Consider the following 57,671-nt stretch of genomic DNA (forward strand, 5'->3'; position numbering starts at 1 on the left):
TCGATGAACATGCCGACGAGTTCCTTCAGGATGAGGCGGACGATAGTCATCGGGCAGCTCCTTGTGCGGCCTTGGGGTGGCTGTCGCGCAACCAGCGCACGATGGCGAAGGACGCGACGGCGATGATGGCGAAGATGGCCAGTAGCGCCAGATCGGCGCCCGGCCAGTCGGCGCCAAGGCCTTCGCCGGTCCAGAAAATGCCGAAGCTGGTCAACATCAGGCCGACGGCGAATTTGAGTGCATTCTCCGGCACCCGCGCCAGCGGCCGGTGCACCGCAAGGCCGATGATCGTTACCAGGATAAAGGCCGCCAGCGCGCCAAGGCTGGCATAAAAGGTCTGCGCGTGTGCGGCACCGACGGCAATGACTATGAACACCACCTCGACACCTTCGAGCAGCACCGCCTTGAAAGACGCCAGCCCGGCCAGGTAATCGGCGCGGCGGTCATCGGCCTGTTGCTGCAAGGCCGCGGTCTCCTTGGAGAAGGCCGCCTCCTCGTCATGCAGGGCGATGACGCCGACACTGCGCAAAATTGCTTTTCTCAGCCAGCGCATGCCAAACAGGATCAGCAGCACGCCGACGATGAACTGCAGCACGGTGATGGGAACAAGCGCCAGCAGCGGTCCGAAGGCCAGCACCAAAGCCGCCAGCAGCGCCAGCGCCAGTGCGGCGCCCGTCAGCGCCGGCCGCCAGCTGCGGGTGACGCCGACCGCCAGCACGATGGTGAAGGCCTCGACCACTTCGACAAAGGAGGCGAGGAACGAGGCGGTCACAGTGGAAAGTATGGGCGTCAGATCGTGCATGAGGCTATCGGGTCCGGGAATCATCAAGTCGGGAATCACCAGGCATTGAACGATACAGCGCTTCGATTGTAGCGAGAAAGCGAGCGATGAGCAGGCCGGCGGCGCTTCCGGCCCGTCGAGACGGACGCGCTGCGACCGAGCTCGGCCGCAATGCGCCAGCAACGGCCTCGACGTTGCCGGCGGGCCGATGTTGACACCTGGCAAAGCTGCGCACTAACCTGTGGCGTAATCGGTTACGCAACCGATTACGGGTGGATCACAGAGGAGGAAATCATGAGCAAGATAACAAGCCGATCGTGATAGGACTTGTCATTGTGCTTGCCGTCATCCTAGACGCCTACAGGGAGCGGCTTTTGCGGGGTGATCCGCTAGAGGGATAACCGATGACGACGATTGCCGATGTCGCGCGCCATGCCGGAGTGTCGGTCGCAACCGTCTCGCATGTGATGAACCGCACGCGCCATGTCGAGCCGGAGACGGCCGAGCGCGTGCATTCGGCCATCGCCGCTCTGCGCTACAGCCCGAACACGCTGGCGCGCAGCCTGAGGCGTGGCGAGACCAAGACCATCGGCCTGCTTCTGCCCGACAATTCCAACCCGTTCTTCGCCAGCGTGGCGCGCCAGATCGAGGATGCCGGCTTCCTCGCCGGCTATACGGTGATCCTGTGCAACTCCGACGGCAGTGCCGAGAAGGAGGAGCGCTATCTCCAGGTGCTGATGGCCAAGCAGATCGACGGGCTGATCTTCGCCGGCTCGTCCGACCATGCGCGGGTGTTCGCCAACGTTCTGCCCGGCGTGCCGGCGGTGCTGCTCGACCGTGAGATCCATTCGGTCAATGTCGATTCCGTGCTGGTCGATCACGATCATGGCGGCTATCTCGCCGGCCGCTATCTGGTCGGGCTCGGCCACGAAAAGATCGGCGTCATCGGCGGCCCGCGCGATTCGAGTTCCAGCCCAGCCCGTCTGCGCGGCTTCGCCAGGGCGCTGCAGGAAGCCGGGCTCGATCTGCCGGCGAATGCCGTAGTCGATTCCGACTATCACTTCGCCGGCGGCCGTACGGCGATGGAACGCCTGATGGCGCAGGCGCCCGGCATCACGGCGCTGTTTGCCTGCAACGACCTGATGGCCATGGGCGCGCTGACGGTGCTGCGCGGGCGCGGATTGCGGGTGCCCGACGACATGTCGATGATCGGCTTCGACGACATCCCCTATGCCGTCACCACCTGGCCGCCGCTGACGACCATCGCACAGCCGGTCGAGAAGATCGGCACCCGCGCCGTCAGCCTGCTGCTCGCGCGGGTTGCCGAGCCGGCGGCGCATTCGCGCCGCGAAGTGCTTACCCCCGTGCTGGTCGAACGGGAGAGCTGCGCGCCGCTTCGGCAGTAGAGCCAGCCTTCTAGTCTAGGCGTCTGCGCTGCCCCTCACCTGCCTGCCGGCATCCTCTCCCCGTATAGTGACGGGGAGAGGGGCGCTCGCATCGATGGTTCGCCAATCGGCGGCGTTGCAAGACATAGTGCCGAAGGTGAGGTCAGCCACTTTCTCCCCGTCACTATACGGGGAGAAATGCCCGGCAGGGCAATGGGGGGCAGCGCTGCCATGGCAAGCAGAGTTTCGATCGGCTTTGACTACTCGAGCAAATTTCTTCACGCTGCCGGCTGCAGCGCTGCCCTGAGCAGCATGCCGAAGAGATCGCGCGGCTCGTCGGGATCGGCAAGCAGGTCGAGCTCTTCATAGAGGCCGGTGGCCTGGAGCTGGTCGCGGACATAGCGGAGCGCGGAAAAATCCTCGGTGGCGAAACCGACGGAATCGAACAGCGTGATCTGTTCCGCCGTCTTGCGGCCTTCCGCCTGGCCGGTCATCACCTGCCACAGCTCGGTCACCGGATGGTCGGCGTCGAGCTGCTGGATCTCGCCCTCGATGCGTGTCTGCGGTGGGAATTCGACGAAGATGTCGGAGCGCAGCAGGATGTCACGGTGCAGCTCGGTCTTGCCGGGGCAGTCGCCGCCGACCGCGTTGATGTGCACGCCGGAGCCGACCATGTTGTCGGTGAGGATGGTGGCGCACTGCTTGTCGGCGGTCACCGTGGTGATGATGTCGACGCCTTCGACAGCATCCTGACCGGTCGAACAGATGGTGATGTCAAAGCCCTTGCCGGCAAGGTTGCGGGCGCATTTTTCCGAAGCGGAGCGGTCGATGTCGTAGAGCCGCAGCCGGTCGACGCCGAGCAGCGCCTTGAAGGCGACGGCCTGGAATTCGGACTGGGCGCCGTTGCCGATGATGGCCATCGAGCGCGAACCCCTGGGCGCCAGATATTTGGCAGCGACAGCCGAGGTGGCCGCGGTGCGCAAAGCCGTCAGGATGGTCATTTCGGTCAGCAGCATCGGATAGCCGGAGCCGACATCGGCGAGCACGCCGAAGGCAGTGACGGTCTGGCGGCCCTCGCGCATGTTCTTGGGATGGCCGTTGACATATTTGAAGCCGTACATCTTGCCGTCGCTGGTCGGCATCAGCTCGATGACGCCGTCATGGCTGTGCGAGGCGATGCGCGGCGTCTTGTCGAACAGCTCCCAGCGGCGGAAATCCTCCTCGATATAGGCGGCGAGTTCGGTCAGGAACCGCTCGACGCCGATGGTCAGCACCAGCTTCATCATGCGGTCGACGCTGACGAAGGGAACGATGGCAAGGCGCGATGGCTGGGTCATGCAATGCTTCCGGAATGGCTGCGGGTCGGGCGGTCCATGATGCGGCGGCCCATCAGGCTGGCGGCAAGGTCGACCATCAGGGTGGCGGTGCGGCCGCGTTCGTCGAGGAACGGGTTGAGCTCGACCAGGTCGAGGCTGGAGACCAGGCCGCTGTCGGACAGCATCTCCATCACCAGATGCGCCTCGCGGAAAGTGGCGCCGCCGGGCACGGTGGTGCCGACGGCCGGCGCGATGGAAGGATCGAGGAAGTCGACGTCGAGACTGACATGCAGCAGGCCGTTGGCCTTTTCGACGAGGGCCAGGAAGGCGCGCAGCAAGGGCGCGACGCCGTGCTCGTCAATGGTGCGCATGTCGTGCACGGTCACGCCGGCTTCGCTCAGCGCCCGGCGCTCGGCCGGATCGACGCTGCGCAGGCCCATGACGCAGATGCGGGCAGGATCGACGGCGACGGGCAGGTCCGGGAAATAGCCGTTGAAGCCTGGCCGCCCGCTGGCATAGGCGAGCGGCACGCCGTGCAGATTGCCGCTGACGGTAGTGTCGAGCGTGTGGAAATCGGGATGCGCGTCGAGCCACAGCACGAAGAGCGGCCGGCCGCGCTCGGCCGCCCGGCGGGCTATGCCCGACACCGTGCCGGCTGATATCGCGTGGTCGCCGCCAAGGAAGATCGGCATCGCGTCCTCGGAGGCTTCGTATGCGGTTTCGGCGATCGCCGCCGTCCAGGCGGAAATCTCCGGCAGCGCCTTCAGCGCAAGGTTGCCGTGCGCGATAGCGCGCGCCGCAGCCGGTTGCACCGCGCCCCAGTCCTCGACCTCATGGCCGAGTTCGGAGAGAACCGAGACAAGCCCTGCCGTGCGCAAAGCGCTCGGCCCCATCTCGCATCCCATCCTGCCCGCGCCGTCCTGCACCGGCGCGCCAACGATCCTGCAGCGCATGATTCTTTTTGTCCTTGCAATTGATTGGGCGATTGATGGCTGGAATGAACCATCCCGGCCCGGCAGTTTGAACAGGCGAAATTGGCATTTCGAAAAGAATGATTTATCATTCCGATAAGTCATCTTGATCAAAGTGGATAGCAATCATGGATGCGCTCGACGAAAGGCTGGTTACGTTGCTGCGGCACGACGCCCGGCGCAGCATCTCCGATCTCGCGGTCGATCTCGGGGTGTCGCGCGCCACGGTCAGGGCGCGCATGGGGCGGCTGGAAAAGTCGGGCGAGATCATCGGCTACACCGTGGTGCTGCGCGCCGACGCCGTCGACCAGCGGATACGCGGTGTGATGATGATCGAGATCGAAGGCCATGCCGCCGACCGTGTGGTGCGGGCGCTCGGCGGCCTCGCCGAGGTCTCGACCATTCACACCACCAATGGCCGCTGGGACCTGGTGGTCGAACTCGGCACGGCTTCGCTCACCGATTTCGACGCGGTGCTGCGGCGGATACGGCTGATCCCCGGCATAACGGGCAGCGAAACCAGCCTGCTGCTGGCGACGCCGAGGACGACCAGGGCGAGGTTGGCCTAGATCAGGCTGGCGTGTTTACGCAAAGCCAGGGTGCGGAACAGGCGGACGGGTCGGCTGCCTGATGAAGCCTGTATTGGCCTGTTCGGCAATCTCCTCAGCTTCGCTGCGCGTCAGCCCCATCAGCAGTCGGCCTCCTAGCTCGGCCGGAAGAGCTGAAATCAAATCGTAGACAATCCATTGGTCACATGGATCTTGCATGGCTGCGAATCTCATTGGCGCTCCTCTTGTCAGCGCACTTCAATTCTTGAGACGGTCGGATCGTTCCGAAATATCGAGAAACCGCAGACGAAGCGTACGGTCAGAACAGCTTCGGCTGATCGGTCTCCGCAAGCTCGAAATGCATGTAATCTTTGGTTTTCGTGGCCGCGCCCAGCCAGCGCAGGCCGCCGCCATCGCTGGCGGCAAGCCCGGCGGCGGCTTCCGGCGCCAGATTGAAGAAGCCGAAGCGCGTCACCGAGGCGTCGGTGCCGATGATCTTGGGTGTGGTCACCTTGGCGGCCCTGCGGAACAGGTCGGCGGCATCGGCCAGCAGCCGCGCGGTCGACTTGGCCTTGGCCGGTGTGGCGCCGGCGCCTTGCAGCAGCGTGCCAAGATCGGTCAGCTTGGCGGGCACTGCGGTTGCCAGCTGATGCGCGGTGGTGAGCTTGGCCGCCGGCAGTGTCACGCCGCTAAGCCGCTTTGTGGCGTTGCCCATGCCGTCTTTGAGGCCGGCGGCATTGGCAAACGCCGCGACGAAAGCAGTATTGGCCTTCGACAGCACAATGGCTGCCGGCAGCAAGCTGTCGTATAGGCCCCCTGCGCGCAGCTTGACGCTCTCGGCGCCGTAGAGGTCGACGCCGGTGAAGGCTTCGATGATGGCCAGCGGCAGATTGTCCTTCTCGACATTGGGGTTGATCGCCGGATCGATGTCCACCGCCCAGCCGAAGGAATGATTGCTGAGCCGCGTGGGCGAATTGACATTGGGCCTGATGTTGAAACCGCCGACACTCTTGATCCTGGTCAGTGCAGCCGCAGCGCCCTTGGCGGTCAGCAGCGCCACCGTGTTCGCCAGCCTCGCTTTGAGCACGGGATGCACCGGCGACTTGAAGCTCGCCTTGGGGAAGCCGGCGCCCGAGAGCTGGCTGTAATAGGCGTTGACGCGGTCGATTGCCTTGGCCGGATTGCTGGGCGCGCCGAACTGGGCATAGAGCCGGCTGCGGATGTTCTGGAAACCGGCGAAGCCGCCGTTGATGTTGTTTCTGACGAAGGCCGAAAGCTTGTTCCATTCCGCTAATATGGCCGCCGCGCTGGCGGCGGAAGCCGGCGCTGCCTCGAGAGCCGGGCTGATCCGGTCCAGCGCTGTCAGCAGCGCCAGCCGCAGCGTGGCGGCGAGTTCCGGCGGATCAAGGGCCTGCGGCAAGGCCGTTACGGCTGCTGCCTCGAACCCCGGAAACAATGTCGTCTGGAGATGGCCGTCATAGGCTATCAGCTGCTTTTCGAGCTGCGGCCACAGCCAGATCAGCGCCTCGCGATCCCCCACCCGCGACGTGATCGCCGCAACGATCGCCTCGACCCCGTTCTTGACAATCTGGTCAACATTGGCATCGGCTGTCATCGCAAATCCTCCAGGATATAGCGCGACTCGGTCAGAAAGACCGCAGAATCGCGTGCCTCCCATCTTGCCGGCCAGCGCTTGAAAAAAGACGAATCCACTGCACCCCCCGGTCAAGCAGTCGCAAACATCTGACGCGATACTACCGCATCCCGTTTTTCTTTCAACGGCGAAGTGATGCTTTTGTCTCAGAACTATAGTTTGCTCTCCGCAAGCGTCAAAGTCACGAACAACTTGGGCTGCGAGCGGTTGCACCTTGTGGCGATCCGCGTCACCGAAATCAGCGTTGACCGATTGGGCAGATCATCCGCGCCCAACTGTTTTCCTTGGCCCAGGTGCGGCGGGCGCTATCCGGAAATCCTCCACGTAACGGAGGCTTGCTACCGGCCGAGGGTGATGGCAGGATAAAAGGCCGCAACGAGCGGCCTCTGGCGGTCGTTGCGTTCCGATGGATTTTGAAGCATTTTCCCAAGGTGCGGGTTCTCCTCACAATGTGCGGCAGCCTCGTTTCTCCTTGGTCGCCCTTAACTTTTCGCAATGTGCGCTCTGCCTGCCTCAGGCCGCAGGGCATGTAATTCCACGGGGTCAAGCCTCATGACAGAGATTTGTGCTCGAGGCGTATGCCGTCGGCGAAGACAAGGCATCGCGTCACAAACAGCGGCCCCTGGCATTCGTGTCCGGGCGAAGAATGCCGTTGCGTACCTCACGCCCTTATGTCTCAAAACAGGTCGGTAGACCCGCGGATGATTTCGAAGCTGCGGGGTTGCCCACGGTCCGGCGAGAATTCTAAAAGACGTTCATAATGACACAGCACGCAAAAGACGCTCGAATTCTCATGTACAGCCACGACACGTTCGGGCTCGGCCATTTGCAGCGCTGCCGAACGATTGCGCATTCGCTGGTCGGGGATTTCCGCGGACTTCAGGTGCTTATCATTTCGGGTGCGACGATCGCCGGCGCCTTCGACTACCGCGCCCGCGTCGACTTCGTGAAGATCCCCAGCGTCATCAAGCTGCGCAACGGCGAATACACCTCGTTGGAAAAGGATATCGACCTGCATGAGACGCTGAGGATGCGGCAATCGATCATCCGCCACACGGCCGAGAGCTTCCGGCCGGATATCTTCATCGTCGACAAGGAACCGCTCGGCCTGCGCGGTGAGATCGAGGACACGCTGTCCTACCTCAAGACGCGGGGCACCACGCTCGTTCTTGGCCTGCGCGAGGTGATGGATGCGCCACATCTGCTCGAAGCTGAGTGGGCACGCAAGGATGTGATGCGCAAGATCGGCCTGTTCTACGACAAGGTCTGGGTCTATGGCCCTCCGGATTTCTACGATCCGTTGACCGGCCTGGATGTGCCGCCGGCGGTCAGGGCAAAGATGAAGTTCGTCGGTTTCCTGCAACGGAGCCTGCAGCAGAACCAGTTGCCCGGCCACCGGCCTGAGGGCGACTATATTCTGGTAACCACCGGTGGCGGCGGTGACGGCGCCGACCTGATCCACAACGTCATCGAGGCCTATCAGCAGGATCCGCGATTGCAACACAGGGCGCTGATCGTGCTTGGGCCTTACATGCCGGCGCGCAAGCGCAACAAGCTGGTCAGGAAGGGGGCCAAGATCCCCTATGTGAAGATCATCGAGTTCGACAACCGCATGGAAGAGCTGATTGCCGGTGCCAAGGCGGTGGTGGCGATGGGCGGTTACAACACCTATTGCGAGATATTGTCTTTCGACAAGCCGGCGCTGATCGTGCCGCGCATCACGCCGCGCGAGGAACAACTCATTCGAGCAAGGCGCGCAGCCGAACTCGGCCTCATCGACATGCTCTTGCCGGAAGAAGCCGAGGATTCCCAGCGGTTTGCCGATGCACTACAGATGTTGCCGAACCGGCCCCGCCCATCGCAGAGCAATGCGCATCTGACGCTGGAAGGGCTGCCTCATATTTCCGAAATCGTCGCTGAACTGCTCGACCGTCGGGCCGGCCATTACCTTTCGGTCATTGAAGGCACGAACTGAGTTGCAAAACCGCAAGATCGTCGTGGTTCTGAAGGGCTATCCGCGGCTGTCGGAAACCTTCATCGCGCAGGAATTGCTCGGCCTGGAGCGTGCGGGCTTCGACCTGATACTCTTCGCGCTCAGGCGGCCGACCGACGCAAAGCGTCACCCCGTGCACGACGAGATCAAGGCGCCCGTCCATTATCTGCCGGAATATCTGCATAGGGAGCCGTGGCGCGTGCTTCGCTCGCTGTTTGCTTGTCTGCCGCGGCTGGGCTTCTGGCGCGCGCTCGGATCGCTGGCTGCCGATATCCGACGCGACTTTACGCGCAATCGCGTGCGCCGCTTCGGGCAAGCGCTGGTGCTGGCGGCCGAATGGCCGCAAGACGCGGGCTGGCTGCATGCCCATTTCGTGCATACGCCGGCATCGGTGACGCGCTATGCCAGCCAGCTTCGTGGCCAGCCCTGGAGCTGCTCGGCCCATGCCAAGGACATCTGGACTTCGGCGGATTGGGATCTGGCCGGCAAGCTTTCCTCGGCACGCTGGACGGTCACCTGCACGCAGACCGGCTTCGACCGTCTGAAAAAACTCGCCAACGGCAACTCGTCCGTGCATCTGAGCTATCATGGGCTCGACCTTGATCGCTTCGGCAGTTTCGGCGCGGCGCGAAAGCAGCATGACGGCTCGGCGCAGGGCGAACCGGTCACCATTCTGAGTGTCGGGCGCGCCGTTGCAAAGAAAGGTTATGACACGTTGCTGGAGGCCCTCGCCCTCTTGCCTGGTGATCTGGCGTGGCGGTTCGAGCATATCGGCGGCGGTGAGGAACTGGAACGGCTCAAGGCGCTGGCGCGAAAGCTCGGACTGGAGGGTCGCGTCTCCTGGAAAGGCGCGCTGGCGCAGAAAGAGGTGCTTGAGCACTATCGCAGCGCCGACATCTTCGCCCTGGCCTGCAGAATCACCGCGGATGGCGATCGGGACGGTCTGCCAAATGTTCTGGTGGAGGCGGCCAGCCAGCGGCTTGCCTGCGTGTCGACCGATATTTCCGGCGTGCCGGAGCTTTTATCGTCGGATGAAACAGGGTTGCTGGTGCCGACGGAAAGCCCGACTGCCCTGGCACAGGCGCTGGAGCGCCTGATCCGTGATCCCGTGCTGCGCGCCCGCCTCGGCGACGCCGCGGAGCGGCGCGTGCGCGGCAATTTCGATCATATGGCAAGCATCGGACAGCTCAAGGACCTGTTCGAGCGGGAGTGGCGGGCCGCCGAATGAGGCGGCTGCGCGCTTTGTTCTATGTCCAGCACCTGCTCGGCATCGGCCATCTCGCGCGCGCCAGCCGCATTGCGGCGGCTATGGCCGATGACGGGTTTGACGTAACCGTCGTGACCGGCGGAGCGCCGATCGCGGGCTTTCCGGGACCGGGCGTGAAATCCGTAACCCTGCCGCCTGTGACCTCCGGTGACGAAGGATTTTCCGGACTTGTCGACCTGCAGGGCAAACCCATCGACGATGATTTCAAGAAATCGCGCTCCGAGATGCTGCTGCAGGCATTTCGGGATTGCAGGCCTGACATCGTCATTATCGAAGCGTTTCCCTTTGGGCGCCGGCAGATGCGTTTCGAACTCTTGCCGCTGATCGAGGCCATCGATGCGACGTCGCCGAGACCGCTGCTGGCGACGTCCGTGCGCGATATCCTTCAGGAGCGCGTCAAGCCGGGCCGAAACGAGGAAACGGTCGATCTCATCAACCGGCATTTCGACCTTGTCATGGTCCATGGCGATCCGGCTTTCGCAACCATCGACAAGACATTTCCACTGGCCGGGGCGATCAAAGCCGAGATCGCCTACACCGGGCTCGTTGCCGCGCCGCCGGCGCCCACGGCCTCCGAGCGTTTCGACGTTCTGGTCTCGGTTGGCGGCGGGGCCGCCGGAAAGAGCCTTGTCAGATCCACTGTCGCAGCGGCGCGGAATGCCGACAACGCCTGGAAATGGTGTTTGATCACCGGCCCAAACCTGCCGAAGGACGAGTTTGACGCGATCTCAGGCGATGCCGTGCCGGGCCTGTCCATCTTCCGGTTCCGCGAGGATTTCGCCAGCCTGCTGACCGGCGCCCGGCTGTCAGTCTCGCAGGCGGGTTACAACACGGTCTGCGATGTCCTGCGCGCGGGGTGCCGCTCGCTGCTCGTTCCCTTTGCAGCCGGCGGGGAAACCGAACAGACGGTTCGCGCCCTGATGCTCGAAGAACTCGGTCTTGCTGCGGTGCTGACGGAAAAGGACCTGACGCCTGAAGGTCTGGCGCAAGCGATCGAACAGGCGCTTGCGGGGCCGGCGCCAGCCGCGCATCGTCTCGATATGGAAGGCGCGCGTCGCTCAGCGCAAATCCTGCGCGAGCGGTGTCGAACCTGGTCCCCGACATCCTGATGTGGGGTCGCGTCTGGGTTCGGTTCGCGCAACGCGCTTTCAAACAGTTCCAATCAGCATGAAGCGTGTGTATTTTTTTGTCGGCAGTTCGCCGGAGAACCTGATCTCCCGTAGCGCCGCCATGGCTTCGAAGGCTGCAAGTGAAGCCACGCAGTTGATGTGCGTCGGCTCGCTGAAATAATCGTTCGATTGCAGCAGCACATTCGTGCCTCGCGGAAGCAGGGCAAGCCAGGCGCTGAGATCGGCTATGTGTTCGCAACTCGTGTTGACGACCAGGTCGGGCCGCCCGGCCGCATAGTCGAGTGCATACATATCGTCCGTCAGCGCCCGGAAGCGGTCGCCGGCTTCCCGGTTGAGGGTCCGGGCGACCGGCCCGACTTCGGGATCGATGTCGATGCTGTCGATCGCAGCGATGTCGAAGCGCGCGTCGTTGAAAAGCATTGCCGGCAATACGCCGTACCATCCACCCAGAACCCATATGCGACCGAAGCGGCCGCCGCGGCTTTCAAACAGCTTGTCGAGCGCCCACATCTTGCAGGCGACCTGCTTGTGGTTGAAGGCGTTGGCGATATCGGCCGTCGGATGCTTGGCGATGACGCGCGCCAGCCCGGCCACGAGAGGATGGTTGACGTAGGTGGCAATTCCCCGTGTTAGGTCCAGGGCTTGCTCGTGCCCGTCCAAGCCGGCATTGCGTGGTTGCGTGACATCCATCATATTCGTCTTGTAGGGTGGGATTTCGGGCGACACAACGCAATCTTGCCCCCTGCAAGGCTGTTTGATCCGCGGACATGATTATGCTGCTAGCCGCTTCGCCATTGCCCGGAGAGAACCGGTTGCATCTGTCCGGACCGTCGGCGTCCTGCATGCATTGTGGCTTCGAGTTTGTCGTTGGCGACGAAGACATTGCCGATACGCTCTTCGCCGGCAGGTGCTTTTGCATCCTGCATCCTGCCAACTGAAGGACCCACAGTCGCATATGGAACCCAGCCTAGCCCGCTATATCTGGAAGCACACCAGGAAGCAGCAGATCTGGATATTGGCGATCGTCTTGCTTTCGATGATCCCGTATTTCATGTCCTTCGACCTGCCGAAGCTGATCGTCAACGGCCCGATCCAGGGCAAGGGCTTCGAGCAACCGGGCGCGACCCTGCCATTCATGAGGCTGCACTATAACCTGCCATTCATTGGCGAGGTCCAGTTCTTCTCCGGTTTTCAACTCGACCGCACGGAGACGCTGCTTGCCCTGAGCCTCGTGTTCCTCTTGCTGGTCGTCATCAACGGCCTGTTCAAACTCTACATCAACACCTACAAGGGCCGCCTCGGCGAACGCATGCTGCGGCGTATCCGCTTCGACCTGATCGATCGTGTGCTGCGGTTTCCGCCGATTTACTTCAAGCGGGTGAAATCCGCCGAAGTGGCGACCATGGTGAAGGACGAGGTGGAGCCGCTGGGCGGCTTCATCGGCGATGCCTTCCTGCAGCCGGTGCTGCTCGGCGGCCAGGCGCTGACAGCCATGTTGTTCATCATGGTCCAGAACGTCTGGCTCGGAATGATAGCGATGGTGATCGTGGCGATCCAGATCGTGCTCATCCCGCGAATGCGGCGGCGGCTGATCGTGCTCGGGCGCCAACGGCAATTGACAGCGCGCGCGCTTTCGGGCCGGGTTGGCGAAATCGTCGACGGCATCGGCGCGGTTCACGTCCACGACACGTCGAACTACGAGCGCGCCGACATAGCTGCCCGGCTCGGGCTCATCTTCAAGATCCGCTTCGATCTTTACCAATGGAAATTCATGGTAAAGTTCCTCAACAATTTTCTCGCGCAGCTCACGCCCTTTCTGTTCTACATGATCGGCGGCTATCTGGTCATCGGGGGCCGGCTGGACGTCGGCCAGCTCGTGGCCGTGATCGGTGCCTACAAGGACCTGCCCGGACCGATGAAGGAACTGATCGACTGGGATCAGGATCGGCAGGATGTCCAGGTCAAATATCAGCAGGTCGTTGAACAGTTCACCGTCGAGGATATCATTGCGCCGGGAATCGGAGCACTGACGATCGACGATCCCGGTCCGATGACAAACCCGCTGTCGGCGGTCGGTCTGTCCATAGCGGACGATGGCGGTGCGATGCTCCTCAACCGTATCTCCATGCAGGTCAAGCCGGCTGAGACGGTGGCGCTGGTCAGCACCCCGACAGGTGGAGCGGAGGCACTAGCAGAAGCCTTCGCGCGGCTGAACTGGCCGGAAAGCGGAAAGGTCGCTTCGGGCACCGATGACCTGCTTGAACTGCCCGAAGCAGTGACCGGCCGGCGCATGTCCTACGCCTCGTCGGATGTTTTCCTGTTCCAGGCAAGCCTGCGCGATAACCTGCTCTACGGGTTGAAGCATGCGCCGCTCACATCGGTGACTTATGACGGCGCCGCGGCAGACCGGCAGCGCTGGAACATCGACGAGGCGCGCCGGTCGGGCAATCCGGATTTCGATACCCACAGCGACTGGATCGACTATGCTTCCGCCGGTGCTACCGGCCCGCACGACCTCTTTGAAGCGGTGCGCCGGGTGCTCGACGCGGTTCTTCTGTCGCGCGACATTCTGGATCTTGGCTTGCGCTCTTCGGCCGACCTCACGCGTCACACGAAGCTTGCCGGGCGGATCGTCGAACTGCGTGCAGCGCTGCGAACCCGGCTGGAACAGGAAGGGCTGCGCGAACTGGTGGTTCCTTTCGAGCCGGGCGCTTACAACACGGAAGCGACGATCGGCCAGAACCTGCTCTTCGGCGCTGCCGCCGGCCCCGAACTGGCCGACAAGGCACTGGCGGCCAATCCCTATTTTGCTTCTGTGCTGAAGCAAGCCGGCCTCGACCGCACGCTCTACGAAATGGGCATGGAGATCGCCGAACAGGCGATCGAGCTGTTTGCCGACCTGCCGCCCGATCACCAGTTCTTCCAGCAGCTCGCCTTCATGAGCGCCGAGGAGATACCCGCCTACGAGACCTTGCTGCAGCGGCTCAAGAACCGTCTCTACGAGACGGTTTCGGAGGCCGACCGGGCCATGATCATCACCTTGAGCTTTGCCTATATCGAGCCCCGGCACCGCTTCGGCCTGCTGACCGACGAGCTGATGAGCAAGATCGTCGCCGCACGCAACCAGTTCTATGAAAACCTGCCGTCCGAGCTGCAAAACGCGATCGAACGGTATGATCCTGCCAAATACATTGCCGCGGCCACCGTCATGGACAACGTCCTGTTCGGGCGTGTGGGCAACAACCATCCCGACGCGCCGGACCGCATACGCTCCATCGTTTATGAAATTCTTGACGAGCTGGGGCTTTATGCCGAGCTTCTGGATGTCGGCCTTGACTTCAACGTCGGCGCCGGCGGCAGGCGGCTGACCGGTGGACAGCGACAGAAGCTCGATGTTGCCCGGGCTCTGCTCAAGCGTCCCGATTTTCTCATTCTCAACCGGCCGCTGTCGGCGCTCGACCAGCGTGTGCAGGACAAAGTTCTGCGAAACGTGCTCGAGGAAGCCAGACGCGACGACCATTCGCCGGCAATTGTGTGGGTGGTGACGAGTCCGGCAATGGCGATGATGTTCGATCGCGTTATCGTCTTTGACTCCGGCCAATTGGTGGAAGACGGTACACACGAGACACTTTTGGCAGACAACGGTATCTTCAAGGAACTTCTGTCATAGTCTGGCAGACGCGAATTTAGGAAGGTTTGCGACAATGCTGCTCAAGGATGAAGTTGGAATGCTGCAACGCGTTCCCTTGTTCTCTGGCATCGAGCCGGCAAAGCTCAAGCTGCTCGCGTTCACGTCCGATCGCGTGAACTACAGCGCCGGCCAGATTCTTTTCCGGCAGGGCGACGAGGCAGACGCTGCCTATGTCATCCTCTCAGGCAGGGCGGATATTCTGGTCGATTCCGACAGCGGGCCGATAAAAGTTGCCGAACTGCTGCCAAATTCGATCGTCGGCGAGATCGCCATATTGTGCAACAGCTCCCGCACTGCCACCGTCAGAGCGGCAAGCGATTTGGAGGCCTTGAGAATCCGCAAGGATCATTTCCTGAGGCTTATGAAGGAGTTCCCGGAAATGACCATCGAGATATTGCGGGTTCTTGCCGATCGGCTAAGCCATACGACCGCGGATCTGATCGACGCACGAACCGCCTAGAGCTACGATGGGCGAAAAGTAGCATGGACGACGATTTTTTCCTGGTCAGATTTTGGGGCGTGCGCGGCAGCATTGCGGTATCCGGGCCAGAATTCGTTCGCTATGGCGGCAACACAAACTGCATTGAGATGCGATGCGGCAAGCATACGCTTCTGTTCGACGCCGGCTCTGGCCTGCGGCCTGCCGGCAGGGCGTTTCAGGCGGCGGATGTGACCGATTTCGACCTGCTTTTCACCCATTGCCATTACGATCACATCATCGGGCTGCCGGCTTTTGCGCCGATCTTTGACCCGAGCGTCAAACTTACGGTTTGGTCCGGGCATCTTGCAGGACGCATGACGACCCGGCAGATGATCGATGAGTTCATACGGCCGCCGTGGTTTCCGGTGAAAATGGACGTCTGCAAGGCAAAGCTCGACTGCCGCGATTTCGTGTCCGGAGACGTGCTTCGGCCGCGCGAAGGGGTGGTGGTTCGGACCGCCAGTCTCACCCATCCGGGCGGCTGCATAGGCTACCGGGTCGAATGGGGCGGACGCGTCGTGGCGGTGATCACGGACACCGAGCACGAGCCGAACAAACTCGATCAGTCGGTGCTCGGCCTGATCGAAGATGCCGACCTCGTCATCTACGATTGCACCTACACCGAGAAGGAAATGGAACGCCGCCGCGGTAACGGCCACTCGACATGGCAACAGGGCGTCAAGCTCTGTGAAGCCGCCGGTGCGCGGGGGCTCGCGCTGTTTCACCACGATCCGACACGCACCGACGAGCAACTGGACGCGATGGAGAAACTGGCCAAGGACAGGTTTGCCGGCGCTTTTGCGGCGCGGGATGGCCAGACGCTCCAATTCCCGGTCTCATTGCACAAAAAACGCTGAGCTATTTTTCCTCTCCTTGTTTGAGCATGATCTTATCCGAAAACCGGATTCCACTTTTCGGGATCATGCTCCAGCGGCGCTGCGTTCGATCAATGTGCTGATCGGAAGCCATGCGCAGGCTTCGGTCCGCGCGGTGACTGCGAACAGCCGTTCGAGGAAAAGCCATGCCGATTCATCATGGACGAGATGGTGAGTGAGCAGGCCGACCGGTTCGCCGCCGTCGAATGCCTGCTGCAATTGCGCGATGATGGCCTGAACCAACAGGCCATGATCGCGGCAGCCGCGCGTGCCATGCCAATCCATGATGTCGACATTGCTGTTGATGACCGCCAGGGAAGCCGGCTTCGGCGGGCCAAAGACCGATAATGCCGCAAACCCTATCGATCCAAGGCCGGATACCACGCCGGCGTCGATCCTGTTCCAGGGTGGCACCAGCACCGGAACGGCACGTGCGCCGTGCAGGCCGGTCACGTGCGACAGCCCGCGAGCCAGTTCATCGAGCACCGCCCCGCGTGGCCGATGCGCGCCAAGCTCCTGCTTTTTCTGGTCCTCGGGCGCATGATTTCGGTGCGCCCAGCCATGAATGGCGACGGTAGCATGCGGCGCCTCGTCAAGCCGGACGACAAGCTTCCCGTCGGTCTGGGCCGGAATGACGGCCAGAGTGACCGGAACCGCGAATTCAGCGGTGAGGTCGAGCAGCCGATCAAGCGCCGGCGTCGGATCCACGGCATCATCATCGCGCAGCCAGAACTCCGCCTTGCGGCCCGCCCGTTGCCGGCGCGCCAGTTCTTCCACCAAGGGCTGCCAGATCGGATCGGATGTCATGAGACCGGGATCTTCCTGAGAAGTTCGGCCAGACGCGCCGCTGCACCACCGAGGGAACGTTCTTCGAGAACGAAACGCCTGGCCTCTGCGGCCATGATGGTTCTTTCGTCGGTACTGGCCAGAAGCCGTTCCATGGCGGAGGCGAACGCCGCGACATCGCCCGGCGGGGTGAGAAACCCGGTCTGGCCGTCCCGCACGACCTCCGGTACGCCGGCGATGTCCTGGGCCACCACCGGAAGGCCGGCGGCCTGTGCCTCAAGATAGGCGACGCCATAGGCCTCGCCGTAACCCGGCCAGACGTAGATTCCCCCGCTGTAAAGGACATCCGGCACGGCCGCCGGCTCGATTGCGCCAAGCCATTCGATACGGTCGGCGGGCAAGCCGGCGAATTGCGCTTCGACCTCGTCACGGGCAGGTCCGTCCCCGATCACCGACATGGTCCAGGGCAGGTGGCCGATCGAGCCGAGCGCTTGCGCCAGCATGCGATAGCTTTCGACTTTGTCGCCCGGGCGCATCATGGCGACGGTAACGAGGCGCGTCGGACAACCCCGTGACGGCATTTCGCGAAATGCCGCGGTGTCGATGAAGGGCGAAAGCATGCCGAAAGTGGCGTCGGGAATCGCATCTGTCAGCCCCTGGCGATCCCTTTGGGTGAAGCAGATGTTCAGCGCCGCCTGTTCGATGGCTCGCGCCACCAACGCCTGGCTATCGGCCCACAAGCCGGCGTTGCGTCGCCTCGAATAGGAAGCTTCCGCTGTCACATAGGGGACAGCAAAGGCCGACGCCAGCTCAGGCCCGATCAAGTCGGGCGCCTTGTAATAGGGATGATAGGTGAACCAGAGATCGGGCTTGCCGTCACGATGCCAAAGCTTGGTCAGCCGCGCGGCTTCGTCCGCGGCCTCGATCTTGAGCGCATCGAAACTTTTCGGCTCCGGCTGGCGTAGATAGAAGCGCAACTCGGATGCCAGTTCGACGCTATGCCCTGCGTACTCCAGCGCCTTGACCAGCATCCGTGCCATCTGGCGGTCGCCGGAGACGACGGGATGATTGGGTGACTTCAGCGGCGCGTAGAAGGCAATTCGCATCGCGCGACCCTATCATCGGAAAGCCCGCGCAAGTCAATTTCGAAGCATGATCGACTTCACCTTCAAGAGCTGGAATGTGCTATCTAATGCTCATGGAAACAGCTGTCGCGTCCGACCCGTTCGTCGCTTCTTTGCCGGTCTTCGCAAAGTTCGAAAGCGTTGCCGATATCGACAATTATCGGCCTCTGCCCGATGGCTGGGCGCTGGCCACCGCCGACATTGTCGGCTCGACCAAGGCGATCGAGGCGGGGCGCTATAAAACCGTCAATATGGCCGGCGCCAGCGTTATTTCGGCGCTGCTCAATGCGCTGGGCCGGCAAGATCTTCCCTATGTTTTCGGCGGCGACGGCGCACTCGTGGCGTTTCCCGGCTCGGCGCTTGAGATCGCCCGCAACGCGCTGGCTTCTGTCCAGAGATGGGTGGCGGACGAACTGGACCTGACCTTGCGTGCGGCAATCGTGCCGATAAAGGACATAAGAGCGAAAGGCTTCGATGTTCGCGTGGCGAGGTTCCAGGCCTCCGAAGCGGCGTTCTATGCGATGTTCGCCGGCGGTGGCGGCAGTTGGGCGGAAGCCGAGATGAAAGCCGGACGCTACCGCATCGACCCTGCGCCGGCCGGTTCGCGGCCGGATCTGACCGGCCTCTCCTGCCGCTGGAACCCGATCGAAGCCCGGCATGGCGAAATCGTCTCGATCATAGCCATACCGGGGGCGTCGCGAGACTTGCGCGGCTTTCAGTTTCTGGCTTCCGACATCATCGCCCTTGCCGGCAGGCAGGAGCGCGATGGCCACCCGGTGCCGGTGGATGGGCCGGCCTACAGCCTGTTGCCCGCCGGCCTCGATGTCGAGGCGCGGGCCACGGCGCCGCCAGGGCGGCGGTGGCGGGTGAAGCTGTGGGTGATGTTCCTGATGACGCTTACGGCTGTTACCGATAGATTTGGCTGGACGATCGGCCGTTTCGATCCAAAGGTCTACAAACGCGAGGTGGCCAGCAATTCGGATTTCCGCAAGTTCGACGACGGCTTGAAGATGACCATCGATGTCGACGCAGATGTCTTGCAACGGATCGAGAACCGGCTGAAACAGGCGGAAGAGGCGGGCATTTCCAGCTATGGCCTACACCGCCAGAAGTCGGCCTTGATGACCTGCCTCGTCATCTCGCCGCTGCAGCCCGATCACGTTCATTTCATCGATGGCGCCGACGGCGGCTATGCGATGGCAGCGGCAAGCCTGAAGGCGAAGGCGCCGGTCTGATGACGGCTTGCGGAAATCGATTTTCCGCAATATGCCTCGGCCATGGTTCTTTGGGACCCGGTGAGCCTCGCCAAGGACGCGGGTAGTCTGTCCGAATTGACGGGAAAGCAGTTTTTTGGACGCCTCACGATCGACATATGACCGTCTTTTGAACCGGATTTCGACGCGTTCCGCGCAAGTCGGCGTGATCGGACTGGGCTATGTCGGGTTGCCGCTGTCGGTTGCGATCGCACGCGCCGGCTTTCCGGTTTCCGGCTTCGACATCGAAGCCCAGAAGGTCGAGAGCCTGAACAACGGCCAATCCTATATCGAGGCGGTGACGTCGACGGCCCTTGCCGGCCATGTGGCGAGCGGACGGTTCCGCGCCACCGCCGATTTTGCCGAGCTGGCCGTCTGCGATGTCATCATCATCTGCGTTCCAACGCCGCTGACCAAACACCGCGAGCCGGACCTCTCCTTTGTCAGGAACACGGCAGGCACCATCGCCAGGTATCTGCGTCTCGGCCATCTGATCGTGCTGGAATCGACCACCTATCCCGGCACCACCGACGATGTGATCAAGCCCATACTGGAAGAAACCGGCTTGCGGTCGACGACAGACTTCTTCCTCGGCTTCTCGCCCGAACGCGAGGATCCTGGCAACCGCAGCTTCGAAGTCGCGACGATCCCCAAGGTGGTGGCAGGTGACGGCGTTGAAGCCGCGACGCTGGTGCAGGCTTTCTACCAAAGCGTGGTCAAGACCGTCGTTCCGGTTTCCAGCACGGCGACCGCCGAAGCGGTCAAGCTGACGGAAAACATCTTCCGCTCGGTCAACATAGCCCTCGTCAACGAGTTGAAGGTCGTGCTCGGTGCCATGGGTATCGACATCTGGGAGGTGATCGAGGCGGCAAAGAGCAAGCCCTTCGGCTACATGCCTTTCTATCCTGGCCCCGGACTTGGCGGCCACTGCGTTCCGATCGATCCCTTCTACCTGACGTGGAAGGCGCGCGAATACGAACTGCCGACCCGCTTCATCGAGCTGGCGGCGGAGATCAACACGGCCATGCCGCGTCATGTGGTCGATGAACTGGCGAAGGCGCTGGACCGGCGCTGCGGCAAGGCGCTCAGCCGCTCGCGCATCCTCATCATCGGGCTCGCCTATAAGAAGAATGTGCCCGACATCCGCGAAAGCCCCTCATTGCGGCTCATTGAACTCATCGAGGAATGGGGCGGCAAGGCTGAATTCCACGATCCGCATGTTACCGAGATTCCGGCCACACGGGAGCATATGGCGATCAAGGGGCGTCGCTCGGTCGAATTGACCGAGGCGGCCTTGAAGCAGTTCGATGCGGTCGTCATTGCTACCGACCATGACGCGATCGACTATCAGGCGATTGCTGATCACGCTCTTTTGATCGTCGACACACGCAATGTTTTTGGCCGCCTCGGGCTAGCCCGAGAGACGGTGGTGAAGGCCTGACGGCGGCCGAGCCGGCGAATTTCTTGCCCGATGTCAGGATCGGGATTGCACTCCGCCGGCAGCCTCGCCACATAATGTTCCACGAGTTGAATGCGGTTACGCCTGTTTGCTTCCTGCAAGGACAGTTATTCGGGACATTCTTCGCCGGCTTTGCCCCCGAAGCCGGCTTCATTGACTTAGAGGATTTGGCAGATCAAAGGAGATGGCTCGTCTTCGACGGGTTTCGAGATAGCATGAGCACAACGCAAGCAGAAATTTCCAGCATTCTCATGGATAAGGTGGCCGATTGGCTGACCCAGTCGGCGCTGGCGGGCGATGACCTGGAAACATTGGTAAAGGGCTTTTGTGAGCGGCTGGCTGCGGCCGGCCTGCCGTTGAAGCGGGTGCATTTGAGCTTTTCGATGCTCCATCCGCTTTATGACGCGCTTGGCTTCACCTGGCTTCGCGGCCAGGGCCTGGAAGTGGAAGGCTTTCGCAGTGAGAACGGCGTGCATTCCGACAGATTCCTGACCAGCCCATACTACCATCTGCTCAGCAACAAGCTCGACCATCTGCGGCGCCGGCTCGACCCGTCGGTGCGGTCGGAGTTTCCTGTTTTCGATGAACTCAGGCTTATGGGCGTCACCGATTACATGGCTTTCGTCCATCCCTTCAACGGCGATACCAGTCAGGGCATGATGGGGTCGTGGTCGACCGACGGTGCTTCAGGCTTCAGCGACAGCATGATTTCGGCGCTGCTGCGCATCCAGAACCATCTCGCTATCGCAACCAAGATGGCGGTGCTGACCAAGCTCGCCGACAACATGATGACCACTTATCTCGGCGGCGACGCCGGCAGGCGCGTGCTGGACGGCCAGATCAAGCGCGGCGAGGGCGACACAATCCGGGCCGCACTGGTCATGGGCGATATGCGCGGGTCGACAAAGCTGGCCGAAACCTCCGGCCGCGAAATCTATATCGATACGCTGAACCAGTTTTTCGATGCCATTGCCGCACCCTTCAATCGCAAAGGCGGGCAGATCATGAGTTTCCTGGGGGATGGCTTCATTGCCGTCTACCCCTGCGAAAGGCACCGCGCGCAGTCCGAGATCGCCTGCCAGGCTGCTCTTGCGGCTGCGCACAAAGCCAGCACGCGCATGATGGAGCTCAATCTGCGCAGAAAAGAGAAGGGGTTGGACGACATAAAATTTGGTATCGGCCTGCATGTCGGCAATGTGATGTTCGGCAATGTCGGGCTTACCGACCGGCTCACATTCTCTGTCTTCGGCTCGGCTGTAAACGAGGTTCAGCGCCTCCAGACCCTGACCAAGAAATATCCGCACAGCGTTCTCGCCAGCAAGGACTTCGCCGGCTATTGCGGCGCCAACAGCTGGCTGACGCTCGGCAAGGAGGAACTGGCGGGTATCAAGCAGAAGCTGACGGTGCTTTCACCCGATCTGTCGGGTGCTCTCGCACTCGATGAAGACGCTGTGCTGCAGCCGTTTCACGACCGGATATCGGATGCCGAGCAGGTCATGCTGCTTCATCGCGATGCCGCGCGGCTGTCGGCCGGCGACCGGAGGAAGCTCCAGTAGCCGCCACGAGCTGACCAGAACGCCTGGGTCGGCGGCCCGGTCGCAGGGTCCGTCGGGGAACTCGTTCGAATCCAAGTTGCTCTAGGCTGCCAATACGCTAGTCTCGCTTTGTTGGGGGGCGGCCGGCAGGCCGATAGAGTGGGGCTGGTGTGAGGATGAGTTCGAGCGTGGATTTGCTGCGGATCGAGGACGTTGGCATTTCTTTTGCTATTGTGGGGGGACCTTTGCATGCCGTCAGGCGCGCAAATCTTCGCGTCCTGCCCGGCAAGGTTACCGCGCTTGTGGGTGAGTCCGGTTCCGGGAAATCGGTTCTCAGCCAGGCCGTAATGGGGATTTTGCCGAACACGGCCCATGTTCGCGGCCGTATCCTGTTTTCCGATCCTGAAAAGCCCGGCACGACGCAGGATATCCTGAAGATGCCGCGTGATGGACCCGAAATCCGGGCGTTGAGAGGCAGCCGCATCGGCAAGATCTTTCAGGAGCCGATGACATCGCTGTCGCCGCTGCACACGATCGGCAATCAGGTCAGCGAATCCCTGCAGATTCATACGCCCATGGCTCGAGCGGAGCGCAAGGCGCGGACCGAGGAAATGCTCAGCCTCGTCGGTTTTCCCAATCCCAAGCGCGCCTATGACATGTATCCGTTCGAACTTTCGGGAGGATTGCGGCAACGCGCCATGATCGCCATGGCGCTTATCTGCCGGCCCGCGCTGTTGATCGCCGATGAGCCGACGACGGCGTTGGACGTCACCATCCAGGCGCAAATCCTGCAATTGCTGCGCGGGCTTCAGACCAAGCTGAACATGGCAATGCTGCTGATCACGCACGACCTTGGCGTTGTCGCCAATGTCGCCGACGAGGTGGTGGTCATGTACCATGGCGAGATCATGGAAGCGGGACCTGTGGAGGCGATATTCCGCCGGCCGGGTCACCCTTACCTGAAGGGCCTGATGGAAGCCGTTCCGCATTTCGACCTGAAGCCTGGCGAAAGGCTAAAGGCGCTCCGCGAGGTGCCGGTGAATGTCGAGAACCTGCTGGGCAAGCAGACGGCGCCGGCATCGAAGGGGTCGGACGACATCCTGCTGTCGGTCAGGGATCTGAAAAAGGTCTACACCACCCGCAAGTCCGGATGGTTCGGCGGGAGCCATCAAACCTCCGTTCGCGCCGTGGACGGCGTGAGCTTCGACATCAGGCGGGGTGAGTGCCTGGGTCTGGTCGGCGAAAGCGGCTGCGGCAAAACCACGGTCAGCAAGATCCTGATGCGGGCTGTTACGCCCAGCGGCGGCTCCGTGGTCTTCAACGGTCGCGAAGGGCCGATCGACGTGCTGGATGCCGAGGGAGACGCCCTGCGCTTGCTGCGCGCGAAAATCCAGATGGTCTTCCAGGATCCGGTTTCGTCGCTCTCCCCCCGCATGACGGTGGAGAACATCTTGAGCGAGCCGCTGGAAATCCATCAACGGGGCAATGACGCCTCCCGACTGGCCACCGTCAAGAGCCTGATGCAGGCAATCGGGCTCGATCCGCGCTTCATCAAGCGCTATCCGCACAGTTTCTCCGGCGGGCAACGTCAGCGTATCGGCATCGCGCGCGCGTTGGCGCTGGGGCCTGAACTGCTGATCTGCGACGAGCCGGTTTCGGCGCTCGATGTCTCTGTCCAGGCGCAGATCCTGAACCTTTTGAAGGACCTGCAGAAGGAACTGGGCCTGACCTACCTGTTCATATCCCACAATCTGGCGGTGGTGGACTACATGGCGGACCGCATCGCGGTGATGTGCGGCGGGCGTATCGTTGAGCTTGCGCCGCGCGAAATTCTGCTCAGGAAACCGATCCACCCCTACACGCGCTCACTGCTGGCCGCAGTCCCTTTCCCCGATCTCGACCGGCCGATGGATTTCAATACGCTGAAGCTCGGCGGCGCTTCCGACACCAGCGCATGGGGACCGCAATTCCGCGACGAGGGCGAAGAGGATATGCTGTCGCCGCTCGATCTTGGCGGCGGCCACCTCGTGCTGGCCCGACGTTCGGCCGATATCAGAGAGTTACGCCATTGATCAGCCGTCGCACCGTCATTGGACTGATGGCTTCGGCACTTCTGCCGGGCACGTCGCGCGCCGGCGATCTGGAGCCGGATTTTCTTCAGCCGCAGCTCACGGCCAAGGCGCTGCCGGCACTCGCCGAGCGCTTGCCCAAGAGCCCGCGTGCGTTGAATCTCGCTGCGATGGGCCGGCAGCCCGGCCAATATGGCGGCACGCTTCGAACCATCATCGGCAGCCAGAAAGATATCCGGATGATGACGATCTACGGGTATTCCCGGCTGGTCGGCTATGACGAAAAGCTTAACTTGCAGGCCGACATTCTCGAAAGTTTCGACGTAGCGGATGATCGCATCTTCACGTTCAAGATACGGGAAGGACATAAATGGTCCGACGGCAGCCTGCTGACGCCGGAGGATTTCCGCTATTGCTGGGAAGATGTCTGGCTGAACGATGAGCTTTCGCAAGGCGGGCTCGCCCCGACCCTGCTGGCGGACGGCAAGCCGCCACGCTTCGAGATCGTCGATCCGCTGACGGTGCGCTACAGTTGGGATGCGCCCAATCCCGACTTCCTGCCCAAGCTCGCTGCTGCCGCGCCGATATCACTTGTTCTGCCGGCCGCCTATCTCAAGCAGTTCCACAAGAAATATCAGGATACATTCCGGCTCGCCGGCCTGATGAAGGAGAACCGGGCCAAGAAATGGACGCTCCTGCATATCCGCATGTCGCGGCAGTATCGCCCGGAAAATCCGGATCTGCCGACGCTCGATCCCTGGCAGAACCGGACCAAGCCGCCGGCTGAGCAGTTCATCTTCGAGCGCAACCCGTTCTTTCATCGAATAGACGAGAATGGCCGGCAACTGCCCTATGTCGACCGGATCATCATGAATGTCAGCTCGTCGGCGATCATCTCGGCCAAGACCGGTGCGGGCGAGAGCGACCTGCAATCCATGGGAATTGACTTCACCGATTACTCCTTCCTGAAGGACGCGGAAAAGCGCTACCCGGTGAAGATGCATCTGTGGAAACGCACACAAGGTTCACGGCTGGCGCTGCTGCCCAATCTGAATTGTGCCGACCCGGTGTGGCGTGGCCTTTTGCGTGACGTGCGCGTGCGCCGCGCACTTTCGCTCGCGGTAGACAGGCGCGAGATCAATATGGCCGTGTTCTACGGATTGGCGCAGGAAAGTGCCGATACGGTCTTGCCGGAGAGCCCGCTCTACCGGCCGGAATTCGCCAAAGCCTGGGTCGCCCATGATCCCGACCAGGCCAATGCCCTGCTAGACGAGGTCGGGCTGCAGGCACGTGACGATGACGGCGTGCGGATGCTTCCCGACGGACGCTCTGCGAAGATCATCGTGGAAACGGCCGGCGAAAGCACGCTGGAAACCGACGCGCTCGAACTCATCACCGATCACTGGCGCCAGATCGGCGTCGCTTTGTTCATCCGGACTTCGCAGCGCGACATCTTCCGCAGCCGCGCGCTTGGCGGCCAGATCATGATGTCGATGTGGTCGGGCATCGACAATGGCGTGCCGACCGCCGACATGAACCCGTACCAGCTGGCCCCCACCATCGATGACCAGCTGCAATGGCCGCTCTGGGGCGCGCACTATCTGTCCCACGGCAAGATGGGTGAGGCGCCCGATCTTCCTGAGGTGGTCGAGCTGATGGCTTTGCTCAAGCGCTGGAACGGATCGACCGAAGCCACGGAGCGCGCCGAAATCTGGAATTCAATGCTGTCGATCTACACCGATCAGGTGTTTTCGATCGGCACGGTGAACGGAACGCATCAGCCGATTCTGGTGTCCTCGCGGCTGCGCAATCTGCCTGACAAGGCGCTCTACGGCTACGACCCGACCGCCTATTTCGGTGTCTACATGCCGGATACATTCTGGCTTGGAGGCTCCTGAGCGTGCTTCGATATCTTGTCTGGCGCATTGCCGTGATGGTTCCAACGCTGCTGGTCATATCGGCGCTGGTGTTCACGATCATCGAACTTCCACCGGGCGACTATTTCGACAGCTATGTCGCCGAGCTTCGGGCCCAGGGCGAAGCGGTGGATTCCGATCGCATCGAGATGATGCGCAAGGAATATGGTTTCGACCAGCCACCGGTCATTCGCTACTTCTACTGGGTCGGCGGGATGCTGCACGGCGATTTCGGCTATTCCTTCGAATATGAACTGCCGGTTCGCGACGTCGTCGGGGACCGAATGTGGCTGACCGTGCTGGTTTCCTTTGTCACGATCATCTTCACCTGGCTCATCGCCTTTCCGATCGGCATGTACTCCGCCACGCATCAATACAGCTGGGGTGACTACGGCCTGACTTTCTTCGGCCTTCTCGGCCTTGCCATTCCGAATTTCATGCTGGCGCTGATCCTGATGTATTTCGCCAACATCTGGTTCGGCACGTCCATCGGCCATCTCATGGACCAGCAATATCTCGGCGAGGCGATGAGCTGGGCCAAGGCCAAGTCGATCCTCGCCCATCTCTGGATCCCGGTCCTGATTATCGGCACCGGGGGCACGGCAAGCATGATCCGGCGGCTGCGCGCAAATCTGCTCGATGAGTTGCACAAGCAATATGTCGTGACCGCGCGTGCCAAAGGCCTTCATCCGTTCAAGGCGCTGGTCAAATATCCGCTGCGCATGGCGCTCAATTTCTTCATTTCCGACATCGGCTCCATCCTGCCGGCCATCATCTCCGGCGCCGAAATCACGGCGATCGTGCTGTCTTTGGAAACGACCGGGCCGATGCTGATCAAGGCGCTGCAAAGCCAGGATATGTATCTGGCAGGGTCGTTCCTGATGTTCCTCGCCTTCCTGACGGTCATCGGCGTGCTGATTTCCGACCTGGCGCTGGCGTTGCTTGATCCACGAATTCGTTTGCAGGGCGGCAGCACCAAATGAACACGCAATCGCCGCTGCCCGCTCCGGGCGCTCCACTGCAACACTACGTTTCCATCGCGCCCTTTGACCTGCAGTCGGTCGAGGCGATGACGCCGGAGCAGTCGAAGGTCTTTCAGGCGTCGCAGTTGCGGCTGATGTGGTGGAAATTCCGCAAGCACCGGCTCGCGCTTATATCCGGCATATTCCTGGCAGTGCTGTATTTCGGGATACTGATCAGCGAGTTCCTGGCGCCCTACAATCTGCACACGCGCAACATGGACTACATCTATTCGCCGCCGCAGCAGGTGCACCTGTTCCGCAATGGCGAATTCGTCGGGCCGTTCGTCTATGGCCGCCAGATGAAGCTGGATATGGATACGCTCAAGCGGAACTACATCGAGAACCAGGACGATGTTCAGCGGCTCCGCTTCTTCTGCAAGGGCGACAGTTACCAGTTCTGGGGCCTGATCGAAGGTGACAGGCATTTTGTCTGCCCTGCCGAAAACGGCCAGCTGTTTCTGGCCGGCACCGACAGGCTGGGGCGTGACGTGCTCTCGCGCATGATCTATGGCGCACGCATTTCACTGACAATCGGCCTCGTCGGCATCAGTTTCAGCTTCCTGCTCGGCATCTTCATCGGCGGATTGGCCGGCTATCACGGCGGTATCTTCGACCTGGTCGTTCAACGAATAATCGAAGTTCTGCAATCGATTCCCAGCATCCCGCTATGGCTGGCCCTGGCGGCGATCATGCCGATAACCTGGAGTCCGATCCTGATCTATTTCGGCATCACCGTCATCCTCGGACTGCTCGACTGGACCGGACTGGCGCGGGCCGTGCGTTCAAAGCTTCTGGCCCTGCGCGAGGAGGATTACGTTCTGGCCGCGCAGTTGATGGGCGCCGGGAGCAGCCGCATTATCAGGCGGCATCTCATTCCCGGTTTCATGTCGCACCTGATCGCGACGGCGACGCTCTCCATACCCGGCATGATCCTGGGCGAGACGGCGCTGAGCTTCCTCGGGCTCGGCCTGAGGGCGCCGATAACCAGCTGGGGCATCCTGCTCACCGAGGCGCGCAGCGTCAGCGTGATCGCGTTCTATCCATGGCTGCTTTTGCCAATGCTCCCCGTCATCCTCGTCATCATGGCGTTCAACTTCCTCGGCGACGGCTTGCGGGACGCCGCGGATCCCTACAAGTGAGGATCGCCATTCCGCCGCGCGGCTTGCCGACGACTCCGCCCGGTATGACGTTTGTCGGCGGCCGGTTGGGTTATTGCAGGGTTCGTCGTTCGCCTCTAGAGCGTTTCACCGTTTAACGGAAACGGCGAAACACTCTATCTCTTTGTTTTGACGCAATTCCCAAGGGAAAGCGCTACACGCTTTTCCCGGGAAAACCGCTCACACTTTTCCTGGAATTGCTCTATATGCGGCAAGCCCGATCGGGGTTGCTGGTTCAGGACATACAATCGCATATGAGTCGCCTCGATAATTTCATCAGCAGGATGACCGCACAGCGCGACATTCTCAATCAAATCTGCCCCGAGGTGGCGAAGATGGAGGGGCTTGTGCTCGAGCTCGGCCTCGGCAATGGCCGGACGTTCCACCATCTGCGCGAGCTTCTGCCCGGGCGCCGGATCGTGGTGTTCGACCGCGAAGTTGGCGCACACACCAGCTCAATTCCCGAAGCTGAAAACCTCGTGCTCGGCGAAATACGCGAGACGGGCCGCAAGTTCATTGGCATCGAAGCCGCCCTTGTTCATGCCGACATCGGCACCGGCTATGACGATCGCGATGCAGTGACCGCTACCTGGCTTCCCGATCTGATTGCGAGCCTTCTTCGCGTCGGCGGCTTCGCGGTCAGTGGCACGCCGCTCGATCACCCGCTGCTGCAACGCCTCCCGGCGCCGACTTCGGAGCCCGCCGATCGTTATTTCCTTTGCAAGCGCGTGTAAGGGGCGGAGACGGCCCAAATCTTCAGGGGCCAACTCTTCAGGGGATCGTATAGACTGCTATCTCCCGCTCAATGCCGCGCAGCGAGACCTCGTGAGGCACCGGCGTCAGCGCGTTCCTGTGCAACAGCTCGGCGGTGAGATTGTCTTCGACCACCGCATGCGTGGCGAAGATCGCCTGTGCGTCAGCAAGGTTCTGGACCCGCGACGCAATGTTGACCGTCTGGCCGAAATAGTCCTGCCGCTCGTTCATGGATACGGCGATGCAGGGGCCGGCATGGACTCCGATCTTGAGCAGCAGATCCTCGCGCCCGCTCTTGTCGTTGAGCGCACGCATGGCATCGCGCATCCTGAGGGCCGCGGCGATTGCACGATCAGGCGTCGCGAAGGTCGCCATCACCGCATCACCGATCGTCTTCACCACCGCGCCTGCCTCCGCCGCGACGATCTCGTGCAGAACCTGGAAATGCTCGCGCACGAGATCGAAGGCCGAAAGGTCGCCCACCCGCTCGTAAAGCGCGGTCGACCCGCGCAGGTCGGTGAACAGGAAGGTCAGGCTGGTGATCTTCAGGCGCTGGTTGATGTCGAGCGTATCCGTACGATAGAGATCGCGGAATGTATGGTTGGTGAGCAGGCGCTTGGCGGTCAGGAAGGGCCGGCGTTTGCCCAGGAAATCATGCAATGCCTTGCCGGCGATGAAGACCGTCGGCAGCACGCGGGTTTCGGTCCTGTTTTCCAGCGAAATGCGCAACGGGCCAGGTTGCATCTCCAGCGTCTGGTTCTGGACATGGTCGCGGTCGAAGACCAAAGAAAGGCTTCGGCGCTCCTTTGTGGGTTCGCCCTTTCCGTCGATGAACTGCACTGAATGCGTGACCGGCTCGAAGACGATGACGAATTCGGACGGAAGCTGTATGGGTAGAACCGCCTTTTCACCCGGCGCAAGCTCGATATCTTCCAGCGTGAACGCTTCCAACGTTTTTGCGAAATCCTCACCCGGCAGATCGACGCCGGACCCCCAGTAGATCTGGCGGAAGTATTCCATCAACGGCAGTTCGTGTGGATTGTGGGCGGCAATCCTGCGTACGCGGGGACTGACGGTGAATGTCACCTCGACCATCTCGTCGAGCGTCGGCGAATAGTCCTCGGAGCATAGCGCGCAGGTATATTCGTCCTTCTGCAGGGTTTTCAGCGTGGCGTTGGTGTCGAGCACGCCGCCGCAGCCGGGGCACAGAACATTCCAGGAAATGTCGAAGATGCCCACCCGCGCCGCATGGAGAAAGGCGCTGATGGCCCGTTCCTCGTCGAGGCCATGCTTGCTGGCGAAGGCCGGCACATTGATGCGGCAAAGTTCGCGGCCCTCGCCTTCGGCGACGGTTTGCCGGATCGCGTCGATTGCCTGTGGATCGACATCGGTCGATTGCCGCAGAAGCGAGAACAGATCCTGAGCTTCGTTCATCGTGCAGGCTCCGAAAAATGCGCCGCCCGCGGCGTGTTGGCCGGACCGGTCTTCGGTCCGCGCACTCCATCTTACGTCGAAACGGATCGAACGGCCATTCGAATGGACAAGCCTGGTGACAGGTCAATTTCCATTCGGCGGATTTTCACCGGCCGCAAGCGGCACTATGATGGGTGCATGGGGCATTCATCTCTAGGGCTTTCTCCCGTGCCGACACCCGACAACCCGCCATTTCCCGCGACCCTGCGGCTTTTCTCGGCGGGGGTCATCATCGTCCTGATCGTCGGCGCCGGCCTGTTTTTCGCGCCGGCGCTGGTCAAGCCGCGCTGGCCCTGGCCCGTCACGCCATTCAGTGCCCGCTTCCTCGGCGGCTTCTACACCGCCGAAATGGCGGTGATGGCGGCGCTCTTGTTCTGGAATCGCTGGTCGCCCGGCAGGCTGGTGCTGGTCATGGCCTTCATCTTCACCGTCATCGTGTCGGCGGTTTCGTTGATCAATCTCGGCTATTTCAACTTCGAGCGAAAAGCGACCTGGCTCTGGTTCCTGGTCTATCTTGCCTCGGCTGCGGTATCCGGGCTGTTCCTGTGGCGGGCCAGGGCTCGTCCTTCAGCAAAAGGCGTGACCCTAAACCCCGCATGGCGCGCCTACATGCCGGTGGAAACGGCGATCCTTGGGCTCTATGGCGTCGGCATGTTGCTGTTTCCCCATATGGTCAGCAGCACCTGGCCATGGCCGGTCGATCCCTTCCACGCCCAGGTCTACAGCGCCATCTTCCTCGCCGGCGCTGGCGGCACCTATCTCGTCTGGAAAAGCGCGCCGCGCGAAGAATTGCTGGTGCTCGGCCTGGCGCAGTTTCTGGTCGGACTGCTTTCCATCCTTGGCCTCGTTATCACCGACGCCACGGTGCACCGGATCGACTGGACGGCGGCCGCTACATTGTACTGGCTCGCCCTTTTCGGCTGGATCGGCATTAGCGGCACCTTCAAACTCTTCGCCGCCTCCCGGCATTTTGGCGCGCAGCCGGCAGCATAGGGTGCAGAGACGGGCTGGATTTTCAGATAACGTCCGGTGCATCGTGCCGGGCCGATTGGCTCTATCACTTTGTTCTGACGCAATTCCAGGCGGAAAACCGCTCACACTTTTCCTGGAATTGCTGTAGCCGGGAACGCCATGACCAGCACGACCTCCTCCGAGAAAATCCAGCCGCAGCTCCGGGCCGTCCGGCCAAGCGATGCGGAGGCGCTTTGCGCTATCTTCAACATGCCGGGCTTCCGCTGGGGCACGCTCAGGATGCCGTTCGAGATGGTGGAGCAGGTGGAGCGCCGCATCGCCAAGTCCGGCCAGGAAACCACCTGGATCGTCGCCGAGCTGGACGGCAAGGTCGTCGGACATGGCAGCCTGGTCGTGCAAAGTTCGCCGCGCCGTTCGCATACAGGCGAGATCAATATCGGCCTAGACGATGGCTTTGTCGGCAAGGGTATCGGCTCTGCCATACTTGGCGCGCTGCTGGACGTGGCCGACAACTGGCGCGGCCTGAAGCGGGTCGAATTGAGCGTCTATGCCGACAATGAACCGGCCATCCGCCTCTACACCAGCCACGGCTTTGAGGTCGAAGGCCGGCATGTGAAGGCCGGATTTACCGACGGGCAGTATCACGACCTCCTGACCATGGCGCGGCTGCGGTTCTGATGACCGCCGTCTTTACCCCACCCCCTGCGCCTCCGGTGGACATTCTGGCTTTGCTGTCGCTGCTCTGCCCGGAAGTCGTGCGTGACATCGAGCAGAACTGGAATGCACCGGTTTCCGATTATGCCCGCCATTTGTGGCGGCCGGTGGCAAGGCCGGCATCGGGCCCGGCGATCGCTGCCCGCTCGATCCTGCGCGACGTCCTGCACCAACGCCTTGGTTTGATCATGCAGCCTGAAGAGATCGGCAAGGCCCTCGACGAATTCGAGCACAGACCGGTGATCCAGTCCGGCCTGCACTGCCTGCTTTTGATGGACCGGATCACCTTCGATGCTCTCCTGCTTGCCTGGCTCGGCGCGGTCGAAAACGGGCTGTCGGCCTTCTTCGGCTTCGTGGGAACGACGATGACAATGGAGACTGTCGGCCGGGAGGGGCCGGGATGGCTCGATGTCGGCGACGACAAGGTCAACCTGTTTGGCATGGGGCGCCATAAACTGTGCCGCAAAAGCGCTTGCGCAGCCGGTCCCGTCACCCTCAACGCGCGCGCGCTCGAAGCGGTGGGCAATGAGACGGATGCCAGCCGCTGGCTGGGCACCCTGCTTGCCAGCCAGGACAAGGTGTTTGCAACCGCCGCCGATGCGCTGACGGAACTCAACGAGGATCTGGTCGCCGACTGGGACAGTTCCGGCATGGCTCGGCCGGTTTTCATCGACGACCGGCTCGCCGCTTCTGCCGTGGCGCGGCATCTGGACCATGACGGCAGCCTTCTTTCCAGGCTGCTCCTTGAGCCTGCAAGGCGCCAGCGTCTCGACCATGCCTTGCAAGAGGCCGCATCGGGCCCATTTGGCAGATTCCTGCCCAACGCCACGGCCTATTTCTGGGGCATTCGCGAGCAGCGCGTGCGCAAGCTCATCCTCGAGAACGGGCATCTGATCGAGCCTGACAGGCCGCATGGTCTTTGCATCCCGTTTGAGCGGCTGCATCTCAAGCAGGCGCTGCTGGATGGCGTGCTGTTGCCGGACTTGTTCCTGGCGTTCCTCATCCTTGCCATATTGCCGCGCGTGCGGATTGTGGGCGGCCTGAGACAGATTGGCTATGTGGCGCTTTTCCACTCGATCCTGCTGGCCGCGCTGGATGAAACCGCGCCGGAAGAGCGCGATCTGGCTGCGGAGCTGCAGGTTCGGGAAAATGCCTGGGGCATGCGGGTCATCGATGAAAAGATCTCGGTGCGCGAGCAGCTTGCCGGCCTGCCGGAAGGGGCGCTCTTTCCGGACCTGCTCCGGCAATACCGTCTGCAGACGTTTGCCGAGACGACTGACGACCTGAAACTGGTTCGCGAAAACGCCCGATGGCGCAAGATCGGCCGGGCCTCCGGCCTCTGATCACCCGGTCACTGCACTATACCGGCCTTGCGGAGCCCGTCGACCATGGGTTCGAAATCGGCAGGGTTCTTGTAAGGCAAGACTTTGCGGCGGTATTCCAGCGAAAAGTCGGGATTGACGCGAAGCACTTCCTGCCATGCCGCGCGGGCCTCCTCCAAACGGCCCAGATGGCCGTAGCTGGCGGCCAGAAGCGCGCGCGAGACGTCGGTGACAGCGTTGCGAGCCAGCCGTTGCAGCAGGAGGTCAATGGCCTCTTCGTACCTTCGCAGTTGAAACGACGCCAAAGCCTGGAAGTGCAGAAGCACATCCGGAAAGTATGGGTTCAAGGTCTGTCCACGGGCGAAACTCTCGAGGGCTTCCTCGGATCTGCCCGAATAGTACAGCGCCTCGCCGAGGCTGAAGTGCCCTTCGGCGAAGTTCGGATTGAGGACTATCGCGCGCTCGGCCTCGTCGATGGCCCCGTCGTGCCGTCGTGTATACAGCTTGGCCATAGCCAGCGCCCAGTGCGCCCAGGGATCGCTGTCATCCAGAGTCACCGCTCGCGTTGCGACCTCTTCCGCTTGCGCCATCGATTCCGGCGGCGACGCACTCCACCTGTTCAGGTAATCGAGTCCGTGCGTGAGGGCGAGGAAAGCGTGGGCAGCGGCAAAGTTCGGGTCCAGTTCGATGGCACGTTGCAAGAGGTCGCGGGCCGCGACGTTCGTCTCCTTCGTCAGCCGGTGCCACAGCTCCCGGCCGCGCAGGAAACAGTCATACGCTTCCGCGTTGCGCGGGCGCTCGGGCGCCAGCCGCTGACGGTCGCCATCAGTCAGATTGAGCGCCAGCGCACCGACGATCTGCTGCGTCACGTCGTCCTGCACGGCGAATATGTCGGTCAGGTCGCGATCGAACCGCTCCGCCCAAAGATGGCCGCCCGAAATTGCATCGATGAGCTGCGCGGTGATGCGCACCCTGTTGCCCGACTTGCGGACGCTGCCCTCAAGCACGTGCCGCACGCCGAGCTTCGCGCCCACCTCCTGCACATGGACGTTCTGGCCCTTGAAGGTGAACGACGAATTGCGTGCGATGACGAAGAGCTGCGACAGTTTGGACAGCGCCGTGATGATGTCTTCGGAGATGCCGTCGGCGAAATAGTCCTGTTCGGCGTCACCGCTCATGTTGGCGAACGGCAGGACGGCGATCGACAGCTTCGGCGGCGCTGCCGCAGCCGGCCGGCTCGTCGCGGTTTCCAGGGTCGCGGCCGCCTTGGCCCCGACTTGCAGCGAATAGACCCGGATCGGCTCGGCGATGTTCTTGAGCTGCGTGCTGCCGAGATCGCTGACCGAGAGGTCGAGCCTCGCCTTGACCTGGCGATAGGCATCCTCGGACAGGCAGATGGCGCCGGGCGCCGCGACACCCTCCAGACGCGAGGCGATGTTGACGCCGTCGCCCATCAGGTCGCCGTCGCTTTCTTCGACCACGTCCCCCAGATGGATGCCGATCCTGAACTCGATGCGGCGATCCTGCCGCACGCCGGCATTGCGCTCGACCATGCCGTTCTGGATCTCAACGGCGCAGCGCACGGCATCCACCACACTGCGGAACTCAACCAGCGCCCCATCCCCGGTGCGCTTGATCACCCGCCCGTTGTGTACTGCGATGATCGGATCGATCAGGTCGCTGCGCAGCGTCCGCAACCTCGCCAAGGTACGCTCTTCGTCCGCGCTCGCGAGCCGACTGTATCCGACCACATCTGCGGCCAGGATTGCGGCCAGCTTGCGGTTCTCACTCATGCGTCGGTCTCCTTGTCTCCACGATAGCAGGAAGACGGCGGGTGGAGGGAACTTTCGCAACGACGACCGCGCAGCCGCCTGTTTCCGCAGCGCTTTGCCGCCGAACCCCTACGGTTGCCCATTTGCACTGCCGCTTGCCGGATGACGGCCATCGGTTCATCCTTGTGCATGGCCTGGCCGTGAAGTGCGTGGCGAGATCACGCGTCATGGCTCCAGGTCAAAGAGATTGAGCATGATGTCGTCCGAAGACCGCTTCACACGTTTCGGCATCATGCTCTGGTGAGGTGTCCATGGACTGCTCGGGCTGCGGTTTCGAGATTGAGGGCGGTTACGCCTTCTGTCCGAAGTGTGGCCGGCGCCAGCCCGTGCCGTGCGCCAGTTGCGGCTACGCCTGCGCACCTGATTTCGAGTTCTGTCCGAAATGTGGGGCAAGCGTCGGTGCGTCCGCAAAAGCCATCGAACGGCCTGCTCCGAGCCGGACCATTGTGGCGCCTTCTCGAACTCCCTCGCCGAACATCGGAAGCGAAGAAAGGGCGCCTCCCGTCTCCGACGCCGATCGACGGACGGTAACGGTCCTGTTCGCCGACCTCTGCGGCTTCACGACACTCAGCGAGCAGCTCGACCCCGAGGTCATGCAAGCGCTGCAGAACGAACTATTCAAGGAATTGACGGCGGCCGTGCAGAACTTTGGTGGTTTCGTCGACAAATTCATCGGCGATGCTCTGCTTGCTTTGTTCGGTGCGCCGGTCGCGCATGAGGACGATCCGGAACGTGCGCTTCGCGCCGCCCTCGACATGATCGCCCGGACGGCGCGGCTCGGTGAAAGCGCCCCCCACTCCGGCTCGCCTCTGTTGCTCCACATCGGCATAAACACGGGTCCGGTCGTCACCGGTGGATTGGGCATCGGCACCGCCAAATCCTATTCGGTGACCGGCGATACGGTGAATACGGCGCAACGCCTGCAATCGCTGGCCGCACCGGGTGAGGTGCTGGTGGGCGAGCTCACGCACAGGCTGACCCGGCATGCGTTCTCCTACGAGTCGCTGGGCGATGTCGTCTTTCGCGGCAAGGCCGGCAGTGTGCTCGTCCATCGACTGGATGCACCGCTTGCGGCGCCGCGTGCAGCGCGTGGGCTCGAGGCGCTCGGCCTCAGTGCGCCGATAATAGGCCGTGATGCCGAGCTCAACAGAATGCTGGCGAGCCTTGACCAGGCGTGCGCTGGCTCGGCCCAACTCGTACGCCTCGTCGGCGAAGCCGGTATCGGGAAATCGCGGCTGGTGAAGGAGTTCGTCGCCCGCGTCGGCGACGAGGATCGCTTTCGCAACGTCGCCGTGCGGCAGGCCTCGTGCTCGCCGCTGGGTGAACAATCATTCGGCGCCCTGGGCGCCGTGGTGCGCAGCGCTGCCGGGATGATGCAAAACGACAATGGCGACGACATGCGGGGGAAGCTCGCAGCCTTGCTTGCCGATCTCGGCCTGCAGGGCGAGGAGGCGAAGCGGCTGATGCCTTTGCTCTACCATGTGCTTGGCCTTGGCGACCCCGATGCCACCTTGCAGCATGTCGAGCCCGAGCAGCTGCGACGGCAAATCCTCTACGCGGTCCGCACAATCATCGAGAGGCGGCTTGCATTGTCGCCGCTGTTGATCGTCGTCGAAGACCTGCACTGGGCCGACGCCGTGTCGCTCGAGGCACTGCGTTTCGTGATGGACAGGCTGGAACGCACGCGCTTGATGTTGCTGGTCACGCATCGTCCGGCGCCGGACAACGACCAGCTCGACTCAAGTCGGGTCAGTCACACAGCGCTCAGGCTTTCGCCGCTCAACAGCCATGACGGACGCAGCCTGGTGGCGGCGCTTTTCGGCGAGAGCTGGGTAAACTCCGCAGGAGGGCTTCTCGACCAGATCCTCGAGCGTGCGGGCGGCAACCCGCTTTTTATCGAGGAGATCGTTCGCGGCCTCATCGATCGCGGCGTACTGGTGCGCGAGGGCCAGCAATGGCGGACCGTGGCAGGCGAAGTTGCAACCGGCATCCCCGCCACCATCCAGGCAATGTTGCTTGCTCGCGTCGACCGGCTGCCGCAAGAGGTGCGCCGGCTGGCCCAGGAAGCCGCGGTGATCGGCCCGCGCTTCGATGCTACCCTGCTGAAAACCGTGACAGCCGACCCCGGCCGGCTGGAAGCCGGCTGCGAACTGCTTTGCGATGCGGAAATCATCGAGGAAGTTGCCGGATCCGGCTCGGTCTCGTCGCAAAGCTACCGCTTCACGCAAACATTGCTGCAGGACGTGATCTACCAGAATCTGCTCCTGCAACGCCGGACCGACATCCACGGGAGGGTCGGAGCTGCCCTGGAGCAACTGTGCGGCGACAAGCCGGAACGGTTCGAAGACCTGGCCGCGCTCGGCCATCATTTCGCACAGAGCGCCGAGCGGGAGAAGGGCGCGCATTACCTGCAGGCGGCGGGAGATCGCGCTCGCATGATATACGCCAATGACGATGCCCTTCGTTTCTACGAGCGAGCGCTGACCGCGTTGGGCGCGACCGGGCAAACACCGCTCAAACTGGCGATTGCAGAGCGCATTGCCGATTTGAGCGGCCCGGCAGGCCGCCGCGAGATCGCGCACCGCCACTACGAGACGGTGTTGCAGGCCTATCGCGAGTCAGCCGATCGTGTCGCGTCGGCGCGCGTTCTGCGCAAGATCGGTCGGCTGCTCTGGGACGTGGGAAAGCGGAACGAGGCAGAAACCCGCTACGCTGAAGCGGCAACGCTCCTCGATGGCGCGAATGCTCCGATCGAGCAGGCGCATCTCTGGCAAGAACGTGGCCGACAGGCGTTCCGCAGCGGAGATCACGCTCTCGCGGCAAAATGGGCGGACGCGGCGCTGGATTGCGTAAGCACTTTGACAACGGAGCATGTCAGCGAGGATGCCACTCTGGTGACCGCCGAGGCGCTTAATACCAAGGCTGTTGCGCTGGCTCGCCTTGGGCGGAACCGTGAAGCCGTGGGCCAGGTCGAGCGCAGCATTGAATTGGCCGAAGCCGCCGGCCTGCTGGGCGCGGCCTGCCGCGGCTACACCAATCTCGGCGTGCTTTACACGACCATCGATCCGGCAAAGGCGATGGAGGTCTGTCGGCGCGGTCTGGACGTGGCGCGCCGTATTGGTGATCTGGGTTTCCAGGCGCGCCTCCTCGCCAATCTGGCGGTGGCATGTTGTACTTTCACGGATCGCTGTCCAACGGAGGGCGTGCCTGCTGCCGAGAAGGCCATCGAGATCGACCGGGCGCTCGACCAGCGCGAGCACCTGCCGGTGCCGTTGATCGTGCTTGGGCAGATCCACCAATGCAACGGCCGTCCGGAACTGGCGGTTGGCTTGTTCCAGGAAGCGCTGGACGTAGCCCGTGAAACGGGCGAGCCACAACTGCTGTTTCCATGCTATGATGGCCTCGCAACGCTTAATCTCGACCTCGACAATCTGGCCGAGGCCGAACGCTACTTTTCCCTGGCGCAGGGTATATGCGCCCAGCACGGGCTCGACCCGGAAGGGCTTGTGGTGCTGCCTTTTCTCGACTAGCCGGGGGGTTGGAGGTTGGAAATGTCCGCGCCTACTGACTTGCTGCCGCTTCAGCTGGGCGACCGTGCGCCGAACGTGATCCTCGACGCCATTACCCAGGAAGGCAAGATCGCGCTTGACGACTTTCGCGGACAAAAGCCGGTGCTGGTCGGCCTGTTTCGAGGTCTGCATTGTGCGTTTTGCCGACGCCACATCGCCGCCCAGGCGCGGCTCGATCCGGAGCTGCGCGAAAGGGGCGTGGAGAGCCTGACTGTGGTCAACACGCCGATCGAACGGGCGCGTCTCTATTTCCGCTACCACCCGATGCCGAACCTGCTGGCGGCCTCGGACCCTGAACGCGCTTCACATCGTGCTTTTGGGCTGCCCAATCTCGAATTCACCGAGAACGAGACGAACTGGCCATACAAGGTCGCGATGGCAGCGGCACAGGATATGCGGGTCGACATACCTGGCGAATTACCCGGTCCCATGGATCCTATGACAGCCGCCGCAATCCTCGACAAGAAGGACCACTACGAACTGACCGAAGCCGACGAGCAGATGATCGCAACGGGACACGGACAACTGATCGGCCAGTTCCTGCTGGACCGGCAGGGGATTGTCCGCTGGAGCTTCACGGAGGTTCCAGAGGGTGGGCGATACATGTTTGGGGCGCCAAACCCGAAGGAGCTGATGTCAGCCGTGTCGCAGGTCGCCCAATAGAGCGTTTCACCGTTTCACGGAAACGGCGAACCGCTCTATCTCTTTGATTTGACGCAATTCCGGACGGAAAACCGATCACACTTTTCCTGGAATTGCTCCAGACTTGCGAACGAGGCAAACGGGCGGGTTACCGGGGCCGAGGCAATGGTTGCGGCACGCAAGTCGCGTCTATCCTGGCATAATGCGATAGACAGTTGCATCGCCCTCTACACCTCGAAGAGGCGCATCAAACGCGACGACGCTTCGGCCCGCGAGCAGGTCACTCACACCGGGTGCGCAATAGAGCGCCTCTGAGATGCAGACCTGTCCGGCTTCCGCCAGCGACTGCACGCGTGCGGCGACATTCACGGTCTGGCCGAAGTAGTCGAGGTTGTCGTTGAGCGTGACGGCAATCGATGGACCGCAGTGGGCGCCCATCTTCAGAATAATCCCCGGCCTGACACTATCGCCGTTGAAGCGATCGATCTCTTCAAAAATATGCAAGGCGGCCGAGATTGCATCCGATGGCCGCGAGAATACGGCCATCACCGCATCTCCGATCGTCTTCACGACAGCGCCGGAATGCTGGTGGACCGCCGCATTGAGAAGAGCGAAATGCTCGCGGACCAGGGCGTAGGCGTTGAGATCGCCAAGGCGCTCATACATGGCGGTGGAACCCTTGAGGTCCGTGAACAGGAAGGTGATCTGCCGGATGCCGAGCCCCTCCTTCTCGTCGACACGCTCGGAACGGAAGAGGTGGCGGAACGTTTGCCGCGCAAGCAGCGCCCCGCCGGAAACATACGGGTCGAAATCGAGCGTCGGTTTGGTCGTTAGCGCGACAAGCTCGGGCGGCCAGTTAATGAGAAGCAACGCGCCACGACCAGGTCCGGTATTCGCGACCTCAATGACAACCGGACCGGGTGGCACGACCGGCAACGCCGGCAAGAAACGCTTGCCGTCATAGTTGATCTTGAGAAGTGTCGGCTCCAACACCGGATCGCCTGATATGGGTACAGCGAATGCTGCCTGTGTCTGCACGTTGACGCCCGACAGGGCGCCGGGACCGAGATCAGCGCGCAGCATTGTTGTGGTGCCCGCCGGCAGGAATGCCATGCCCCGCACGAAGCCTCGCAGAACATCCAGAAAGCGTATGTCCTGCCCGGGCAGCCGCCCGTCATTGCCGAAGCGCAGCTTCCAGTGAAAATCCTCGACAGAGAGCGTTTGGGGCTCGTGGAACGGAAGGCGCCGCAGATGGGGCGACACAGAGAAGGAGACCTCGATGAAGTCGTCGAGGTCGGTGTCGCCCGATACGTCGCACAGGCCACAGACGTAATGCGTCTGCAGCGTGCGCAGGGCGCCGAAACTGTCGAGCACCATCCCGGACTGAGGACAGAGCACGTCCCAGCTCATATCGAACAGGCCGCAGCGGGCCGCGTAAAGGAAGAGGTCGATTGCTTCAGGCTCGGCGATTGCGCGGTCGCGGGCGAAGGCCAGCGGATTGACACGATAGAGCGCCTGGTCGTCACCGCTCCTGATAAGCGTTTCGAATTTTGAGATGACGCGCGGGCTCCATGCTCGCGCTTGCTCGATCTCGGTCATCTTGCCTTCGAGAAGGCGATCGTTGACCACCATCACGGCGAAATCCCCAATTTGCCTTGCGGCAATCTACTAGAAAATCCTGCCCGATGCGAATGGATGGAAATCCTTCGCGTGTCTCAGGATTTGGGGCGGCACGCGCCACACCGGTGCAGACGCTGTGAATGTCGGCGTCGGGTGGTCATTAGCCGACTTTTGCACCGAGTTTGTAGGGTTTCATGTGGAGGCGTTGGGAGTGGGACCGACAAGCCCACCGTTCATTCGAGTACAGCCTCGACAGTTGCAACAAAGTCATCGAGCGAGCGGTCCCCGCGAATCTCGATGCGCGGCAGGTCGATGGGATCGCAGTCGAGGTCAGCCGGCCCGTGTTTGCGGCCGAAGCCTACTCGATAGCCGCACTCCCTGGCCAGCCGGCCAAGCCGCCGGTCGGTGACGGAGAAGGGGGCCGCGAACGCCGTGGTTGGCCGGCCGGTCCAGCGTTCGATGAACATTCGAGAGCGCAGGAGTTCGGCGGCCAGGTCGGAGCTCGACAGACCATCGATCGCGCGATGCGTCGCCATATGGCTGCCGAAGAGCGCACCTTCGGCGGAAAGGCGTCGCACCGTCCCGGCACCCATAAGCGGCGTCGGCGGACCGATGTCGGCGTCCCACTTTGCACTTTCACCCACCAGATCCGTCACCAGGAACACTTCCGCGGTCAGGTCGTTCGCGCGCAAGATCGGCCAGGCATGGTCGGCAAAGTTCTGGAAGCCGTCATCGAAAGTGATGACCACCGGGCGGCCAGCGAAAGGCTGACGATTGGCGATGGACACTTCCAGCTGCTCGGATCCAATCGCGTGGAAGCCATTGGCGCGCAGCCATGCCATTTGGCTGGCGAAGGCTGCGGGCGTGAGCCGAAAACGGGCGAGCGCGGCCGGACCTTCATCGGCAACGCCGTGATACATCAGCACAGGGATACGCTGGCGCCGCTCGCTGCGCGCGACGTCACGGCGCAAGGCCCGTGCCCCGCCCCAGACGATGTTTCGCGCCACGCCGATTTCGATGGGCGCGCGGATCGGCACTTGATCTATCATCGGTTCGGTCGCCACCTCGTCCGGTGACAGGCGGCGGAAGCGGTCTATGCGGTAGAGCTCGGTCTGGATCGATTGCTCCAGCACGAGGCCCTCGGTCGCCGCCAGCGTCTCGGAGATCGCCTGTGCACCGAATGTGTTCCAGTCGAAGCCCGTCTTTTCGACATTGTCACGCAGCACGAATGCGTGTGCGCTGATGAGGCTGCCGCCGGGCGCCAACGCCTCGGCGAATTTCCTGGCAATGCGCCGCAACTCCGCGAGGTCATCGAGGTAGTAGAGCACTTCCGAACAGAAGATCAGATCCATCCCACCCGGCAGCGTGTCGGCAGCGAAATCGAGGACGCCGAACTCAATGTTGGGCTGGTCGCTGCATCGCGCACGGGCCCGTTCGACGGCTATGGCGGAGATGTCGGTTGCAGTCAGATGGCCCACACGCGGCGCCAGCTGCCGTGTGAAATGGCCCTCCGCGCAGGCCAGCTCAAGCGCCCGTCCGATGGGACCGGCAGGCAGAATTTCGAGCTGCCGCTGATATTTTTCCTGCTCATAGGACGAACCGTAGTTCCATGGATCCTCGGTCGCGAAATAGCTGTTCCAGAACGCCGTGCGATCCTTGTCGTGCCTGACCCGTGCGCGGCGCGGCGCTGCTGGAGGCTCTGCAGGTTCGGCGCTCGAGCGAACCAGCTCCCGCGCTTGCGCGGCCAATTGCGCGAGTTTGCCGAAATGGCTGTCCGGATCGGGCTCGCGTTCCGCCGAGGTCGACAATGCCTCGGCTGCAAGGCCAAGCCGCTCAGCAGGCACGACATTCTGGATCAATTCAATCCAATGATCCCTTGTCACCGCCCCGAGTACGCCGAATTGCACGACGGCTTCGATCTGGCCATCGATCATCAGATGGGCATAAATCTGATCGATTCCTTCCGGAAGTTGGGTCGCGGTCGGATTTCGGGCGGCGATGCGAATTCCAAGTGTCCACGCCAGCCTGCGCGGCGCGGCAAGATCGTCGGCGTCGAGAAGCATTTGCTCAAGCTGGTACTGGATGCGGCGAGCCGCGCCGGGATTGTTCCAGAGCTGGCCGAGTCCGATGATCAACCCGGTGATGGCGCCGCCAAACCGGTCCCACCGGGAAGCCAATTGCGCCGGCGCCGACAGGCTCCCCGCCAGAAGGCCATCGACGACCACCCTGGCGATCTCATGCGCCCACTTGCGTCCCGCCGGAAGCGCGCGCATGGACTGCGGGTCGACCGAGTGCGATCCGCGGCCGCAATCCGCCGCGGCGTTCCGCAACGCGAGCCATGCGAGTGCTTCGGAAGCGGTGCCGCCGTTCGCCGAATTGGAAACCAAGGGATTATGCGCCACGCCGTCTTACCCGCGCCTGGTTACAAGGTAGAACGAGAGTACCGCAACGCGCTTACATTGCCGGTGTAGAAAAAGCAAAAGGCGCCCCGAAAGGCGCCTCTTCATCGCTTGATTCCCTTTTGAGGAAACTGGAGCGGGTGAAGCGACTCGAACGCTCGACCCCAACCTTGGCAAGCCATTGATTCTAAGACACTTCTCGTCGCGAGTCGTTACCATTCATGCTAGAAAAGGATTGTCCAGCGCCCTGGGGAGCGGAACACTCTGTCCCACGGAGTTCCGTCGAAAGCCGCGCCTTTCGGCTTCCCTGCTGTCCGCTGCCATCGTCGACGATCCGGAACAACTTCGCTCATGGATTGCGGCAGCTCGCCGCACCGCCGCTCAGATTCGACCGACCGGCCGTGTGACCAAGCGAAAATTGAACGCGTCTGACAGGGAGAGCACGCAACACCCCTCCGGTCGCCCGGCAGAACATAAGACCGGAACCGGAAAACTCGCTTTCCCCGACCGCCGGCTCGGCAACCGCTCTGCCGGCCAAAACAAGTCACCACGTCCAGGTGTTGGGTTCCCAGGCGTAGCCGCCGGCGCTGCGGGCGACGTGGCCAAGGCCGGGGAATGGAAAATGGTAGACCATGGCGAGTGTTCGATCAGTGGCAAGCCCATCGAGAAGCCGCTTGCGCGTCGCAACGGCAAGGTCGCTGTCCTGATCAAAGATCGGATGCCATTCCGGATGAGCGAGCGCTGTGACTGAATGATGCACGACATCGGTGGTGTGGATCAGCGTTTCGCTGCCGCCATCGACCACGAGCGAGAGGTGGCCGGGCGTATGCCCTGGTGTAGGCAAGGCATGGATGCCAGGCACGATCTCCCGATCGCCTACGACCATATGCACACGCTCCTTGATCGCGCCGAGATTGGTCCGCGCGCAGGCCTTGGCAAAGGTCTTGAACTCGTCAGGAAACTTGAGCCCGGACAGGTCGGGATTCTCCTGGGTCCAAAATGCCCACTCCTTATCCGAGATGTAATATTGAGCATTGGGGAAGGCTAGCTTGCCGTCTGTTCCGGTTGTCGCAAGGATGTGGTCGGGATGGGCGTGTGTGATGACGATCGTGTCGATGTCGCCTGGATCGATGCCGGCCATCCTCAGATTGCGTGGCAGAAAACCCATCATCGATCCGAGCGCCGACGTCCCGCCGGTATCGACCAGAACAAGGTTGCGGCCCGTGTTCACGACAAGGTGGTTCATGTGGAAGACGCCACGCTTGGAATCGAGGTAGTGCTCCGCGGCCAGCGCGTCAAACTCGGCTTTGGCCGCGTTGAGGCCGACCGACGGGAACAGCGGTTCGATCAGCAGGGCACCGTCGCTGATGGAGAGCGCATCGAACATGCCGATCTTGAAGCTGTAAAAGGACGGTGGACCGGCCTGCGGCAGGCTGACGGGCGCAGCGAACGCGCGGCCATCCACAGAGAGCGCGGCAGCAGAGACCAGCCCTGCCGCCCCGGCGAGGAAACTGCGCCGCGAGGCTAAAGGAAGACGGGAAGTTGTTGATGGTTCGATGGTCATTGGGAGGCTCCTCATTTGGCAAAGCGATCATGGAAAGGCGTGAAGTCGACAAGTGGTGCGGGAACTGTGATGCCGCGCTGGACGATGCCGATCTTGTGACCGTTGGGCGTGTAGAGGTCGATCACGATGGCGTCTCCTTTCGTCACCTCCACTCCGTCGCATTTGTGGACACTCCGTCGCATTTGTGGAACGATATGTCAACAAATAGTCAAAGGCCAATTTTTCGTGAGGTCGTTGTGATATCTGGCTTTACTTAAAGGGTGTGATTGTTATATAGACCGATATGACAAGAAATACTTCCTTGCGCGGTCGGCCGCGCGAATTCGATCTTGATGTTGCCCTCGAGACCGCGATGCGGGTGTTTTGGCGCAATGGATACGAGGCGACGTCGATGTCCGATCTGGTCGACGCGCTCGGCATCAACCGTGCGAGTCTTTATGCCGCCTTCGGCGACAAGGAGGCGCTGTTCCTGCGTGTGCTCGACCGCTACAGGCAGGATTTTACAGAACGTCCGGTCGCCGCGCTCAACGAATTCGAAGACCCACGTGAAGCGGTTGGCGCGTTCCTCTATCGGACGGTCGACCACCTGACCGACGACAGACTGCCGCGCGGGTGTCTGTTCGCAAATGCGATCCTGGAAAGTCCAGGCGGCTCGGAGCGGATCTGCCAGGCGGTGGCAAATGGCGTCGCTGGCCTCGAGGATGCAATCTACCACGTGCTGCTGCGTAGCAGCGGCACAGACAAAATCCCGGTCGGCACGGACTGTCGGGCTCTGGCTCGATTTTTTGTCGGTGTTGCCCAGGGCATGGCCTTGATGGCCAAGGTCTCACCGGACAAGTCGCTTGTCTTGGACATCGCCAGCACCAGCATGGCGATCTGGCCGACGGCGAGATAGCACCGTCCGGTCTCACATCCGAAAGATACCGAGTTGGCCGACCGCCAACCAGCGCCAATAATGTCCGTTCGGTCTGGCTGTGCTCTCGCAACGATGCAGTCGGCAATTTGGCCGCGGCTCTTGGGGTCTGGGTATTTGGGGTCTGGGTATGATGAGCGCGCGAATAGGCATCCGCAATGTGAGCAGATAGCAGCGCTTCCGCTTTGCCGACCACTCCGCGTCTGAACGGCAAAAACGAAAAAGCCGCGGCGGACCGCGGCTTTTCGATGCTTGATTCCCTTTGAGGAAATTGGAGCGGGTGAAGCGATTCGAACGCTCGACCCCAACCTTGGCAAGGTTGTGCTCTACCCCTGAGCTACACCCGCTCACACGGCCTTTGGGCCGCAAGCCGGGCCTATATGGCTGAAGAGCGCGGCGATTGCAACAGGGAAATGACGGGCTTTTTGGTCGTGCCAAATCGCCTGGCCGAACCTCGTTGGCCACGCCGGTGGTCATTGACTTCCCGCATGACGGTCTTGTCTCGGCGGCATCATTGGCCGTAAACGGCTTTGCGCGTGGCCAGACTTGTACCAGATAGGGAAAGACCATCGATGCCGAAGACAGAAGCCGAGCTTTTCGCCTTTCTTGCCGATCTCGGCATATCAGTGTCGACCGTGCGCCATCCGCCGCTCTATACGGTGGCCGATTCGCAGTCGCTGCGCGGCGAGATACCGGGCGGGCACACCAAAAACCTGTTCCTAAAGGACAAGAAGGACAATTTCTTCCTGGTCAGTGTCAGCGAGGACGCGGTCGTCGACCTGAAGCAGATCCACACGATCATCGGCGCCGCCAGCCGAGTGTCGTTCGGCAAGCCGGAGATGCTGATGGAACTGCTCGGCGTCATTCCGGGCGCGGTCACCGTGTTCGGCCTGATCAACGACGCTGAAAGACGGGTCAAGGTGGTGCTCGACCAGGATTTGATGGCGCATGCGGTGGTCAATGCGCATCCGCTGACCAATGAGGCGACGACGTCGATCGCTTCCGCCGACCTCGTCAGATTCGTCGAGGCAACCGGACATGATGCTGCTATCTTGAAAGTCTCGGCTTGATCGCCACATGGATGGCGAAAACTGACCTCTAGCATGGATGTCGCGCCTGCTCCGCTGGCGAGGGGCGCGACCGGAAGGGCGACGACATGAGCGACAACAACAATCCGTTTGGCGGCCAATTCGGCGGCAATGCCGGCCAGTACACCACCTCCGTGCAATATGGCGGCGCCGAGTCCGCCAAATCGGCACTTGGCCCGGCACCGGGCACCGCGCCGGCGCCCGCCGGCGATCTGATCAAGGACACCACGACCGCCGCCTTTGCCGCCGACGTCATCCAGGAATCGCGGAAACAGCCGGTGCTGGTCGATTTCTGGGCGCCTTGGTGCGGGCCCTGCAAGCAGCTCACGCCGCAGTTGGAAAAGGCGGTCAAGGCCGCCGGCGGCAAGGTCAAGCTGGTCAAGATGAACATCGACGACCACCCCTCGATCGCCGGCCAGCTCGGTATCCAGTCGATCCCGGCGGTCATCGCCTTCAAGGACGGCCAGCCGGTCGACGGCTTCATGGGCGCCATCCCCGAGAGCCAGATCGGCGAGTTCATCACCAAGGTCGGCGGCAAGGGCAATGGCGCGCCGCCGGTCTCCGAAGCACTGGCCGCGGCAGCCGAAGCGCATGCGGCGGGCGATGCGCAGACCGCTGCCGACATCTATGACGCCATATTGGCGCAGGCGCCCGAGACGATCGAGGCGATTGCCGGGCTGGGCGAGCTTCTGTTCGAAGCCGGCGACGCGCAAGGCGCCGAGGCGCTGCTGGCAACGGCGCCGGAAGCCAAGAAGGATGCGCCGGCACTTGCCGCGCTGCGCGCCAAGATGACGCTGGCTGCGGAAGCGGCAGCGCTCGGCAATCCGGCCGAGTTCGAGCAGCGCCTGGCCGCCAATCCCGGCGACCACCAGGCGCGTTTCGATCTTGCCATGGTCCAGAATGCGCGAGGCGATCGCCATGCGGCCGCCGACAATCTGCTGGCCATCATCAAGGCTGACCGCACCTGGAACGAGGACGGCGCCAGGGCGCAGCTTCTGAAACTGTTCGAGGCCTGGGGTATGACCGACGAGGCGACGCTGGCGGCGCGGCGCAAATTGTCGTCGCTGCTGTTTTCCTAGTGCATGATCCCGAAAAGTGGGAACCGGTTTTCGGAAGAGACCATGCACCAGCAAATAGCCGTTCGCCGGCGAAATTGTCGGCAGAATGGCTGTCGGGCCTTGCGGTCGGTGGCCGCCGCGCCAGATTAGGCCGATACTATCGTCGCCATGGGCAGGCGAAGCCATCGGAGGAGTGAAGGTGCAGGTCGGAAACGCATTTTACCGGGTCGGCAAGGATCTGCCGTCGACCATCCCGGTGTTTCCGCTTGCCGGCGCGCTGCTTTTGCCGGGCGGCCGCATGCCGCTCAACATTTTCGAGCTGCGCTATCTGCAGATGGTGGATGAGGCGATCGCCGGTTCACGGCTGATCGGCATCATCCAGCCGAGCCTCGACGGCGCGCTGCGCGCCGATGGCGAACCAGAACTGTGCAATGTCGGCTGCGCCGGGCGCATCATCTCGATGGCCGAGAGCGGCGACGGCCGCTATCTGATTTCGCTGCAGGGCGTATGCCGGTTCCGCATCGCCCATGAATTGCCGGTGAAGACGCCGTTTCGGCAATGCAAGCTGGCACCGTTCCTTACCGATCTTAGGGAAGACCAGGCGGCAAACGAGGTCGACCGGCCGGCGCTGCTCAAGGCATTTCGTGCCTATCTGCAGGCCAATGAGCTCGAGGCAGACTGGGAAAGCGTCAGCCGCGCCGAGAATGCCATGCTGGTCAACGCGCTGTCGATGATGGCGCCCTACGGCCCGGCCGAGAAACAGGCGCTGCTTGAGGCGGCGGATTTGAGGGCGCGAGCCGAGACGCTGATCGCCATCACCGAAATGGCGCTGGCGCGCGAGAATGAGGACTTTGGCTCCAGTCTTCAATAATATGCGTCGATATTCAGGTGAGGCCGGCCTACGAACGGCCGATACCTCCGCTTCCGGTGCTCACGTACTTCAAGTACGCTCCGCTCCGGTTCTCGGGATCAGCCATTCTCGACTCGGCCTGACCTGAATCTCGACACATCTTGGGCCGGTGATGTTGGCAACTGGCGGACGAAAAGAGGACTGCGATGGCTGCGGACGGGCGTGAAGGCAAGGCCAATGTCGACCCGAAACTGCTGGAGCTGCTGGCCTGCCCGCTGACCAAGGGGCCGCTGGCCTGGGACCCGGAGCGCGGCGAGCTGATCTCACGCGTCGCCAAGCTCGCCTATCCCGTACGCGACGGCATCCCGATCATGCTGCCTTCGGAGGCGCGGAGCATTTCGGCGGAAGACGTGCTATCGCCGCCGCGGCTAAGTGGGCCTTCCTGAATTTCGAGCATCGTCGCGACGCACAAGTTGGCAGAGGTTTGCGGGACAGCGCCCCCCCTCTGCCCTGCCGGGCATCTCCCCCACTTGGGGGGAGATCGGCAGCTTCGTCGCCCAGCCCGTCTTTAACGTTGGAGATTGGCGAAGGCGGAGATGACGGCCAATCTCCCTCCTTGTGGGGGAGATGTCCGGCAGGACAGAGGGGGGCGCGAAGGATCACCGTCGCTTCGCATTCGTTCCTGTGGGACGATGAATGAGCTGCGATTACTGAAAATTGCGGCCCTTGGGCATGACCCTCTCGGCCTTGTCCGACAGTGTTGCGATATCCGGCCGGGCGGGCACAGCCGGCGTCATCTCTTCCAACAGCACCGTCAGCCAGGGCGTCAGATCCTCGATCTTCTCGGCGACGATGTGGATGACATCGGATTCCGACTGCAGCTTGCCGGTGACCTTGACGAAGCGTGCGCCCATGACGATCGGCCGGAATCGGGTAAATGTCCTCTCCCAGAAAATGACGTTGGCGACGGCCTTGTCGTCCTCCAGCGTCAGGAAGATCGCATTGCCCTTGCCGGGCCGCTGCCGCACCAAGACCAGGCCGGCGACGGAGACCCGCCTGCCGTCGCGAACCGAGCCAAGGTTGGCATTGGGGATGACGCCGGCGCGGTCGAGGCGCTCGCGCAGGAAGGCGACCGGATGCGCCTTCAGCGACAGGCCGAGCGCGCGGTAATCGTGGATGACATGTTCGCCGAGCGGCATTGTCGGCAGTTTGGTTTCGGGTTCGAGCTCGCGCAACCGGATCGCCGGCTGGTCGAACAGCGGCAGTTTTTCGGCGGCACTCTTGCCGTCCAGCGCGCGCACCGCCCACAAGGCTTCACGACGATCAAGGCCGAGCGAGCGGAAGGCGTCGGCCTGCGCCAGCCTTTCGATATCGTCGACATCGAGGCCGGAGCGCAGCCAGACATCCCTGACGCTTGAGTAGCCGGAACCGCGGCGCTGGGTGAACTGCTCCATGCGCTTTTCCGCCAGGCCCTTGATCTGACGGAAGCCAAGCCGGACGGCATACGCGGTCTTGATGACACCACGCATTTCGCCATGGCGTGGGAGGATTTTTGCCGAATCGAATTCGTCTTCTTCGAGGGTGCAGTCCCAGTCGGAAAAATTGACGTCAACGTCGCGGATGGCGACGCCATGGTCGCGTGCGTCGCGCACCAGCTGTGCCGGCTGGTAAAACCCCATCGGTTGCGAATTCAGGATCGCGGCACAGAACACGTCGGGATAAAAGGTCTTGAACCAGCAGGAGGCATAGACGAGCAGCGCGAAGGAGGCGGCGTGGCTTTCTGGAAAGCCGTATTCGCCAAAGCCTTCGATCTGCTTGAAGCAGCGCTCAGCGAAGTCTCTGGCATAGCCCTTCTTGACCATCCCTTCGACCATTAGCGTTTCATAGTTCCCGATCGTGCCATTGCGTTTAAAGGTGGCCATGGCGCGTCTTAGCTTATCCGCCTCACCGGGAGAGAACCCTCCGGCATCGATCGCGATCTTCATCGCCTGCTCTTGAAACAGCGGCACGCCGAGCGTTCGCTCCAGAATGGCTTTCAGCTCTTGGCTCGGATACTCGACCTTTTCCTTTCCCTGACGTCGCCGCAGATAAGGATGCACCATGTCGCCCTGGATTGGGCCCGGCCGCACGATCGCCACTTCGATGACCAGATCGTAGAATGTGCGGGGCCGGAGACGCGGCAGCATCGACATCTGTGCGCGCGATTCGATCTGGAAAACGCCCAATGTGTCGGCCCGGCAAATCATATCGTAAACGCGGCTATCCCTTTGTGGAATCGTCGCCAGGGTCAGCCGCCGGTCATACTTGTCTCTCACCCCATAATGGGTTTCCAGCAGGTCAAAGGCACGCCTCAGGCAAGACAGCATGCCAAGCGCCAGCACATCGACTTTGAGGATGCCGACATTGTCGAGGTCATCCTTGTCCCACTCGACCATCTTGCGCTCATCCATCGCCGTCTTGACGATGGGGACGATCTCATCGAGCCGGTCCTTGGTGATGACGAAGCCGCCGACATGCTGGGAGAGATGCCGGGGAAAGCCCATAATATCGTTGGAGCGTTCGATCACCAGTCTTGCCAACGGGTCGGCGCGGTCAATGCCGCCAGCGTGAGCCTCTTTCTCTCCGAGCTCCGAAGTCGACCAACCCCAGATCGTGCTAGACAATGCGCTTCTGACATCCTCGGACAGACCCATGGCCTTCGCCACTTCCCGCAGCGCCGAGCGGCCGCGATAGCTGATGACAGCAGCAGCAAGCGCAGTGCGCTTGGCGCTGTATTTGTCGTAAATATACTTGATGACGACGTCGCGCTTTTCGTGCTCGAAATCGACATCAATGTCCGGGGGTTCGTCACGCTCTGTCGAGACAAAGCGTTCAAAAAGAACGTCCAGAAGACTGGGGTCGACTTCCGTTATCTCAAGGCAATAGCAAATGACGGAGTTTGCAGCTGAGCCGCGTCCCTGACACAGGACACCCTGCGAACGCGCGAACCGAACGATGTCGCGAACAGTGAGGAAATAACGAGCGTATTTCTTCAGGCCGACGATTGCGAGTTCATGCCTGACAAGACCATCCACTTTATCAGGAATGCCCTCGGGGTAGCGTTTTCTGGCGCCCTCCCAGGTCAATCTCTCCAGTTCAGTCTGAGGGTCGACGCCGGCTTCGGTCGTTTCTTCCGGATAATTGTGCTTCAGCTCATCAAAGGAAAAACTCAGACCTTCGGCAAAGCGCAGCGTCTCGGCCAGCGCCTGCGGATGCCTACGAAACAGACGCGCCATTTCCAGCGGCGGCTTCAGGTGGCGTTCGGCGTTGACTGCCAGCTGCAGCCCCACCTCGGCAACGGGCGTGTTGAGGCGGATCGCGGTGAGCACATCTTGCAACGGACGCCGCTCGGCACTGTGATAGAGCACATCGTTGGTCGCCATCAGCGCTACGCCGGCGGCGTCGGCCATGGCGGCCGCCTGCTCGATGCGAAAGCGGTCATTGCCGCGATAGTCCGGCGCAACGCCTAGTCGCAGATTCCTGCCGAAGCGATCCTTTAGCTGGTGCAGCAGGGCCAGCCCGTCGCTAGCGCCCGCCGTCAGATCAGGCAGGATCGCCAGCGACATCAGATCTCCCCATTCGAGCAGGTCGCTGCGTTGGAGAAGAGTGGCGCCCTTTTCGGTTTCGTCGCGCAGATTGGCTTGGGTGAGCATGCGGCAGAGATGTCCCCAGCCCTTGCGGTCCTGCGGATAGGCGAGGATGTCAGGCGTACCGTCTTCGAACACCAGCCGGCAGCCGGGGTGATAAGAGAAAGTTTCCGCCTTGGCCTGCTGCCAAGCGCGTACGACGCCGGCCACGGTGTTGCGATCGGCAAGGCCGATCGCGGAGAATCCCATGAGCTTGGCCGCCACGACCAACTCCTCCGGTTTGGAGGCGCCGCGCAGGAAGGAGAAGTTCGACTGGATGCCGAACTCGGCATAGGGGATGACGGTCAATGCGTTCATGCGAAGACCCCATGCATAAACCAGCGTGGCGGCACCTGCGGGTTGCCGTAAAGGCCTTGCCGGTAGAGCCAGTAGCGGCGGCCGTCGGCATCCTCGATGCGGAAATAGTCACGAGTCGATGTGACAGGGTCGCTCATGGCTTCATGCCACCATTCGGCGGCGATACGTTCGGGTCCCTCCACACGCGTGACCCGGTAGAGCGCGCGCCGCCAGCGGAAGTGCAGCGGCGGCCCCTCCGGCATCTCGGTCGCCGGCACTTCGATCGGCTCGGGCGAACGGAACAGCCGGATCGGCCGCTCCGGCGGGAAGATGGTTGCGGGCGGCGCGTCTTTCCGGTCCGGCTTTTTCGGTGGCGTGGTCCGTTGCGGCGCCTCGGAGAAGGGGATGGTGGCGACGGCGCGCTCCGGCAGATGGCTTTCGACGGCGACCGCTTTCAGCACAGCATTGTCGCCGAGCCGGGCGCGGATGCGGTCGGCAAACAGCGCGATGTCGGCGCCGTCATCCTCGGTCTCGCCGGTCAGATCGGCCTGCTGCATGTCGAAGGCGGCGGCCGCCAGAACGGAAAGCCGCACCAGATCGAAACCGTAGCCGGCATCGATGTCCTGTTCGAGCGCTGTCAGCCGCTCGTGGAACAGGCGCTGGATCAGCTTCGGTTCGCGCAGGGGCCGCGAGGTGCCGACAGCGATGCGGCTGACGGCGCCGTCGACGCGAAACAACAGCAGCGCCAGCATCCGGGCGCCTTCGCCGCGGCGTTCGAGATCGACCTTCAAGGTCACCGCCAGCATTTCCACCAGCCGCTCGATCTCGGCGGTGAGCACGACCGGCTCGGCGAGGTGGCGTTCGACCGAAAGCGGCGCCACGGGCAGACGCGGCGAAACCGCCTCGTCGAGGCGGCCGAGCGCCTGGTCTAGCCGCAACAGCAAGCTGGCGCCGAAGCGGCGGGCAAGCGGCGCGCGCGGCGCAGCCATGACGGCGCCCGCGGTGCGCAGGCCGACGCTTTCCAGGCTGGCGCGGATATCAGGCTCGATGCGCAAAGCGGCCAGCGGCAAGGGGGCGAGCAGTGCTTCCTCCTCGCCGGAGGGAATAATGCGATCGCCGCAGAAGCGCGCCGCCGCCCAGGCGGCGCCCGGCGTCGCGGCAAGCCCGGCGCGGACATCGAAACCCTGCTGGAAAAAGCGCGCAAGAATGTCATCCAGCATGGCGCGTTCGCCGCCGAACAGATGCGTGCAGCCGGTGACGTCGAGATAAAGCCCGTCGGCGCCGTCGAGCGCCACCAGCGGCGTGTAGCGGTCGCACCAGTCGGCGAGGCCTTCGAGCAGCCGGCGATCGGCTTCCGGATCGGCCTCGACAATGTCGATCGAGGGATGCATGGCGCGCGCGTCGGCAATGCCCATGCCGCGCTTCAGGTGCAGCGCCTCAGCCCGCTCGTCGAGGGCTGATATGCGCTGGGCGTTGCGGTCGCGATGGCTGATTACCAGCGGTGGGTGAGATGGCGGCAAATGATCCGACGGCCGGGAACGCCACGACCGTCCCAGGCGCTGGCGCAGGATCCGCTCCGCCCCGAGATGCGGGAACCACAGCGACAGAATTCTCTGGCCTTCTCTCTTCGAAACGGTGCTCATCGGGGTTCCATTCCAGTGTGAATTGTCCGAGCAGAGCCGTGCGGCTCTTGCCGATGCTGACGGTGAAGGCAGGGCGGCCGATCGAGTCGGCGAGCGGCCCGGCAATCGTCCGGCGCGATGTTGCGGGTGCGCCCGACACGATGAGACGCACCGGGGCGGCGGTCGGTTCGGCCTCGCCGGCCTGGCGCAGCAGGAACACCGGCCGGCCGGCGCTTTGGGCGCGGGCGTGCAACCGGCGCGTTGCGGTGAGGTCGAGCCGGTGCGGGCTGCCGCGGATTTCGAGAATGACTGCGGCGAGCGCGGTCATCTTCGCGGCCTCCTCGGCCACCCACAGCGCATCGGTGAGTTTCGGCGCCTCGGAAAACAGCAATTGCTCCGGCGCGATGCCGAACAGGCCCTGCAATCCCTTGGCATAGGGGAAGCCGGCCTCGCGAAAAATCTCCGACGTGCCGATCCACAGCACCGGCAGGGCCTGCCCCTTGAGGATCAGGCTGACCAGCGACAGCACAAAGCCGGCGACGGCCCCGGCATTGCGGGTCTCAAGGCCGTGGATTTCGCTCAGGGCGGCTTTCGGCAGGCCGCCGCTCAGCGCGGCATCGAGGCGCTCGACGCCGGTGGGCAGGAAGGCATCCGGCGAAGCAACGGCAAGGCCACGCCGGATAATGGTGATATCAGGGGCGACATCGAGATCGGGCGCGTTGCCGTCAGCACGCGCGCGGGCCCGCTCGCCAGCGGCCAAGCGCTCGGGCAGCGTTCCCTCGATCTTCGCGATCTGGCGGCGCAGGGCAAAAACAGTCTCCCGCGCCACGGCTGATGTCGCCATGACGGTCAGTTTCTCTCACAATTGTTCCTGTTATGTTCCTATAGATTCCAGAGGGTGCCGGAAGAGTCAAGCGGAGTCATGCGGAATTTATTCCTGTCTCCGAGTCGGGAGGATAGGCGACAGCCGCGTTCATTTGCCGATTCCGGAGGGAAAGCCTATATGCCGGGATCAAAGGACTAAAGCATGGCCCGCATCTACAAGACCCGCACCTGGCACGACGAACTCTCGCCCTCGATCGAGGAAATGGAGTTCCTGGCGCTGGAGGCGTATGCGCATCTGCCGGACGATTTTCGCAAGCTCACCGGCGAGATCGTCATCCAGATCGCCGAGTTCCCGACCGACGAGATCATGGACGATCTGTCGCTGGAGACGCCGTTCGACCTGCTCGGCCTGTTCGAGGGCCGCGGCATCGCCGAGCGCTGGAACCCGCAGACCGGCGAAGGCCCGAACCGCATCACCCTCTACCGCCGCGCCATCCTCGACTACTGGGCCGAGAACGAGGAGACGCTGGGCGACATCGTCACCCACGTGCTGATCCACGAGATCGGCCACCACTTCGGCCTGTCGGACGATGATATGGAGAAGCTCGAAGAGGCGGCCGAGTAAGGCTGCGTCGATATTCAGGTGAGGCTGGCCTGCGAACGGCAGATACCTGCGCTTCCGGCCTTCGCCGGCCGAAGCCTGCATGAGTGGTTGCGGCAGTTAAGGCTACGGCCGGCGTAGGCCGGTGCTCACGTACTTCAAGTACGCTCCGCTCCGGTTCTCGGTATCAGCCATTCTCGGCTCAGCCTGACCTGAATCTCAACACAGCCTGCGTAGGTGCCTGCAAAGCCTACCAATCGCTCAGCTTGGTATCCGGCCCGTATTCCTGGCCGTCGATATCCTTCACCACCGCCTGGCCGCAGCGCATCGACTTGGTCTTCTTGTCGTAGGCGTAGGTTGGCGAGCCGTACAAATGCCAGCCCTTGTTCAGCGCCGCGGTCACCTTGTGGCAGAAGGTTGAATCGTCGGGGGCGGACAGAAAGCGGTAAAGTCTCATGGGTCAGGTCCTGTCGTGAATTCTGTGTTGTCGGGCGGGATTGTTCCGAAGCCGGCTTAGGCAATCATGCGCCGATGGCGGCGGCTTTCGCCAGCAGTTTTTCGGCTTGCGCCAGATGCAGCCGCTCGACCATCCTGCCGTCCAGCGCAATCACGCCCTTGCCGGCATTTTCGGGCAAGGCGAAGGCATCTTTCACCGCACGCGCCTCGGCAAGGGCTTCGGGCGCGGGCGCAAAGGCATGGTTGGCGGCGTCGACCTGGGCCGGGTGGATCAGCGTCTTGCCGTCGAAGCCCATGGCGGCGGCTTCCGTGCATTCGCGCGCAAACGCGTCAGGATCGCGAAAATCGTTGGAGACGCCATCGAGCATGTCGATGCCGCCGGCGCGCGCGGCCAGCACCATCTGCATCAGCCAGGGCACGAGATAGCGCCGGTCGGGCGTCGCCAGAATGCCGGTCTCCATGACCAGATCGTTCGTTCCGGCAACGAAACAATTGAGACGCGAGGCCGGGTCGCGGCCGAGCTCGGCGATGGCGCCGATGTTGAGCATGGCCTTTGGCGTCTCGATCATTGCCCAGAGTTTGACGCTGTCGGGAGCAAAATTGTCGTCGAGCACATCACCGACTTCCAGAATGTCGCGCGGTGTGGCGACCTTGGACAACAGGATGCCGTCTGGCTCGAATTTTGCCGCGGCCAGCAGATCATCGTTGCCCCATTCGCTGGACAGCGCGTTGACGCGTACGATCATCTCGCAGCGCCGCTTGGGTCGGCTGGCGAAAATGCCGGCCAATTTTTCGCGCGCCGCGACCTTGTCGGCGGGCGCGACGGCGTCTTCGAGATCGATGATGACAGCATCGCAGGCCAGCGCTGCGATCTTGGCCAGCGCCTTGTCGTTGGAAGCCGGGACATAGAGCACAGAGCGCCGCGGGCGGTGGGGTTCGCTTGTCATGGCCGATCTATGCCGCGTGTGGTTGGTGGAGGCAAGCGTCCGACCGGTATCTGATAACGAGCCAACCGCGAAAGCT

The 57,671-nt window shown here is 62.3% G+C and carries 47 protein-coding genes, 1 tRNA gene and 1 pseudogene (1 of these 49 running past the window's edge); 28 read left to right on the top strand and 21 right to left on the bottom strand.

Features of this window, described 5'->3' with window-relative positions; translation table 11 throughout:
* Together H0241_RS25345 and H0241_RS25350 are read right to left on the bottom strand one after the other, a co-directional pair.
* On the bottom strand, nt 1-50 hold the start of the coding sequence (locus H0241_RS25345) for a hypothetical protein (RefSeq protein WP_181060574.1). Its footprint begins 172 nt before the window's first position; 50 of the gene's 222 nt are visible here — the first part of the coding sequence; it begins with the start codon at nt 48-50; its stop codon lies off the left edge, out of view.
* Nucleotides 47-802: a COG4280 domain-containing protein gene (locus H0241_RS25350; protein WP_181060575.1), complete on the bottom strand. Its 756-nt coding sequence runs from the start codon at nt 800-802 to the stop codon at nt 47-49. Before H0241_RS25350 ends, H0241_RS25345 begins: the two co-directional genes overlap by 4 nt.
* Nucleotides 803-1,185: 383 nt before the next feature.
* Here H0241_RS25350 and H0241_RS25355 point away from each other — a divergent pair, with 383 nt between their 5' ends.
* Entirely contained in the window at nt 1,186-2,187 is a 1,002-nt protein-coding gene (locus H0241_RS25355; protein WP_181060576.1) for a LacI family DNA-binding transcriptional regulator, read from the top strand.
* A 257-nt stretch (nt 2,188-2,444) separates the two neighbouring features.
* Here H0241_RS25355 and H0241_RS25360 read toward each other — a convergent pair whose 3' ends face one another.
* Together H0241_RS25360 and rocF are read right to left on the bottom strand one after the other, a co-directional pair.
* Entirely contained in the window at nt 2,445-3,503 is a 1,059-nt protein-coding gene (locus tag H0241_RS25360; protein ID WP_181060577.1) for an ornithine cyclodeaminase, read from the bottom strand.
* Entirely contained in the window at nt 3,500-4,435 is a 936-nt protein-coding gene (gene rocF / locus H0241_RS25365) for an arginase (protein ID WP_181060578.1), read from the bottom strand. Before rocF ends, H0241_RS25360 begins: the two co-directional genes overlap by 4 nt.
* 146 nt (nt 4,436-4,581) lie before the next feature.
* On the opposite strand from rocF, the gene H0241_RS25370 reads away from it, so the two are divergent.
* On the top strand, nt 4,582-5,022 hold the full coding sequence (locus H0241_RS25370; RefSeq protein WP_181060579.1) for an Lrp/AsnC family transcriptional regulator: 441 nt from the start codon (nt 4,582-4,584) through the stop codon (nt 5,020-5,022).
* Between the two features lie 15 nt (nt 5,023-5,037).
* On the opposite strand, the gene H0241_RS25375 is transcribed toward H0241_RS25370, so the two are convergent.
* Both H0241_RS25375 and H0241_RS25380 read right to left on the bottom strand, forming a co-directional pair.
* The gene (locus H0241_RS25375) at nt 5,038-5,235 is read right to left on the bottom strand and encodes a hypothetical protein (protein WP_181060580.1); all 198 of its coding nucleotides are present in this window, start codon (nt 5,233-5,235) and stop codon (nt 5,038-5,040) included.
* 85 nt (nt 5,236-5,320) lie between these two features.
* On the bottom strand, nt 5,321-6,616 hold the full coding sequence (locus H0241_RS25380) for a M15 family metallopeptidase (protein WP_181060581.1): 1,296 nt from the start codon (nt 6,614-6,616) through the stop codon (nt 5,321-5,323).
* 799 nt (nt 6,617-7,415) lie between these two features.
* Here H0241_RS25380 and H0241_RS25385 point away from each other — a divergent pair.
* Genes H0241_RS25385 through H0241_RS25395 form a run of 3 tightly spaced genes read left to right on the top strand, consistent with a single transcriptional unit; the run spans nt 7,416 to nt 11,024 of the window.
* A complete protein-coding gene (locus H0241_RS25385; RefSeq protein WP_181060582.1) occupies nt 7,416-8,630 on the top strand; it encodes a glycosyltransferase family protein in 1,215 nt (404 codons plus the stop codon).
* Nucleotide 8,631: 1 nt separating this feature from the next.
* Nucleotides 8,632-9,876, top strand: coding sequence for a glycosyltransferase family 4 protein (locus H0241_RS25390; RefSeq protein ID WP_181060583.1), 1,245 nt, complete (start codon nt 8,632-8,634; stop codon nt 9,874-9,876).
* On the top strand, nt 9,873-11,024 hold the full coding sequence (locus H0241_RS25395; protein ID WP_181060584.1) for a glycosyltransferase family protein: 1,152 nt from the start codon (nt 9,873-9,875) through the stop codon (nt 11,022-11,024). Before H0241_RS25390 ends, H0241_RS25395 begins: the two co-directional genes overlap by 4 nt.
* Before the next feature lie 39 nt (nt 11,025-11,063).
* Here the strand turns inward: H0241_RS25395 and H0241_RS25400 are convergent, their stop codons facing one another.
* Nucleotides 11,064-11,738 (bottom strand): methyltransferase domain-containing protein, encoded by a 675-nt coding sequence (locus H0241_RS25400; RefSeq protein WP_407941775.1) that lies wholly within the window; start codon nt 11,736-11,738, stop codon nt 11,064-11,066.
* A gap of 262 nt (nt 11,739-12,000) precedes the next feature.
* On the opposite strand from H0241_RS25400, the gene H0241_RS25405 reads away from it, so the two are divergent.
* Genes H0241_RS25405 through H0241_RS25415 form a run of 3 tightly spaced genes read left to right on the top strand, consistent with a single transcriptional unit; the run spans nt 12,001 to nt 16,074 of the window.
* A complete protein-coding gene (locus H0241_RS25405) occupies nt 12,001-14,715 on the top strand; it encodes an ABC transporter transmembrane domain-containing protein (protein ID WP_181060585.1) in 2,715 nt (904 codons plus the stop codon).
* Nucleotides 14,716-14,749: 34 nt separating this feature from the next.
* Nucleotides 14,750-15,196 (top strand): cyclic nucleotide-binding domain-containing protein, encoded by a 447-nt coding sequence (locus H0241_RS25410; RefSeq protein ID WP_181060586.1) that lies wholly within the window; start codon nt 14,750-14,752, stop codon nt 15,194-15,196.
* A 23-nt stretch (nt 15,197-15,219) separates the two neighbouring features.
* The gene (locus tag H0241_RS25415) at nt 15,220-16,074 is read left to right on the top strand and encodes an MBL fold metallo-hydrolase (RefSeq protein ID WP_181060587.1); all 855 of its coding nucleotides are present in this window, start codon (nt 15,220-15,222) and stop codon (nt 16,072-16,074) included.
* 63 nt (nt 16,075-16,137) lie between these two features.
* Here the strand turns inward: H0241_RS25415 and H0241_RS25420 are convergent, their stop codons facing one another.
* On the bottom strand, nt 16,138-16,899 hold the full coding sequence (locus H0241_RS25420) for a polysaccharide deacetylase family protein (RefSeq protein WP_181060588.1): 762 nt from the start codon (nt 16,897-16,899) through the stop codon (nt 16,138-16,140).
* On the bottom strand, nt 16,896-17,984 hold the full coding sequence (locus H0241_RS25425; protein ID WP_181060589.1) for a glycosyltransferase family 4 protein: 1,089 nt from the start codon (nt 17,982-17,984) through the stop codon (nt 16,896-16,898). Before H0241_RS25425 ends, H0241_RS25420 begins: the two co-directional genes overlap by 4 nt.
* A 74-nt stretch (nt 17,985-18,058) precedes the next feature.
* On the opposite strand from H0241_RS25425, the gene H0241_RS25430 reads away from it, so the two are divergent.
* From H0241_RS25430 to H0241_RS25465, 8 genes are all read left to right on the top strand, one after another.
* Complete coding sequence (locus tag H0241_RS25430; protein ID WP_181060590.1) at nt 18,059-19,237, top strand: DUF3095 domain-containing protein; 1,179 nt, start codon at nt 18,059-18,061, stop codon at nt 19,235-19,237.
* Between the two features lie 115 nt (nt 19,238-19,352).
* Nucleotides 19,353-20,696: a nucleotide sugar dehydrogenase gene (locus H0241_RS25435; protein ID WP_181060591.1), complete on the top strand. Its 1,344-nt coding sequence runs from the start codon at nt 19,353-19,355 to the stop codon at nt 20,694-20,696.
* A gap of 233 nt (nt 20,697-20,929) precedes the next feature.
* Entirely contained in the window at nt 20,930-22,270 is a 1,341-nt protein-coding gene (locus H0241_RS25440) for an adenylate/guanylate cyclase domain-containing protein (protein ID WP_181060592.1), read from the top strand.
* A 155-nt stretch (nt 22,271-22,425) separates the two neighbouring features.
* Nucleotides 22,426-24,321 (top strand): ABC transporter ATP-binding protein, encoded by a 1,896-nt coding sequence (locus tag H0241_RS25445; RefSeq protein WP_181060593.1) that lies wholly within the window; start codon nt 22,426-22,428, stop codon nt 24,319-24,321.
* The gene (locus H0241_RS25450) at nt 24,318-26,216 is read left to right on the top strand and encodes an ABC transporter substrate-binding protein (protein ID WP_181060594.1); all 1,899 of its coding nucleotides are present in this window, start codon (nt 24,318-24,320) and stop codon (nt 26,214-26,216) included. The genes H0241_RS25445 and H0241_RS25450 overlap by 4 nt, the downstream gene beginning before the upstream one ends.
* Nucleotides 26,217-26,218: 2 nt before the next feature.
* Nucleotides 26,219-27,217, top strand: coding sequence for an ABC transporter permease (locus tag H0241_RS25455; RefSeq protein ID WP_181060595.1), 999 nt, complete (start codon nt 26,219-26,221; stop codon nt 27,215-27,217).
* Nucleotides 27,214-28,395 (top strand): ABC transporter permease, encoded by a 1,182-nt coding sequence (locus tag H0241_RS25460; protein WP_181060596.1) that lies wholly within the window; start codon nt 27,214-27,216, stop codon nt 28,393-28,395. The genes H0241_RS25455 and H0241_RS25460 overlap by 4 nt, the downstream gene beginning before the upstream one ends.
* A gap of 272 nt (nt 28,396-28,667) precedes the next feature.
* A complete protein-coding gene (locus H0241_RS25465; RefSeq protein ID WP_181060597.1) occupies nt 28,668-29,147 on the top strand; it encodes a class I SAM-dependent methyltransferase in 480 nt (159 codons plus the stop codon).
* Nucleotides 29,148-29,184: 37 nt separating this feature from the next.
* Here H0241_RS25465 and H0241_RS25470 read toward each other — a convergent pair whose 3' ends face one another.
* Nucleotides 29,185-30,600 (bottom strand): adenylate/guanylate cyclase domain-containing protein, encoded by a 1,416-nt coding sequence (locus H0241_RS25470; protein WP_181060598.1) that lies wholly within the window; start codon nt 30,598-30,600, stop codon nt 29,185-29,187.
* 207 nt (nt 30,601-30,807) lie between these two features.
* On the opposite strand from H0241_RS25470, the gene H0241_RS25475 reads away from it, so the two are divergent.
* The 3 genes from H0241_RS25475 to H0241_RS25485 all read left to right on the top strand — a co-directional run bounded on the left by H0241_RS25475 (nt 30,808) and on the right by H0241_RS25485 (nt 33,668).
* Nucleotides 30,808-31,632 carry a hypothetical protein gene (locus tag H0241_RS25475; protein ID WP_181060599.1) on the top strand — a complete coding sequence of 275 codons (825 nt, stop codon included), beginning with the start codon at nt 30,808-30,810 and terminating at the stop codon, nt 31,630-31,632.
* Between the two features lie 138 nt (nt 31,633-31,770).
* Nucleotides 31,771-32,289: a GNAT family N-acetyltransferase gene (locus tag H0241_RS25480; RefSeq protein WP_181060600.1), complete on the top strand. Its 519-nt coding sequence runs from the start codon at nt 31,771-31,773 to the stop codon at nt 32,287-32,289.
* On the top strand, nt 32,289-33,668 hold the full coding sequence (locus H0241_RS25485; RefSeq protein WP_181060601.1) for a hypothetical protein: 1,380 nt from the start codon (nt 32,289-32,291) through the stop codon (nt 33,666-33,668). The genes H0241_RS25480 and H0241_RS25485 overlap by 1 nt, the downstream gene beginning before the upstream one ends.
* An 8-nt stretch (nt 33,669-33,676) precedes the next feature.
* Here H0241_RS25485 and H0241_RS25490 read toward each other — a convergent pair whose 3' ends face one another.
* The gene (locus tag H0241_RS25490; RefSeq protein ID WP_181060602.1) at nt 33,677-35,440 is read right to left on the bottom strand and encodes an adenylate/guanylate cyclase domain-containing protein; all 1,764 of its coding nucleotides are present in this window, start codon (nt 35,438-35,440) and stop codon (nt 33,677-33,679) included.
* A gap of 290 nt (nt 35,441-35,730) precedes the next feature.
* Here H0241_RS25490 and H0241_RS25495 point away from each other — a divergent pair, with 290 nt between their 5' ends.
* A complete protein-coding gene (locus tag H0241_RS25495; RefSeq protein ID WP_181060603.1) occupies nt 35,731-39,009 on the top strand; it encodes an adenylate/guanylate cyclase domain-containing protein in 3,279 nt (1,092 codons plus the stop codon).
* A gap of 21 nt (nt 39,010-39,030) precedes the next feature.
* Nucleotides 39,031-39,711 (top strand): redoxin domain-containing protein, encoded by a 681-nt coding sequence (locus H0241_RS25500; RefSeq protein ID WP_181060658.1) that lies wholly within the window; start codon nt 39,031-39,033, stop codon nt 39,709-39,711.
* Nucleotides 39,712-39,879: 168 nt separating this feature from the next.
* On the opposite strand, the gene H0241_RS25505 is transcribed toward H0241_RS25500, so the two are convergent.
* The 4 genes from H0241_RS25505 to H0241_RS36150 form a co-directional block, all read right to left on the bottom strand.
* On the bottom strand, nt 39,880-41,322 hold the full coding sequence (locus H0241_RS25505; RefSeq protein WP_210285069.1) for an adenylate/guanylate cyclase domain-containing protein: 1,443 nt from the start codon (nt 41,320-41,322) through the stop codon (nt 39,880-39,882).
* A gap of 221 nt (nt 41,323-41,543) precedes the next feature.
* A complete protein-coding gene (locus H0241_RS25510; protein ID WP_235984469.1) occupies nt 41,544-43,583 on the bottom strand; it encodes an SAM-dependent methyltransferase in 2,040 nt (679 codons plus the stop codon).
* Nucleotides 43,584-44,253: 670 nt separating this feature from the next.
* Entirely contained in the window at nt 44,254-45,273 is a 1,020-nt protein-coding gene (locus H0241_RS25515; protein ID WP_181060605.1) for an MBL fold metallo-hydrolase, read from the bottom strand.
* Between the two features lie 11 nt (nt 45,274-45,284).
* Nucleotides 45,285-45,419, bottom strand: coding sequence for a hypothetical protein (locus H0241_RS36150; protein WP_268926436.1), 135 nt, complete (start codon nt 45,417-45,419; stop codon nt 45,285-45,287).
* Between the two features lie 245 nt (nt 45,420-45,664).
* Here H0241_RS36150 and H0241_RS25520 point away from each other — a divergent pair, with 245 nt between their 5' ends.
* Together H0241_RS25520 and H0241_RS35780 are read left to right on the top strand one after the other, a co-directional pair.
* On the top strand, nt 45,665-46,168 hold the full coding sequence (locus tag H0241_RS25520) for a TetR/AcrR family transcriptional regulator (protein ID WP_235984470.1): 504 nt from the start codon (nt 45,665-45,667) through the stop codon (nt 46,166-46,168).
* A gap of 59 nt (nt 46,169-46,227) precedes the next feature.
* Nucleotides 46,228-46,299: pseudogene (locus tag H0241_RS35780) on the top strand (cation transporter); the annotation flags it as partial.
* A 159-nt stretch (nt 46,300-46,458) separates the two neighbouring features.
* On the opposite strand, the gene H0241_RS25525 reads toward H0241_RS35780, so the two are convergent.
* Nucleotides 46,459-46,533, bottom strand: a tRNA-Gly gene (locus H0241_RS25525).
* Between the two features lie 225 nt (nt 46,534-46,758).
* Here H0241_RS25525 and H0241_RS25530 point away from each other — a divergent pair.
* The 4 genes from H0241_RS25530 to H0241_RS25545 all read left to right on the top strand — a co-directional run bounded on the left by H0241_RS25530 (nt 46,759) and on the right by H0241_RS25545 (nt 49,628).
* Entirely contained in the window at nt 46,759-47,256 is a 498-nt protein-coding gene (locus tag H0241_RS25530; RefSeq protein ID WP_181060607.1) for a prolyl-tRNA synthetase associated domain-containing protein, read from the top strand.
* Nucleotides 47,257-47,342: 86 nt separating this feature from the next.
* Complete coding sequence (trxA, locus tag H0241_RS25535) at nt 47,343-48,353, top strand: thioredoxin (protein ID WP_181060608.1); 1,011 nt, start codon at nt 47,343-47,345, stop codon at nt 48,351-48,353.
* Nucleotides 48,354-48,531: 178 nt separating this feature from the next.
* A complete protein-coding gene (locus tag H0241_RS25540) occupies nt 48,532-49,203 on the top strand; it encodes an LON peptidase substrate-binding domain-containing protein (RefSeq protein WP_181060609.1) in 672 nt (223 codons plus the stop codon).
* Nucleotides 49,204-49,388: 185 nt separating this feature from the next.
* The gene (locus H0241_RS25545) at nt 49,389-49,628 is read left to right on the top strand and encodes a Trm112 family protein (protein WP_181060610.1); all 240 of its coding nucleotides are present in this window, start codon (nt 49,389-49,391) and stop codon (nt 49,626-49,628) included.
* Nucleotides 49,629-49,889: 261 nt separating this feature from the next.
* Here H0241_RS25545 and H0241_RS25550 read toward each other — a convergent pair whose 3' ends face one another.
* The 3 genes from H0241_RS25550 to H0241_RS35785 are packed head-to-tail and all read right to left on the bottom strand — an operon-like array spanning nt 49,890 to nt 55,610.
* Entirely contained in the window at nt 49,890-53,165 is a 3,276-nt protein-coding gene (locus tag H0241_RS25550) for an error-prone DNA polymerase (RefSeq protein WP_181060611.1), read from the bottom strand.
* Nucleotides 53,162-54,664: a DNA polymerase Y family protein gene (locus H0241_RS25555; protein WP_235984471.1), complete on the bottom strand. Its 1,503-nt coding sequence runs from the start codon at nt 54,662-54,664 to the stop codon at nt 53,162-53,164. Before H0241_RS25555 ends, H0241_RS25550 begins: the two co-directional genes overlap by 4 nt.
* The gene (locus H0241_RS35785) at nt 54,582-55,610 is read right to left on the bottom strand and encodes an ImuA family protein (RefSeq protein ID WP_235984472.1); all 1,029 of its coding nucleotides are present in this window, start codon (nt 55,608-55,610) and stop codon (nt 54,582-54,584) included. Before H0241_RS35785 ends, H0241_RS25555 begins: the two co-directional genes overlap by 83 nt.
* Before the next feature lie 183 nt (nt 55,611-55,793).
* On the opposite strand from H0241_RS35785, the gene H0241_RS25560 reads away from it, so the two are divergent.
* Entirely contained in the window at nt 55,794-56,216 is a 423-nt protein-coding gene (locus tag H0241_RS25560) for a metallopeptidase family protein (protein ID WP_181060613.1), read from the top strand.
* A 226-nt stretch (nt 56,217-56,442) separates the two neighbouring features.
* On the opposite strand, the gene H0241_RS25565 is transcribed toward H0241_RS25560, so the two are convergent.
* Both H0241_RS25565 and H0241_RS25570 read right to left on the bottom strand, forming a co-directional pair.
* Complete coding sequence (locus tag H0241_RS25565; RefSeq protein ID WP_023673921.1) at nt 56,443-56,649, bottom strand: DUF1737 domain-containing protein; 207 nt, start codon at nt 56,647-56,649, stop codon at nt 56,443-56,445.
* A gap of 64 nt (nt 56,650-56,713) precedes the next feature.
* On the bottom strand, nt 56,714-57,595 hold the full coding sequence (locus H0241_RS25570; protein ID WP_181060614.1) for an HpcH/HpaI aldolase/citrate lyase family protein: 882 nt from the start codon (nt 57,593-57,595) through the stop codon (nt 56,714-56,716).
* Nucleotides 57,596-57,671: the final 76 nt, after the last annotated feature.

The sequence above is a fragment of the Mesorhizobium neociceri genome (assembly GCF_013520985.1).
In the GTDB taxonomy this organism is placed as follows: domain Bacteria; phylum Pseudomonadota; class Alphaproteobacteria; order Rhizobiales; family Rhizobiaceae; genus Mesorhizobium; species Mesorhizobium neociceri.

Coding starts and splice junctions, on each gene's coding strand:
- H0241_RS25460 (WP_181060596.1), top strand. CDS start 27,214: ATGAACACGCAATCGCCGCTGCCCGCTCCGGGCGCTCCACTGCAACAC.
- H0241_RS25355 (WP_181060576.1), top strand. CDS start 1,186: ATGACGACGATTGCCGATGTCGCGCGCCATGCCGGAGTGTCGGTCGCA.
- H0241_RS25560 (WP_181060613.1), top strand. CDS start 55,794: ATGGCCCGCATCTACAAGACCCGCACCTGGCACGACGAACTCTCGCCC.
- H0241_RS25500 (WP_181060658.1), top strand. CDS start 39,031: ATGTCCGCGCCTACTGACTTGCTGCCGCTTCAGCTGGGCGACCGTGCG.
- rocF (WP_181060578.1), bottom strand. CDS start 4,435: ATGCGCTGCAGGATCGTTGGCGCGCCGGTGCAGGACGGCGCGGGCAGG.
- H0241_RS25375 (WP_181060580.1), bottom strand. CDS start 5,235: ATGAGATTCGCAGCCATGCAAGATCCATGTGACCAATGGATTGTCTAC.
- H0241_RS25440 (WP_181060592.1), top strand. CDS start 20,930: ATGAGCACAACGCAAGCAGAAATTTCCAGCATTCTCATGGATAAGGTG.
- H0241_RS25570 (WP_181060614.1), bottom strand. CDS start 57,595: ATGACAAGCGAACCCCACCGCCCGCGGCGCTCTGTGCTCTATGTCCCG.
- H0241_RS25380 (WP_181060581.1), bottom strand. CDS start 6,616: ATGACAGCCGATGCCAATGTTGACCAGATTGTCAAGAACGGGGTCGAG.
- H0241_RS25360 (WP_181060577.1), bottom strand. CDS start 3,503: ATGACCCAGCCATCGCGCCTTGCCATCGTTCCCTTCGTCAGCGTCGAC.
- H0241_RS25370 (WP_181060579.1), top strand. CDS start 4,582: ATGGATGCGCTCGACGAAAGGCTGGTTACGTTGCTGCGGCACGACGCC.
- H0241_RS25545 (WP_181060610.1), top strand. CDS start 49,389: ATGGCTGCGGACGGGCGTGAAGGCAAGGCCAATGTCGACCCGAAACTG.
- H0241_RS25565 (WP_023673921.1), bottom strand. CDS start 56,649: ATGAGACTTTACCGCTTTCTGTCCGCCCCCGACGATTCAACCTTCTGC.
- H0241_RS25420 (WP_181060588.1), bottom strand. CDS start 16,899: ATGACATCCGATCCGATCTGGCAGCCCTTGGTGGAAGAACTGGCGCGC.
- H0241_RS25550 (WP_181060611.1), bottom strand. CDS start 53,165: ATGAACGCATTGACCGTCATCCCCTATGCCGAGTTCGGCATCCAGTCG.
- H0241_RS25505 (WP_210285069.1), bottom strand. CDS start 41,322: ATGGTGGTCAACGATCGCCTTCTCGAAGGCAAGATGACCGAGATCGAG.
- H0241_RS25530 (WP_181060607.1), top strand. CDS start 46,759: ATGCCGAAGACAGAAGCCGAGCTTTTCGCCTTTCTTGCCGATCTCGGC.
- H0241_RS25510 (WP_235984469.1), bottom strand. CDS start 43,583: ATGCGCGCGCTTCCGGCGGGACGCAAGTGGGCGCATGAGATCGCCAGG.
- trxA (WP_181060608.1), top strand. CDS start 47,343: ATGAGCGACAACAACAATCCGTTTGGCGGCCAATTCGGCGGCAATGCC.
- H0241_RS25400 (WP_407941775.1), bottom strand. CDS start 11,738: ATGATGGATGTCACGCAACCACGCAATGCCGGCTTGGACGGGCACGAG.
- H0241_RS25490 (WP_181060602.1), bottom strand. CDS start 35,440: ATGAGTGAGAACCGCAAGCTGGCCGCAATCCTGGCCGCAGATGTGGTC.
- H0241_RS25520 (WP_235984470.1), top strand. CDS start 45,665: ATGTCCGATCTGGTCGACGCGCTCGGCATCAACCGTGCGAGTCTTTAT.
- H0241_RS25480 (WP_181060600.1), top strand. CDS start 31,771: ATGACCAGCACGACCTCCTCCGAGAAAATCCAGCCGCAGCTCCGGGCC.
- H0241_RS25415 (WP_181060587.1), top strand. CDS start 15,220: ATGGACGACGATTTTTTCCTGGTCAGATTTTGGGGCGTGCGCGGCAGC.
- H0241_RS35785 (WP_235984472.1), bottom strand. CDS start 55,610: ATGGCGACATCAGCCGTGGCGCGGGAGACTGTTTTTGCCCTGCGCCGC.
- H0241_RS25395 (WP_181060584.1), top strand. CDS start 9,873: ATGAGGCGGCTGCGCGCTTTGTTCTATGTCCAGCACCTGCTCGGCATC.
- H0241_RS25485 (WP_181060601.1), top strand. CDS start 32,289: ATGACCGCCGTCTTTACCCCACCCCCTGCGCCTCCGGTGGACATTCTG.
- H0241_RS25425 (WP_181060589.1), bottom strand. CDS start 17,984: ATGCGAATTGCCTTCTACGCGCCGCTGAAGTCACCCAATCATCCCGTC.
- H0241_RS25445 (WP_181060593.1), top strand. CDS start 22,426: ATGAGTTCGAGCGTGGATTTGCTGCGGATCGAGGACGTTGGCATTTCT.
- H0241_RS25465 (WP_181060597.1), top strand. CDS start 28,668: ATGAGTCGCCTCGATAATTTCATCAGCAGGATGACCGCACAGCGCGAC.
- H0241_RS25470 (WP_181060598.1), bottom strand. CDS start 30,600: ATGAACGAAGCTCAGGATCTGTTCTCGCTTCTGCGGCAATCGACCGAT.
- H0241_RS25385 (WP_181060582.1), top strand. CDS start 7,416: ATGACACAGCACGCAAAAGACGCTCGAATTCTCATGTACAGCCACGAC.
- H0241_RS25515 (WP_181060605.1), bottom strand. CDS start 45,273: ATGACCATCGAACCATCAACAACTTCCCGTCTTCCTTTAGCCTCGCGG.
- H0241_RS25405 (WP_181060585.1), top strand. CDS start 12,001: ATGGAACCCAGCCTAGCCCGCTATATCTGGAAGCACACCAGGAAGCAG.
- H0241_RS25410 (WP_181060586.1), top strand. CDS start 14,750: ATGCTGCTCAAGGATGAAGTTGGAATGCTGCAACGCGTTCCCTTGTTC.
- H0241_RS25495 (WP_181060603.1), top strand. CDS start 35,731: ATGGACTGCTCGGGCTGCGGTTTCGAGATTGAGGGCGGTTACGCCTTC.
- H0241_RS25350 (WP_181060575.1), bottom strand. CDS start 802: ATGCACGATCTGACGCCCATACTTTCCACTGTGACCGCCTCGTTCCTC.
- H0241_RS25430 (WP_181060590.1), top strand. CDS start 18,059: ATGTGCTATCTAATGCTCATGGAAACAGCTGTCGCGTCCGACCCGTTC.